Genomic DNA, 56,163 nt, shown 5'->3' with positions numbered 1-56,163 from the left:
AATCTGCAATCTGCAATCTGCAATCTGCAATCTGCAATCTGCAATCTGCAATCTGCAATCTGCAATCTGCAATCTGCAATCTGCAATCTGCAATCTGCAATCTGCAATCTGCAATCTGCAATCTGCAATCTGCAATCTGCAATCCGCAATCCGCCATCTGCAATCTGCCATCTGCCATCTGCCATCTGCAATCTGCAATCTGCAATCTGCAATCCGCCATCTGCAATCTGCAATCTGCAATCTGCAATCTGAGATCTGCTCACATATACGTACAAGTGCGTATAGGCAGCAGCGATGTAATTCCATACTATTGGTGAGTCATACACCACAATCACATGCCAACAGACGCTCTCCATACCCTGCGATGCTGGAGATTGACCGTTTGAGCTGATTGCGCCGATGTATCCATGCGGACCGTACTGTTTTATGCGTACGGGTCGGCAAGAACAGCTGGCGTTGAATCTCCATATACACTGAATCAGAAACCAGCGGAGCAGGATCACGATGATATCTGCAAGTACACATAGATTGCGGTTTGCCCTGGCAGGCTGTGCGTTATTGCTGTTCGCCTTTCTCGTGGAAGGGCAGCAGGCAATGGCACAACCGGTGCCTTCCGGAGTCGCGCTGACCGTAACTACTTTGGTCGATGAGCTGGACGCGTCTGCTGACCCCTTGCTTGGAGCGGGAACCAGTTTGCGCGAAGCCGTCGAATACTCTGTCACCGGCGACAGCATCACGTTTGCTGCCGGATTGACAGGAACAATTTTTCTTCATCTCGGTGAGATCACATTCGGACACGATCTTATCGTTGCCGGCCCCGGACTGAGCAATCTCGAGGTCAACGGAAACGATCTCAATCGTATTTTCGTAGTTGACACGGGGTATGCCGTGGAGATGTCGGGGCTGACACTGGCCTCCGGACGTGCGGTTGACGGAGCCGCCATTCAGTCCTTCGGCTGGCTGAGTGTCTCCTCCAGTCTCATTCACTGGAGTACGGCGATACAGCGCGGTGGGGCGATCTACCAGGAAGGCGATACATTGCGTCTGACCGACACCCGCATCGTGCATTGCGAATCCTATATTCATGGCGGCGCAATCGCTGCAGTAGCCGGGTATGCACTCATAAGTACGAGTGACATTGCCGATAACACGGCCGGGGGCGACGGTGGCGGACTTTATGTCGCCGGCGCTTCCGCGATGGTCTACGGAAGCACGTTCAGCGGTAATTCCGCGAATGGCAGTGGTGGCGCAGCCTCGACAGCAGTTTCCGGAACTCTCGCACTGTCGAAATCCACGTTTAATGACAATCGCGCAGCAAATGGTGGCGGTATCAGCAATGCCGGTACCGTGACGATCACGAGCAGCACAATCAGCGGCAATGATGCCGATAACAACGGTGGCGGACTCCGCAATGGCGGAACCGCATCCTTTGATTTCAGCACCATCGCGTTTAATAATGCGACACAGGGTGGTGGTGTGCACAACAGCGGAACGCTCCAGCCGAAGCGCAGTCTTTTCGCGGAGAACGGTGCAGCAATGGGTCCCCAGGTGTACGGCACAGCCTCGACACAGGGGAACAACCTTGTCAGCGCCGCGAATGGAAGCTCCGGGTGGGGCGCCAGTGACATCACCGGCACGACGGATGAGCCGGTGCCATCCTCTCTCGATGAACTACGTCTTAACGGTGGATTGACGCGCACGCATGCGCTTCTTGTGTGTTCCCGTGCCATCGACGCTGTCAAAGACACCGTGGGGACGGGAATCATGACCGATCAGCGTGGACAGTCGAGACGTTTCAACGGCGATCACGATCTCGTTGCATTCCCGGATATCGGTTCCTATGAAGTGCAGATGACACTGGATGATATTCCGCCGATTATCAATGCGCATCCGGCATTTACCGTGTATCTCGATCCCGCAGGCGGTACGACGACAATTACGCCGGATACCGTGCTCCTGTCTTCCTACGACAATTGCGGCATTCTCAGCACCAGTGTTACCCCAACCAGTTTCACCTGTGCGGATACTGGCAAACAGGTGCTGACGCTCACCGCGATCGATCTGAGCCACAACCAGACACAGATCAATATCGAGGTCACCGTAAAGGACAACACGCCGCCGCAGCTGACGCTGCCCGCGAATCTTACGGTGGATGCCTCCTCCAACGCCAACACCTGTGGTACGACACTTACTGCAGCGCAACTTGGAACGGCCAGCGCCACGGATGGCTGCGGTACACCCACCGTATCCAATAACGCACCGTCATTTTTCCCTGTCGGTCTGACCGTTGTGGTGTGGACGGCAGAGGATGCTTCAGGGAATCAGTCAGTCGGCACCCAGACCGTTACGGTGAATGATGTGACAGATCCCACAATCACTGCTCCGGCAGCGCTTCAGCTCAACACCATCGGCAGCCAGTGCAGCATTCCGTTCAACCAGGTGATGCTTGGAACGCCGACGGTGAGCGACAATTGCACCTATGAGGTCACGAACAACGCGCCGGGGATATTCCCTCTCGGGACAACGACAGTGACCTGGACGGCAACGGATGCATCCGGGAACAGCAGTCAGGCGACGCAGGATGTGACAGTGATAGATGCCACACCGCCGAATCTGTTCGCACCGCCTGATCTCAAGCTTGTTGCGGATACCGGAACCTGTTCGCGCGACGGTGCAACGGTCAGCCTCGGATCCCCGACCGCTTCGGACAACTGCTCGGGCGTCGTGGTCTCAAACGACAAGCCCACAATCTTCCCGATTGGTGAAACCGATGTGACATGGACAGCAATGGATGGTGCCGGAAACATGACGCAGGTTGTGCAGAAGGTGACCATTTTCGACGGCGCACCGCCTTCCGTGGTCGCACCGCCGGATATTGAAGTCCCAGTGGACAACGGTACCTGTTACTGGACGGTAGACGCTCAGGTTCTCGGCAGCGCAACCAGCTACGACAACTGCAGTGTCCCCAACGTCACGAACAGCGCCGGTGTGACACTCACTGCCGGCTCGCACAGGGTTATCTGGACTGCCATCGACGCGAATGGAAATCGCGCGACGGACATTCAGATCGTCACCGTCGTAGGCGAGCCGCCCAGCATCAGCTGTCCCGGAAACATGACGGTACATACCGACCCAGGACTCCCGGGCGCAACCGTGAATTTCGCTCCGCCAACCGCATCGAGCGGCTGCTCCGAAGTTGAAATCATTCGTACTGACGGACTCGGCAGCGGGGACTTCTTCCCGGTAGGCGAGACGTATGTGGCCTACATGGCAATTGACGCAAGCAATCAGATCGCCATGTGCAGTTTCGTCGTCAAGGTCGAGGATCATGAAGATCCGCAGATCAACGTCAGTGTTGCGCCGCTGTATCTCTGGCCGGCCAACAACCAGATGGAAGAGGTCAAGGCAACAGTGGAAGTGTGGGACAACGTCCCTGGCGCGACCGCAGTGCTGACTTCCCTGACCAGCAACCAGAACATCAATGGCGATGTCGATGGTGTGACCCTCGGCATCCTGGACGAGAACTTCATGTTCCGTGCAAAGAACGTGCAGGGTGTGCGGACGTATACCCTCACCTACACGGCGACCGATACCTCGGGCAACAGCAGCGTGGCCTCCGCCGTTGTTACTGTTCCGACACAGAAGCCCAAGGATTTCGAGGAGGAAACCCTCCCGACGCCCGGACGTGTGACCCTCGCCCAGAATTATCCGAATCCCTTCAATCCCACGACACTCATTTCCTTCGGTACTCCCGTCGAACAGCACGTGGAATTGCGGGTGTACAATACCATGGGCATGCCCGTGCGTACACTCGTAAGCGGTGTGCTGTCAGGTGGCAGCTATACGGTGGAATGGGATGGTCGTGACGATCTCGGCCGTCAGCTCTCAAGCGGCGTGTACCTGTACATGATCCGCGCGGGCGACAGCCAGGTCGAACGGAAGATGATTCTGAGTCGTTGACGGAGCGCAACGCTCCAATACGTTCTGATGCCTGACCGCATCAGGGCATCCTGACACGGCATGGTCCGCCCGGGCTTCTCCTCAAAGAAGCCGGGGCGGACCATTGCTTGTTTTCCTCGTTTCGGACAGATATTATCCCTGCATGATTACGTTGTGTATCGCTTCGGCCGTTTCGCTTTACCGCGAGGGCTTGCTTCGTGCCCTGAACCAGGAGCGCGGCATCCTCGTAACCTCCACCGCTGCAAAGGCGGAGGAAGTGATACGCAGCTGCCACGGAGCACACCCGGAAATACTTCTTCTCGATCTCGCCCTCCCCGGACAGAGCACCGCTGCTCTCCTTCGCAGACTCAAACAGCGTGGCTGCCTCTGTATCGTGCTGCTGTTCGGAGCGCTCACACCGGAGGGAGCTGAACAGGCATCCAGACAGCGGCATCGTGGCCTTCTCTGTATCGAGGATGATGTCGAGGAGTATGTGCGAGCAGTTCACCGCTGCAGTGCAGGCGAATACTTCCTCTCCGTCTGTGCCGAGCAGCTCCTCGAAGGAGACAGCTTCACTGTTGCCCCACACATCGAATCAATCCTGACAGCGACGGAACTGCAGATATTGCGCGCAATCGCGGAGAACCGCACAAGCAGGGAAATTGCTGATGCGATGTACATCAGTTACAGAACAGTGCAGAAGCACCGCAGCAATATGGTTCGGAAGCTGCGACTGCAGGGGAGAAACGCATTGCTTACCTTCGCCATGGGACAGGCGCGAAAAGAACACTGAATACGCACAAGTGCGTATATGCTTCGCATGGGCTTTCCAGCATATTGAAGTACTCATCGCAGGAGTATGACGGGAAGCGCACGCATGTAACAATGCGTTGCAGCATGTGATACGGCTGAAGCCGGTGGAATGGTATGATGGTATTTCCATCATTCACATCATATCGGAGGTTGTATCACACCTATGAAAGCCAGACATGCCTACATGGTTCTGCTGGCGGTGCTGTGTTCCTTCAGTGCGCAGGCGCAGGAAATTGATCCTGCCGTGCTTGCCATTTCAGGCGGTTACGCCCGGACGGCATCCATGAGTATTTCATGGACCGTGGGACAGACAGCCGTGGCGACGCACCAGTCGCATGCCGGAACCATCAGTGAGGGCTTCCAGCAGGCCTTCCTCTCCGTGATTCCCATCCGGGAAGAGAGTATACCTTTCTCCCTCGATCTCTATCCAAATCCCACACGCTATTCCGTGCTTGTACGCATGGCCGGTGTCGATGAAGACATGACGCTTGTCGTCTATGACCTTCTCGGTTCCGAAGTCATGCGTGAGAACGTGCGCAGCGGTGACCAGGTCACGCGACTGACATTCGACAGTATGCCCAGTGGCCTGTACATGCTAGCAGCATTTTCCGGGAAAGGAAAACAGTTGGGACTCTACAAAATCGTCAAGGCACAATAATTATCACAGAGAATAAAACATCATGAGAAGCTTATTTGCTATACTCCTGCTCCTCCCGCTCTGTGCTGTCACCATGTTTGCCCAGTCGCCTACGCTGATGAATTATCAGGGTGTCGCACGGGATCTCGACGGTACAGTGCTGCAGGACAGAGAGCTGAGTCTGCGCATCTCCATCCTTCAGGATGGCCCCAATGGGAGCGCAGTGTACACCGAGCGGCACTCGGTGGTCACGAATGACTTTGGCATGTTCACACTGCAGGTCGGTGCCGGTGATCTGCGACAGGGAGCACTCGATGCGCTTCCCTGGGGTGAGAACAGCTATTGGTTGCAGGTGGAAATGGACGAGAACGGGGGAACGGATTATTCCCTTCTCGGTTCCTCCCAGCTGCTTTCCGTACCGTACGCTTTCCACGCATTGCACGCGACTGAAGCCGACCGGCTGCGCAACGGCGATGCGAGTGGAAACCAGACGAACGGGTCAAATTCACTGGGCAGTCCGTGGTCGACCTTCGGGAACGAAGGTACAAACGCTGCGCAGGATTTTGTGGGAACATCGGATCGTGTCGACCTGGTGTTCCGCACCGACAACATCGAACGTATGCGCCTTACGGCCTACGGCAAACTCGGTATTGGCACCGACCACCCGGCAAGCAAGCTGGATGTTTCGGGCAATGCCTCCATCGGGCAGAATTATGCCGGCAACATCGAAGCGCCGGAGAACGGAATGATTGTCGAAGGACATGTTGGTATCGGCGAGCCGAATCCGACAGCGGAGCTCGAAGTATCGGGTGAACTCATCGTCGGTGAGCACTTCACCGGGATCAACCTCCCACCGCTCAACGGTGCGCTGTTTGAGGGACGCGTTGGCATTGGAACCGCCGGTCCGGGCAGCATGCTCGGCGTCAGTGGCGGACTCTCGGTCGGTGGTAACTTTTCCGATAACGAGGCTCCTGCTGATGGCGCCGCGTTTGAAGGGAAAGTGGGAATCGGGACAACCATACCGAAGAGCTGGTTGGGCGTCGCGGGGAACACATCCATCGGCGCGGAATATGCACGCACGTATGAAGCCCCGAGCAACGGACTCCTCGTGCAGGGTGATGTTGGTTTTGGCACACCTGCCCCGCTGAGCAGACTGGGTGTCGCCGGCAACGTCGCCATCGGATCCGACTATGCAGGCGGCTATCCGGCACCGGAGAATGGACTGATGGTCGAAGGACCGATCTGGTCCGGTGTCACCGAATCGGAATATGCCTTCCATGTTGTCGGCAACAGCTATCTCGACGGAACTGCGGAGATTACCGGAAACACGATTGTCGGTGGCACGATGGATATTGATGGCGTCACAACCATTCATGACCTGACCGATGTCCCCGTGATCCAGGATATCTATTCGATCAATGAATCGAACTTCCTTGGCAGTTTCCATACGAAAGGTGGCGCGGGCGTGGAGAAGAACCTCAACGTTGGACGCGATCTCGGCGTAGGGTACGATGCATACGTCGGTCGCAACCTCAAGGTTGGCGGCACTGCCTCATTTAAAAACCTGATCGTGGAAAACTATGCGGACATCGGCCGCAATCCGGATCCCACCTATGACAGTCTTCTCAATCCCACCCCGATCGCCCCGATCACACTGATCAATAAAGGTGAGACGGTACTTGAAGGTTTGACCAGCATTACCAACAGCACGCAGTCGACAGGCAGCAGCAATGGTGCCCTCGTTGTCGATGGTGGTGTAGGTATCAAGAAGAATCTCAATGTGAGCGGTAAGACCGTCGTCGACAACACCGCCGGATCTTCCGGAAGCAGTTCGAGTGCGGCATCCCATCCGCTGTATGTGAAAGGCAAGAATCAGGGCGTGGCCGTGTACCTCGATGTCAATGCCAATCACGACAACGAGTACATGGGATTCTGGGACAAGGGCGGCAAGCGCGGCAGTATCCAGGCGGAAACGCAGGCAGAACGTCTGCTCAGTCTGGATTATATCCTGATGACCCTCCGCCATGTGTTCGATGTCAGCGATGCAGCAGTTGAACTGATATCCGAAGTCACGGATTTCCGTGTCGGTGTCGGACTCGGTGTTGTTACGGTCTCCCCGGGTATCGCAAAGATCGTCTACGCGACAGCGAAGATCATTCTCCTCGCCGTTGAAGTGGGTGTGGAGCAGGCACGCTACATTCAGGATTTCGGCGTCGCATACAATTCAGGCAACGCGGATTATGCCGAGTGGCTGCCGCGTGCGGACGCATCGGAGAAGTTCATTTTCGGCGATATCGTCGGCGTGCGTGGTGGAATGATCAGCAAGGACATCCAGGACGGAGACATGGTCATGGTGATCTCGAAATCACCGATCGTTCTTGGAAATACCCCGCCTGAAGGCGATGAAGACAAGTATGAGATGTGTGCCTTCATGGGACAGGTTCCCGTCAAAGCCGTCGGCCCGGTCAATCCCGGTGACTACATTCTCCCGACCGGTGACAACAACGGTGTCGGTTACGCCGTCGCACCTTCTGACCTGACGGCCGAGCAGGCATCCTCTGTCGTTGGTGTTGCCTGGGGTACGCTCGCAGCCGGTACGCCCGGTTACGTGAACGTTGCCGTGGGTATGCCCGTGCAGTCGAGTGTCAGTGTTCTGCAGAAGCAGGATGAAACGATTGCAAAGATGCAGGCACGCATGACTGCGATGGAGAGTGTGCTCCGTGAGCTCGTTCCGGATTTCGACCAGCGTCTCGCCCGTTTTGGTGTTGATGCTGAGGCGGGTGACGGGACGACAGCGCAGCCCGCTCCCGGGGATGCGCAGGTCCACAGTGTCACGGGGAATGAAGATCCGATCCCCGGTGACGCAGAACCGAATCCCGACCTCATTACCGAAGACGTCTTTTCCCAGGCGCTCGGTGTCGTGCGGTCAGAGCTTCGCGGACTCGGACACGACCCGAACGATTTTGCCCTGCTGACGGAACTGGAGAACAACTCTTCTTTCCGTGCCACATACATCGAGGCTTTGAAAGCCATGGTGCGTAGTGGTGGCAATCGTGAAGAACTGGAACGGATTATGAAAAACGTACAGTAGGAAATACCGGAAACCCTCGAAAAAAGAATCCCGCAATTGCGGGATTCTTTTTTCACCTGAACGCTTTTCCGTTGAATGGAAGCCGAAGTACAAATCGATTGCCATGCGGTTCATTCGGCTCTGCCCACACTTCGCCTCCGTGCGCATGCGCAATGCGTTCAGCAATCGCCAGCCCGAGACCGTGTCCATGTGTTGCGGCATGCGCGCGTTGAATGGACCGTTTGAAGATGAGATCACGATCTGCGTCAGGGATTGTTTTTCCAAAATCAGCGACGCTGATATCAACGCCGGTTGCATGCCGTACGGCATCGATAACCACGCGCCTCCCCTCGCTTGCATGCCTGATTGCGTTGCTGAGATAATTTTTTATCACCTCAACGATCACGGGATTCGCCTCAACGGTAAGACGGGGGTCAATGTCTATCTCACATTCCATGCCGGCCCGCTTGAGCTGTGCTTCATATTCTTCATACGCACGCTCGACCAGTGCCTTGACGAAAAGCGTTTCATGCGGGATGCTGTCGAAGACCGTGGCATGACTGAGCGTCCTGGCATTCTCAATGATATCGATAAGCCTTCCGCTGCTTCGGTAAACGATGTCGAGCAGTTCATCCTGCTGTTTCTCATCTTTGAGCAGCGTTGCCGCATTGCGAATGGTGCCTGCCGGATTCGAGAGGTCGTGCGTGATGATATCGAGCAGCAGTTCCTTGATCGCATTGGACTGCGTGAGCTGTTCGGACTTCTGTTCCGTAATTCGCTTTTGCTCTTCGAGCATGGCGAGTGCTGACATCCGCCGCCGTCTCGCTGCGACGAGGAAACCGATGAACGCAAGCGCGGCGATGGTGAAGATCGAAATACCGATGACCAGGGTGCGCTGCCGCGCAATTGTCATCTGGTGCAGTGTGAGTTCCGACCTCAGTTCGGCATTTTCGGCCTCTCGTTCTGCAGCAATGCTGATGGACTGCAGCTCTCTGATTTTCGAGCCTGCCGACGCCTTCTGCAGGCTGTCATTCAGTGCGTGAAATTTTTTCTGCCATCTGAGGGCGGAGGCATACTGCCCACGCTTCTCCTGCACGCGCGACAGTCCTTTGTATGCCATGGATTGTTCATGCAGCAGACCCTGCGCCACGAGCTTCGGCAGCACATTCCTGTACAGATGTTCCGCCTCGTCATATTTGCCCTCGAGCATGCGGAGTCCGGCGAGTCCCATTGAATTGAGAAGCACTCCGTATTGCATGCCATTGTCTTCCGAGATCTGTATGCTTCGCTGATACATCTGCTCAGCCAGGTTGAAGTCGCCGTCGATGCGGTACGAATTCGCGAGATTGTGATAGTTCTGGGCTTGCGATCCCGGCAGATCGAGCTGCTCGGCAAGGGAGAGGGAAAGAAAATAGCATTCACGCGCGCTGTCGAGCTTTCCGAGCAATTTATACGTAACGCCGAGGTTTGCGAAGTTCGTGGTCAAATGCTGGAGATCATTCTCTTTCAGATTGTGGCTTATCGCGCGTTTGTAGAAGCGGATCGCAAGTTCATTCTCCCCAAGCGAGCTGTTGTCGCTGGCGATGTTGTCGTAAATCACGGCCAGTGTGGCATGCATGTTCATCTGCTCGAGCAATTTCGCAGCTTCCAGGTTTGCTTCGATGGAAGCGGCATAGTTCCCACGCCGCGAGAGTGTGTTCGCACGGTTGGAGAGCAGCTTTGTATAGAGCAGAGTGTCACACGAAGGATCGATGTGTTGCTCAGCCATACGGAACGCAGCCAGGGCGCTGTCCGTTTTTACATGTTCATTGAGCAGAATGCCACGCAGGATATAGGCGCCGGCGATACGTTCGTCATTTGCGGAAGTTGTGGCGGCATGGATAGCGCTATCACAGTATTGCTGTGCGGAATCGAACCTGTCGAGTTCGAAGTAGAGGACGCCGAGCGATTGCGCAAAGAGCGCTTTTGCGGCGGGATTATGCATGGAGTCGGCGATGTGAAATCCACGTTGCAGCAGTGTAATGGCCCGGCTGCGATCGGAAGCAGAGGAAGCTCTTATGCGGGAATTGATGCGTTCACAGGTCTGCAGGAAGACATCAGTCTTGTCTTCGTCTGAGGCCGATGAATCCGTGTCCCCGCACTGCGTGAACAGCAAGGGAAGGAGTACGATGAAGACATAGTGGGAGGGCCGGTATACGAATCTGCGAAAATGACGTCGCATAAAACCGCTTTCATGGAATGGCGCGCTATCGCCAGGAACAAAGTATCTGCTTTACTCTAATAAAACAATTACTTCCTGGTGGCGAGGAGGAAGTAAAGGCCTTCCCGCTCCTCCATCGATGCAGTTGCAAAGCCGTGATCATGCAGCATGTTCGCAAGTTCATTCACAGGAGGCAGCACGTCACGGGCGACTGCCGGATGCGCTTCACGGTGCATGGCGTTGAGCGCAGAATGATCCATGAAATGCATGATACACAGTGTACCGTTCGGAAAGAGACAGCGATAAAACTCCTGCAGCGCGCGCTGCGGCTGTGTGAAATGAGGAAACACCCTGAAGCAGTAAACGGCATTGAAACTGCGATCGGGAAAGGGGAGGGCCTGCGCGTCGGCCCGCACGTAGTTTATCCCGTTGCGTGCGCTGTGGGTCTTCCGGGCCATTGCAAGCGTTTCCCGGGCGATATCACACGCGACGATACTGCTGCTGCCACCGGCGAGCAGATGTGGAAACAGCACGCCTGTTCCGGTACCGACATCCAGCACGTTTCCTTTGCAGGGCAGCTGATTGTTGCGAAACAGCACTTCCAGCCGTGGGTGCTGCTCCTCGAGATCACGCATCCATTTTGGAGCGAGACTGTTGAAAAACTGCTCACGCTGAAGGCGCTCGGTCATGATACGGCTCCTTTCGGGGACGCCATCTCAAGCTGAGGATAGCGGCGCACGATGAACGCATGCGCGGGTGGCAGTACGAGCAGCTGAAGGACGACACCGGGGAGACCGAGAAGGACCAGCGCTGTAGAAAGCATGGCATGACGGAATCCGAGCAGCTCTGTCATGGTGAGCAGCATTCCATACAGTAGTATTCTGTCTATCACCAGGGCGGCTGTGAGGGAGAAGATCGGCCGCCAGCCAGCGCGCCGATGCAGGATGCCGCTTACCACGGTAATAACGGGAAGTTCGATCAACAGAAGAGGAAGGACTGGTGGAGAAAGTGGCGGCATGCCTGTCAACAGCCACGACAGCAGCGGCGTCAGGAAGGCGACATTGAGTGCGAGACGCAGAGGCAGCAGCAGCGCTCCGGCAAGTACCGGAAGAAACATCGGCAGCAGGCTGGCACCGAGTCCGATTGCGTGAAATAGCTGAGGGAGGAGTACACCCAGCGCCATCAGCATCGCAGCGAGCGGAAATCTCCGTACGAGCATCTCCCTCTTCGTACCGCCGTGGTCAGATTGAGTCGATGGCATACCGCACTCCTGTCAGGAAATAAGCACCGGGTGCAGCGTAACCGGGGAGCACCTGGTAATGCCTGTTTAACACATTCCTTGCCTTGACGAAGACTTCGATGAACGATAGTTGCCACGATCCGGTGATGTCGAGAACATGATACGCCGGCATGGGGAGGGACTCGTTATTCCCCGCAAACAGCGACTGCACATATTGTCCCATGATGGCAACACGCATGGGGCCTTTCTCTGCACGGATCTGATACTTGAACATCTGGCCGGGATTGAAGGCTGTCAGTGATCCTGCATCAAGCATGCTCCATGCACATTGGAGCTGCAGGGCACGCATGGGACGATATCGCAGCAGTGCTTCCACGCCCTGCAACGTTTCATCTGTGGCATTTTCGAAGCGTACCGGAGGAGGGGGCAGTTGCGTCGGTACGGCGAATATCATGTCTTCCACCCGAGTCCGGTACGCGGAAAGCCGCAGCGATGCACGTGACGCCACGTATTCGATTCCGCCTTCGTAGCCCAGGCTTTTCTCTTCCTGCAAATCCATATTCGAGGAGGGAAACAGTACGAGTTCACGTAACGTCGGATAGCGGAAACCGCTCTGTACATTGGCGTAGATACGCAGACCGGACAGGGGGGTATAACTGATGCCGGCATTGGGACTGAACCCGCCGATCTCAAGGCTGTGGTACTGGTAACGCAAACCGGCCCTGATGTGCAATGCGGAGAGCGGACTGTACATTGCAAGAGCATAAACGCCCCCTGTTCGCAGGGTATGATCGATATTGTCGAGATTTGCCTTTCCGCCATACTGGAGGAGATCCATACCGGCCGCGAGGCTCAGGTCCCGGTGAAGGTTGACCTGCTGATAGGTAGAGAATCCGAAACTGCGATCATCACTGACAAAGCCATCATAGAACTCATGATGTCCTGCGTTGACATACAGCTGCGTCGAACCGGTCACACTGTGAAAGGTGTTCTCCAGCTCAACCTGAGCCATCCCCCGTTTGATATCGCCATAGGTGCCGAGTTCCGCAGGGTCGCCAACGCGCGTCGGATCGTCGAAACGTGATGGTGCATAGCGTCCGCGAACGGAGAGTGCCCATGTCTTGGAAATGGCGTACTCCCAGGCACCCTGGACATGGGTGCTGCTGAAATCACTCTGCGGAACGTGTCCGTCTGAGCTGCCATGACGCAGCGAGAGCCGCACTCCGTGCTTTTCCCAGGACCGGCGAAGTGAAAGTGCCCCGTTCCAAGTGTTCCAGCTGCCGCCTTCAAGTGAGGCCTGCAAACCGCTGCCGGAAATCCCGCTGCTAACGACGTTGACCACGCCTCCCATCGCCGCACTCCCGAACATGGTAGAGGAGGGACCGAGAAGGACATCCACCCGCTCGACATCATCCATGCCGTAAACGTCAGGCAGGGGATGTCCGAAAATTCCCATGAAATCAGGATGTCCGTCAATCATCAGGGCGACACCGGTGTTCGGTTTCCCACCGAGACCACGAATCGAAACCATGCCCGTCCCTTCAGTTCCCACGCCGAAGCCACCCACCCGGGTTTCCACCACGTATGCCGAGGGGACCTCCCATTGCAGTGCCTCGAGCAAAGAGTGGTCGGCGACGTATGGAAGGCTGCGTCCGTCAATGACCGCAATGGCATTGCTCTCACGGGAAAGTTTGGTGCTGTAACGTCCGGCGACGATGACGACGGAGTCCTCGAGAACATAGTGCCGGGAAGAATCCCCGGCTGCTGCAGGATTCTGTGCACGGACAATGGAAGGGAGGAGGAGAGAAAGGGCGGAGAGTGCCAGGATAAGGTGCTTCATAATGCGTGTCGTTGATAGTAACACGAAAATCAAATTCGTGTTACTAACCTACGACAGCCGGTTGCAGGAAACAAGCGTAATCCATCCGTTTATTTCCTAATCCTGGTGGCGGAAGGTTGTGGATTGCATTCCGGGTGGCAGTTCCAGTTCATGGGCACGCAGCAGTTTCTCATCGGTAAGGATGCGGCGGGTGGGACCATCAGCTGCGACGTTCGTCGACAGGAGAATGACACGGTCGCAGCAGGCGGCGACGAGGTCGAGGTCGTGGGAAGCAAGGAGGAGGGTAAGCCCTGGCCGCGAATTCAGCCAGTCGATGAGCATGCGTCTGTGCCTGGGATCCAGATTGCTCGCGGGTTCGTCCATGGCGAGTACTGCCGGTTGCATGGCAATGACCGCGGCGATCGCGGCTCTACGCTGTTCGCCGACGCTCAGCTCGGCGGGATTGCACTCAGCGCGGTCGAGGAGGTCGACATCACGCAGAACATCGGATGTGCGCTGCTCGATCTCGGGTCCGGGGAGTCCCTGCGCGGCGAGACCGAAGGCGATATCCTTGCACACCGTGGGCGAAAACAGCATATCATCCGCCTGCTGGAACACAAGTCCGATCCTTGTGCGCACCTTGTCCGCAGTGGAAGCGGAGAGGGTGATGCCGTCAATCGTGATGCTGCCGGTGACGGATTGCAGTCCGAGAAGTGCACGAAGCAGAGTCGATTTCCCCGCGCCGTTGGGACCGATCAATCCGACGCGCTCCCCCTTTGCGATGGAAAAATGCACGTGCCCGAGTGCGCGTCTGCCGTCCGGGTAGTCGCAGCTTTCAATGGCACAGTGCAGAAGAGTATCGGTTGAGGGCGCAATCATGAGAGCAGCATCAGGATAGTAAAAAGCAGCAGACTGGCAAGCACCGCGATGCTGTCACGCATACGCCATCCGGTGTGCTCATCATCGCTGGTGTACTGCAACGGGAGCGTGCCGCGAAATCCCCTTGCGGCGAGCACATCCGCCATGCGTTCGCTTTTCCCCACCGCACGTAAAAGGAATGTCGTACTGAGGTAGGAGGCTGCGAGCAGTTTACGCGGCAGGGAGCGTCCCGCACCGCGTACACGGATCGCCATCATCGTACCTCGAGCTTCGCGTTGCAGCTGCTTCAGAAAAGAGTTGGCGAGCCAGAGCAGTGTCACGGTGGTGTCCGGCAGGTGCATGCGCTTCATGGCGTTGACCACACGCTCGATCGGGATGCATAGAATGAACAGCAGTGTGCTGCATCCGATAAGAAAAATGCGCCCCGACACCATGACGCCGCCTGTGAAGGCAACAGCGTCCACCTGCAGTCCTTCACCCCGCTGCTGTGCTGATGCGAGTGCTGCCAGCACACCGATGAGCATGCTGCCGGGCAGCAGTACACGGGTACGCCGCAGGAGCATGAACAGCTTGTGGGTGAATCCTGCGAATGCGAACAGGAGCAGCGCGGCAAGAGCGAGGGCAGTCAGGTGAGGGAGCAGGATCAAGGTGATAACAGCAGCAAGCAGCATGAGCATTGCGGCGCGTGCATCGACGCTGCATTCCCCGCCATGTGTCACCACGTTTCCGCCTGCATGCATCGCCTACTCCAGTCCGGCACCGGCGGAAGTGAGATGCAGTCCGCCATGCTTCACCCCCTTGATGGAAATGATTGCGTCGGCGAAGCGCTTGATGTCCTTCGCCCGCCCGTGGAGCAGAATGACCTCGAGACAGTTGTCGTGATCGAGATGCACATGCGTGTTGCTGATAATCGATTTGTGATGATCGTGCTGCAATGCGTTGAGCGTCTCTGATATTGCCGTTCGATGATGGTCATACAGGAGAGAGATCACGCCGGCAACGACCCTGTCGCTCGCGATATCTTCCTGAACGAGCTCCCTGCGGATCAGATCGCGAATAGCTTCACTCCGATTGGGGTAGCGTTTGCGCGTTATGAGACGGTCAAACTTTCGCATTAAGTCCTCAGGAAGGGATACGCCGAATCGTTGCAGTTTCATGGAATGCTCCAGGTTTGTTCTCCGAAAAGTAACACGATTGTCTGAAAAGTAACATGGCTGCCGCACTGTGCCGCCTGCTGATATGCACTTTCTGCATAATACCCGCCACGGATTTATGCAGATTCTGCATAATCGTTCATCAGAGATACCCTATTATCCGAAAAGAAAATGAGTCCGGAGCAACGGACTGAAATTCACCTGATGATCATTGGCATACTGCTGCGATGCTTCCCGTCCGTGATTTCAACGAAATAATATCCCCTGCGTAATTGCTGCACATCGAGACGGATGCGCTGTTTCCCGGGAGCGTGTGCCACGTGATGATGGGTGACGACGCGTTTCCCGGTCACATCGTGGATCGCAAGCTGCAGCGGACCCGCGTGCGCTGTTCGGAAGCTGACGGTGACAGCATGCTGCGCGGGCTGTGGTGCCAGGGAAAGGATGTTGAGCTGTTGTGCGGCTGCTGACGTCTCCTGACGAATGCCGACGGGAGGGAGGTACTCAAATGCGCCGCAGTCTACCGGGCCGGCGGAGGGACGTGCTTCATCCTGCAGCGGATGACGGTACTGCATGCCGGGCAGCAAAGTGAAGCCATCTGCGGTGCCCGGATCGCTGCCTGCATCAATGGCCGGGGATGAGGCCATGAGCGTGAAATCCCCCGCCCCCGGATTCTGAAATCCCGCATCGGCGATGTCGCGACGCGCGATATTGGAGGCGCTGTCGAGCAGAAGGGTCGCGCCGCTGACTGGTGTTGCGCGTCCCGCAAAAATATTGTTGTACACGAGCACGGTATCCGCCGGCGAACTCGGGAGCGTGACGAAACCGCCGGCGCCGCGCGCTGTGACAAATGTGTTATTAACTACGAACAACGCCCTGCGGGGATTACTGTATCCCTCATGGCCGAATCCCAGCAGATTGGAATTGTCCGTGTTGAGTCCGTGATCCATCACATTCCCGACGATCACCGCGAGTCCGCCATTCGGAATGTCGATTTCGCGGCTCGTACGCCCCCCGTTCGCTTCATCGAGCCTGTTGTACAGCAGCCAGGTCTCGTGCGCGCGGCTCTTGACGTTGTGCCCGATGACTGCGTCATGGCTGTAGCAGAAGCGCATGGTGAATCGTCCCACATGGTTGATATACATGTTGTGCGAAAAACCGTCGCCATAGCCGTTGTCGGCGAACTCGCAGTACTCGAACAGAATATGACTCTCCGCGTCGTTGCTGGTGAGAATTCCCATTTCATTGTGGTGGAAGTAGCAGTGCCGCAGCGTGAGATTCCTTCCTTCCTGCCGTATTCCGGCACCATTCTTGTCCGGCACGCGCGCACCGGAGAATTCAATTCCTTCCACCACGGTGTCGTTCCCCTGTATGACCCAGATCGCCTTCCCTCCATACGTTTTGTCACGCACGTGTACGCCGCCCGTGCCACGAATCAGCAGCCGGTCTGCCGTCCACCGGGCGGCGTCGGCATATTCCCCGGCATCAATCAGAATGGTGTCGCCATCCTGAGCGGCGGACGCAGCATGGCTCGGCAGCGTAAGGTTGCGGGATGGACCGACATGAAGGATGCGTGCGGACGCTTCGGGAGCGGTTACAAACAGCAGGGCCGCAAAAAGTATGCATAGTATCTGGCGCATGGGGAACTCCTCAGAGCACTGCAACAACGTCGAGGGAAGTGATGGTCCCGGGCAACAAGATACGATACTGGAAACGGAGAAGCAGGTCGGTGGGGTGCACTTGACAACAAGTCAGATAATCGTATCTTTTATTCACTCTCACTTTCTCCATAGACTCGTCGCGCGCGCAATTTCTGACTGCATAGATTCGGAGGTATGGTCATGCGTTGTATCATGCTCTTTCTGGTCCTGGCGCTGTGGGGAACGGGGGTGACGGCGCAGCAGGATGTCTGCTTTCGCGTGGATATGCGGGACGCTCTCGACCGCGAGTTCTTTCGTCCCGACAAAGGTGATCGCGTAATCGTTCGGGGCAATTTCACGGGGTGGGTCGGAAACGATCTCGCGCTCCGTGCGTCCGATCGCGACGGAATCTATTCCGGTGTATACATGCTCTCGCCGGATGCGGGGACGGAAATCGAATACAAGTATGTCATCCTCAAAGCGGACAGTTCGGTGTACTGGGAGTGGCAGCCCGATCCGGACAACCCGCCTTTCGGGAACCGGAAAACGACGTTGACCGGGAATGCCCAGAATCTCCCGCAGGGTACGTTCACGCTGGACCGCTATGATCTTGCGGCTGTCGGCATGCCGGTACTGTTTTCGCAGGAGGAACTGCTCGAGGACTTTGACCGGCTGCAGCGCCGGTTGCTTGATTCCCACTGCAAGCTCTACGCGCATATCACGAAAGACAGTCTCGACGCACTGTTCACCGATATGCGCGCGCGTATCGACCGGCCGATGTCACCGAGAGAGTTCTTTCCCATCGTAGAGGCTGTTACCGGGAGCCTGGGCTGTGGTCATACGAGTCCGTGGATGTCGGAAGCCTACTGGACCTATGCCGCGGATGCCCTTTTCCCCCTGCAATTTCGTCTCCTCGACGGCAAGGCCGTCGTGACCGGGTATCATGGTGAGAGGCGCAGTGTCGCCCGGGGCAGCGTCATCGAGTCCATCAACGGACGACCCATACAGGACATCATCGATGCGCTCACGGCGAACTATGCGGCGGATGCCTTCAATCCAGGATTCCGGCTCGAGCAGGTACAGCGCCGCTTTCCGATGCTGTACGCACGGCGCTACGGATTTTCTTCCCATTTCAATGTCTTCTGTAAATTGCCCGGACGCAACACCGCGGTCAGGCTCTCGGTGCCCGCAGCGGATTATCAGGAAGTCTATGCCGATGTTTTTCCGGAGCGCAAGCCCGGTCTGAGCGTCGAGGAAGAGGAGGGACTTGCCACGATCCGTATTCCGACGTTCGGGTACTACGACAGGGTGGAATATTTTCGATCGTTCATGGACAGCTGTTTCGCGGTGCTGCAACAGAAACAGGTCTCTCGCCTCATTCTGGATCTGCGTGGCAACGATGGGGGCGATCCGTTCTGCGCAGCCTGTGTGCTGCGCCATCTCACGACAGCACCATTGAAATATTTCGCTTCCGCGGATGACAGATATGCGCAGCTGGCTCAGCCTCTCCCGCGGGCGGAACATGTTTTCACGGGCAAGCTCTTCGTCCTCATCGACGCCTGCTGTTTCTCGACATCGGCGCATTTCGCTGCCCTTGTCAAGTACCATGAGCTCGGTACCATCATCGGCGCAGAAGGAGGGGGGAATTACCAGTGCAATGCATATACGGACAGGTGCGACCTGCCGAACTCGCGCATCATGGTGTTTATCCCGAGAAAGAGCGTTGCGGTTGCGGTGAAGGACATGGACGATGCACACGGCGTGCAGCCCGACCACGTGGTCGAGCAGGGATACCGCGATTTTCTTTACGGGATGGATACGGTTATGCAGTACAGCCGCGAACTGGCGATGAAAGGAAACTGACGAAATTGTAACTTGCATTCGAAAGCAGGAAACATATATTGAGCTCCGGATACCGACTATCGCTCAAGCCGTATCATACATTTTTAGGGAAACATTATGAGCAGGTTCAACCGGACCGCAGGTCCTGTCTTTCTATTCTTATTCATTGTCCTGCCCCTCACAGCGAGTGGACAGAAGGCAGACTCCACCGCAGATGTGGAGGGTGCCGTGATTGGTGCTGATGCCGCGACGGGGGATATTCCCGCCTTCGCGTATCATGCCGACAACTATCGTATCCGCGTATTTCCCGAACTCTCGTTCGGATTGCGCATGCAGATCGCGAATCCTGATCTCGGTGGTCAGGATGCCTTCTATACCGAGTCAACCAGGCCTTCTGCCGACAGTCCCCTGGCATCGATCGGACTGCAGACGCGTCTGCAGATCAATTCGTGGCTGGGAGTAACCGCGAGTACGGAGTACTGTCCCCTGGGTGGACACAGTTCCATCAACCACTCCACTGACTGGATTCGCTCCGCACTGACGGTGACAGGACACTTTACCCCACATCCGACGAGCATGTTCAGTTTCTACGGCGGTGCCGGGGTCACGCGCATCGACTATGAATTCAAGGGGTATCCCGTCGCAGCGGGAAGAGACATTGTCCGGCACATCAAGTCGCGGGAAGTCGGGATGCATATGCTCATGGGCGCCGAAATCGACATGATCGGTGGACCGATTCTCGGGATGTCTGTGGGTTACGACTTCATGCCGACCGTGGAAGATGTCAGTACCTCCGCCTTCATCGGCGGTGCCTACCTGTTATTTCAGTTTTAAGGGAGAACACAAATATGAAACGCATTATCAGTATAGCACTGGCCAGCGTCCTGCTGCTGTCCGCCTGTGTGCACGTCGATCCGGTGAGAGATTACTCGCAGCTTCAGCAAAGCGACCAGAGCGCAACATTGTCCGTACTCACCCGGGATGGCGCGGTATATCATCTTGACAGCTATGACCTTGAAAACGATGCGTTGCAGGGGAAAGGCAGCCGGGAAATGGAGGGATTTCGCGCGAGCTTCGACGGGGATATCCCCCTTGACGATATCGAATATGCCCAGGTCGAGCGCAGGGATGAGTCGGGGACGATATTCACCGTGGCAGCCGCGGTGGTGTTCACCGGTTTCGTCGCGGCAGCGATATTGCGGGAGAGTAAAACGGAAATCCGCTCCGAAAACCCCGAGTCCGAATCCTGTCCCTACGTCTACAGCTGGAACGGGGAGGAATACGTACTCGAAGCAGAAACATTCGGAACATCCCTCGGCAAATCCCTGCAGCGTGGCACAAGGCATGTGCTGCCTTCGCTGCATGAAGAACAGGGAGAGCTGCGCATTCGCATGACGAATGAGCGTCCCGAGACGCATTACATTGACCGCGTGCGTCTCTTCCGCTATGCCCACAGGGCGGATCAGGAACTGTACCTCGACAATAACGGCGGAGCCTGGCTCTGCAGTGCCTCCACCACCATGCACCGGACAGCTGCGGCGAAGGATGGAGGGGAGTACATCGTGCGTTGTCCTGAAGATGCAGAAACGGCAATGCTGCTCGTCACAGCGAAAAATCGCGAAATGACCGGCGGCATCTTCCAGGAGACCTTCACCTGGCTGGGCGATGACGCCCTGCGCTTCATCCGTGATCTCGAACAGGATCCGGAAACCATAGCGTCGCTGAAGGAGTGGCTGCGGCGTTGTGGTTTGCAGGTCCGCATGGGAACGGATGCTCACATGGTGGGACGCATTGAACCGGAAGGAACCGAGATCCCGTTCACGCGTGCACTGCCTTTTTCCGTGAAAGACCTGCAGGGCGAGCAGCTGCGTCTCCAGCTGCAATCGCTTCCCGGACTGTGGGAAGTGCTCGATGTGCGCATCGCCTGGGACCCCGTCGCAGCATCACCTCCGGAAGAACTTCGCATGCTTCGCTGTATTGATGAGAATGGAGGTGACCGGCTGTCTGCGGTTCAGGCCGAAGACGGGGAGTATTGCACGCTTCTGCCGCCACAGCGCATCGACCTGCGTTTTGCGAATCCTACAATAAGCGGTGAGGAGCGATACACTTACGCAGTGGAAGCTGCAGGATACCTTCATCTGTGGTATACTCCCGGGAAGACCTCAGAACTGTTCGCAGATTTTGAGGCCGTTCCGGAAAGCGCGCGCCTGGCCTTTGTGAAGTCGATGATGCAGCGTCCCGACGTCGTACTCCCACTACTCGCACGCCTCGTCAAAGAATAGTCCTCCGGGGGGAGGGAGCGGAAGCTCTTCGCAAAGGCTTCGATCAGCAGCCTGAAAAACTGTGGCTGGTCCTGCCTCGTCAGCGTAACTTTTTCACACTCCGGTTGTTTCTAGGTTGTTCTGAATCGGATAAACCTGCCAGCAATACGCATTGTGTGGCAGCCATAGAGTATCCGGCTTTCGGGGCACCTCATCAGACTCTGTTCCGCGGTATTCATCGTGCACGGAATTCCGGGCAGCTCTCGTGAGATGACTTCCTTCATGCAATCGCATGTGCTTTGTAGTTACGACACGGTCCGGAGCGCGTATGTTTTTCAAAAAGCAGCACACCGTCCTGCTGATCCTGGCGATCACATTATTCCATGCGGCGGGAGAACTTTCAGCGCAGCACGTGGAATTCGTTTCCTCAAATCTCCCCATCGTTATTCTCGACACGCAGGGCACGCCAATACCGGATGAACCCAAAATCCGGGCGCATATGGGTATTGTCAAAAATCATGGGGTGAACTGTACCCATCATCCGTGCAATCATTTCAACGGCAGTATCGATATCGAATTGCGCGGCAACTCGTCCCAGACCTATCCGCAGAAGCAGTATCTGCTGGAAACGCTTGATGCGGAAGGGGAGGAAGACAATGTTCCGCTGATGGATTTTCCGAAGGAACACGATTGGATTCTTTTTGCGCCGTATGTGGACAAGTCACTCATGCGCGATGTGCTCGTCTATGAGACGGCACGCCAGATGGGATGGTATGCGAGCCGCACGCACTACTGTGAGCTCGTTCTCAACAATGAGTACCAGGGTGTGTACGTCCTTCTCGAACAGATCAAACGGGATAAGGACCGAGTGAGTATTTCGAAACTCGATGCCTCCATCACCGAGGGGGATGCACGCACCGGCGGGTATATCGTCGCGATCGATCACAACGGCCGGGAGGGTGATATCGGATTTCCCGGCGCCGAGGATTCCATCGGGTACTTCGTGTACTGGCACGTCTATCCGAAGTCCAAGAACCTCAATATTCACCAGCGATGGTATATGCAGGATCTCATCCGGGATTATGAGAACGTCATGCGCAGCGACGAATTCGCAGATCCGGGAACCGGGTATCCCGCGTATCTTAATATTGAATCGTTCGTCGATTACATCCTGATCAACGAGTGGTGCAACAATGTGGATGGATTCGTTGCGAGTTTGTATCTGCACAAGGATCGCAACAGCATTGATCATCGGATTGTCGCGGGACCGGTATGGGATTTCAATCTCGCCTTCGGAAACGCAAACTACAATGATGCCATGCTCACGACAGGCTGGCGGTCACATTACGGTCGCGTTCCATTCTGGTGGCACAGGCTGCTTGAGGACCCCGCGTTCGTTGCCCGTCTTTCCGCACGCTGGCGAGAGTTGCGAACCGGGGTGCTGGCGACGGCGAAACTCGAGCACAGAATCGATTCGCTGGTCGTCCTGCTCAACGAAGCACAGCAGCGGCATTTTACACGGTGGGAACTGCTCGGGACGAGCGTGTGGCCGAATTATTTCGTCGGCGACACCTGGGCTGAAGAGATTTCATATCTCAAGCAGTGGATACATGACCGCTCGAATTGGATGGACGCGAATATAGAGACGCTTGCCTGGGTAGATACCACAACGACCGCGGTCGAACCGGCGCGCGCGCAGCCGGACGCCTTCACTGTGCAGTGCTTCCCTCAACCTGCCAGAGAGGATGTGACGCTTGCAGTCAATTCAGATCGGAATCGTGCACTTGTACTGTGCGTGTTCAATATGCAGGGTGCTCTTGTACGGCGTCGCGATTTACAGGTCATGCAGGCAGAACGCACGATGGTGCGCATTGATATGCGGAAACTGCCGGCTGGTCTGTATACGGTTGCCGTGACGGATGAGCGGGGCCACCGGACGATGACCGTGTTTCATCATCTCAGGTGAGGTGTGCTGTAGGATGCGGGAGAGAGGACAGCAGGCCGAATTCTGCCGGATGGTCTCATGCTCTTCAACGCACTTGCATCAGACAATGAAATCCATAACTTGCGGGAAGAACGAATAGCTCAGAATCACGGTTCATCGCTGCCGTACCCAGAGCAAACCCGGGGGTGAAGACGGTAGTCCACCGCGTAATTTCCATAGAGCGTTCGATCCTTCGATGGATGGTGTTATGCGTGCGTTGTTCCAGTCATTTTTCCCAACGCGAATTTCGCGTTTCATCCTGAACTTCGGTCCCTTCACCAGAGCTGGATACCCTGTTGTCTTCGCTCTCGTCTGCCTGTTGAGCTGCACCCTGTTTTCAGTGCCACTGCAGGCGCAGCCGGATCTTACCATCACCCGAACATGGACGTCCTGGCCCCGCATCGTCACCCACTTCAAGGTCCTGTGTGGCGGTGTGCATCGTGTCGATCTGAAAAAGGAAAATTTCCGGCTGTACGACAACGGTGACGAAGTGACGGATTTCACGCTGCAGACACCGGCACCGGGCGGGAGTCCCTTCTCCTGCATGCTGCTCTTCGATGCGAGCGGCAGCATGGCAGGCACGTATAATGAAGCGGCGAAAACGGCGGGCAAATGCTTCATCAGTCGCATGAACGGCAGCACTGATGAAGCATCGTTGTACTGGTTTACCGAACAGCTCGAACGCGGAAGCGCCATGACGACGCAGAAACCGTGGCTCAAGGCCGCGATGGATCAGCTGCCGGCGTCCGGTGCCACCGCGATATGGGATGCCGTGTACCAGGCACTCGATACTCTGAATCGAGCAGCACACAATTCCTGCAAATCCATCATTCTCCTCACCGATGGCATCGACAACTCCTCGCTCCATACCTGGGAGGATATTGTGGATGCTGCGAACTGGCGTGATATACGCATCAATATTGTCCAGCTCGGGTCCAACAGCATGTACGGACAGATGGTGGCACAGCAGACGGGAGGGAAGAATTTCGTTGTCATGGATACGACCCAGCTGACGAATGCCTATCTCGAGCTGTTCACGGATGCACGTTTCTGTTCCAGTGAATGTGCGCTTACGTTCGACAGGCAATGCGCTGACGGCAGCATGTTCCAGGTCGACCTCCGTCTGGAGCACTTCTGTTCCGGGGCCGATGTCGAATCGTTCAGCCTTCAGGCGCCGCTCGATGCCGGTACCTACCGTTCGCTCGACTTTCATCTCGCGGATGCATACGTGCAGGGAGGAAATGACCTGAATCTGACCGTCTGGCTCGCATCTCCGGTTGATAGTACGGTCTTTCAGCCGCTGAGCGTACCCCTGGTCTTCGACAGGACGAAAATCGAACTGCAGCAGGTGACCGCTCCGCCGGGAACACTGCTCGACGGGGTGCCCCTGACACTGACCTCACGGCAGGATGGCGCACTTATCACAACGCAGGTCAAGCGTCTGATCCACGGAACGGGGCCGTTCCTGGAACTGCATTTTTCTACGGTATCACAGCATGACACCGTGCAGACTGACGTAACGCTGGGAGGAATGTCCTTTGCATCCGGTTGCCTGCGCTCTGATCCCGTGACGGCACAGGTCAGCCTGTTTCCACCTGGTCCCATACCCCTGGTCTACTGTGAGACACAGGGAATGCGCACGCTGCAGTGGGACAGAATGAGTGAGAACTACGCACCGAATCCTTTTCCTGTGATGACACGTTTTCTGAATGCCGGCAGCGCTGACGCGAAGGAGGCGCGTTTTGCTCTCAACTATGACAGCACGATCCTTCACCTCGTACAGCCGCTGCAGGATACTATTATCTATGCGTTCTCGGATATCACACCCGGGAGCCATGCCGCCGTGTCATGGGATCTGGAGACCCCTGTGCGCCTGCATGATGTGAGCACGGAAGTGTGCATTACTGCGTTGTTCGACAACCATCCACCCGTAGAATGCTGCTATCAGGTTGAGATTCCCCGCGCGGACGGCATTCTGCGCTGCAGCTTGTCCGCTCCTGAGATCAAGGTTGACGCCCTGGATTTCCGCTACGAACCCATGCCATTTCCCCTCACTGCCGTCATAAGCAATATCGGCGGTCGTCCCGCCGATGACGTCAACGTCTACCTCGTCCCTCCCGAGAACATGGAGCTTGCCGGTCCTGATGCACCCGACAACTTCAGGAAGTATCTCCGCCGTGACCCTCTGCCACCGGGAGGAACGGACACGCTCGTCTGGATGCTGCAGTACCCTGTGGTCCAGCGCTCCATTACACCGACAGTGCATGCGACTGCACAATCCAATTCCACCGGGGCCAGGAGCTGTGATCTCGAAATCCCCATTCCCGGCATCGATCAGAATGATTTTCATTTCCTGCTCATCGCCAGCGGCGCCCTTGCCATCTGTCCCGGTGATTCCGTATCGCTCGATGCGGGTGGGGGACGCGATGCGTACGAGTGGAACACCGGAGCGACCACACGGCGCATTACGGTGCATGATGCCGGCGAGTACTTCTGCCTGGTTTCATCCGCGCAGCGTCGCGGCAGCTCTGATACCGTTGCCGTATCCATGTTGACTCCGCCCACGCCGCATGTCGTTTCGCTCACCGCGCTCCCGTTGTGTGCCGGAGATACAGCAGTGCTGGATGCTGGGGATGGCTACCTGTCCTACGCCTGGAATACAGGCGACCATTCGCAGCGGATCGAAGTGACGACTGAGGGATATTACCAGTGCGAAGTGATCGATTCGAGCGGATGCCGGGGAATGAGTGACAGCCTCATTGTGACGATGGCGCCGCCGCCCGAAACGCCCGTGATCGAGCGTTTTGGCGATCTGCTCACCAGCAGCGTCGCCTCGCACTACGAGTGGTATCTCGACGGCAATCCGCTGCCGGATTCAGACAACCAGTTTCATCAGACCACGGCAACCGGCACATACCGCGTGCGCATCACCGACGCCAACGGCTGCGAGGCCTGGTCGGAGGAATTCCCCGTCGATGTGCTTTCCATAGAAGTCCTGCCTGCGGAAGTGCGTGCGTTTGATGTGTACCCTAATCCCGCTTCCGCATCGATCAACGTGCAGTTGCAGCTTGTGAAAGAGGAACCTGTGGAACTTGCTCTCACCGATGCACTCGGACGCACGTTGTCACGCAGTATCCGCAAACGCGCACGTGTTCTGCAGGTGACGCTTTCTGGACTGGAACTGCCATCCGGTATCTATCTGCTGCATGTTCGTGGCACATCGTTCAGCATGGTACGCAGAATAGCGCTCAGGCATTGATATTCAAGCGCGATTTCTGGACAGGGAGGGAGTGTCGCCGCAGCTGTTGAAAGAGCAGCAGGAGGGGGTAGAAATACCTGACTGCCTTGTACTTTATGCAGAAACTGCATAAAATTTCACCAAACACATCCATAAAAGGGGATTTGAAAGGAAGCGTTGTGACACCATACCACATGGAACCATTCACAAGGAGGCCACATGGTACTTACGCAGCTTTCCGATCTCATTCTGTTCCTGGTTGCCCTGAGCATTGCGTCCGAACGCCTCGTTGAAATCATCAAGGGGCTCACGCCGTTTCTCCGTGACAAAGCTGAGGACGCACGCGTAGAATCGTGGCGCGTTGTTGTGCTGCAATTGCTGGCAATGGCTTCAGGGATATTTACCGCGCATCTGACCATGCCGGCGGCCGCGGAAATTCTCCCGGAGAGCTGGACGAGCTTTCCGGGCATCCTGGCCCTCGGACTCCTTGCCAGTGGGGGATCAAGTCTGTGGAATGCCGTCCTTGGCTATGTTTCTTCAGTGAAAAACGCAGCGAAGCTCAAGGTCGAGAGCAATAAATAGCTGATTTGCAGGTTTTTTTCGCCGCTACTGAAACTTTCCGGCCCCTGGGTTGTCTTATTTGGGAACGTGCTCTGGCCGCTTCGCTCTTCAGTACTCCACATCTTGTGAGCCCACTATGAAATTCCTTCCGTCAATACTGGCGCTTTCCCTGTTGTGCGTCACGTTCGCGATTCCTGCATGCAGCAGCGACGATGACGATTCCGTGAACAATAACCCCATTACGCCGGAACGTGAAGGCAGTATGGTGCTCATCCATGCCGCCGGGTTCTCATTCACCATGGGCTCCTCAAACGGCTACAGCGATGAGTTACCAGAGCACACTGTACAGCTCACGCGCAATTTCTATATGGACAGCACGGAGGTGACGCAGGCGCAGTATGCTGCAGTGATGTCGGCAGCGTATCCCTCGTATACTTCTCCTGTATGGGCGGCCCCCTACGGTGTTGGCGCCAACTATCCTGCGTACAATGTTGAGTGGGGCGATGCCGCGCTGTACTGTAACGCACTCAGCAAGACCGCCGGGCTGGACACCGTGTATGAATACTCTGCCATCAATGGTGTTCCTGGTAACGGCTGCGTGCTTGCGGACCTTAGCATGTACCCGGATCGGAATGGTTACCGGTTGCCGACCGAGGCGGAATGGGAATTCGCCAGCCGCGCAGGCAGCAGCACGGATTTCTCCTGGGGAAAAGACATCGCGGATTATCCGCTCACCGCTGCCGACAGTGCAGAGATCAGCAGCTACGCCGTGTGGAGCGGAAATTCCTGGAATCATGGTGCTGGTGACAGCCGTTTCGGTGGGCAGCCTGTTGGCGGGAGACAGCCAAATAATCTCGGACTCTATGATATGGCCGGGAATCTGTCGGAATGGTGCCACGACTGGTACGGGGCCGATTTCTACGGCGCATCGCCTTCCGTCGATCCTGCGGGACCGGAAAGTGGTGACTATCATGTGCCCCGGGGTGGGAACTGGGGGAGCGATGCGATTGAACTCCGCTCCGCGAACCGTACGTTCGCTGCACCGGATTACATCTACTACTTTATCGGCTTCCGTACCGTTCGTCCCGTAATACTCTGATCACCAGACCAGACAGCTGATCCATGCGATTCCTGATTCTCATACTGTTCCTCATCATCGCCCCGCAGCTTCACGCACAGGAGGCGGATTCCACCGACATGCTCTTCGATCAGCAGGTCGTCCACACCTGGAATCTGCATTTTTACGTGGAAGGCTATGAAGACAGCCTCCGCTACAATTATGAAAACGGTGAAGAGTACATGCCGGCGCGGCTGGAGTACAACGGTCTCGTTTTCGACAGTGTCGGCGTGCGGTACAAGGGAAATTCCTCCTACCAGATGTCCCGCGGCACTCCGAAGAAACCGCTGAAATTCAAGTTCGATAAATATAAGGACGACCAGACCTGCTACGGCGTCAAGAAACTCAATTTCAGTAATTGTGTGAAGGACCCGAGTTTCGTTCGTGAGATGCTGGCTTACGGTGTCATTGGGGCTTATATCCCGGCTTCCCGCAGTGCGTACGCTGCGATCGAGATTGATGGTGAGCTGCTCGGCCTCTATGTGCAGGTTGAGCAGGTAGACAAGACCTTCCTGAAGCGGCATTATGAAGACAATGATTTCAACCTTTACAAAGCGTCGGATGACGGTGCCACACTCGAATACAGGGGATCGACAGCGGATGATTATCGGGAGGAGCTCGAGCTGCAGACGAACGAGAAGGAGGACGATTGGTCCCGTCTGATCACCATGCTTGATCTTCTCAACAACGAAGCGGATGCGTCCTTCTATTCAACGCTCGAAGGTTGGTTGAACTATGAATCCGTCACGCATCTGCTCGCGTTCAACATGGTGCTCTCGAATTTTGACAGCTATTCAGGTTCGGGCAGGAATTTCTATCTCTATGATGACGAGATCACCGGACAGTTCAACATACTCCCATGGGATTTGAATGAGGCCTTCGGTGCCTACAGCAACAGCTGGGACATTGTGAGGCAGGACGTATTCAATATTTCCAATCTCGATCGCAGGCCATTGAATCGCCGCATACTCGAAAACCCGCAGCTGTTCGCGGCATATATTCGGGCCATTCGCGCGATGATTGATGGCCCCGCCTCGATTGATTCGCTTGCCGTCCGTGCCGCACAGTATCGCACGCTGATCGACCCCTATGTGGCCGCCGATGAAAACAAGCTTTACTCGTATGAGGCTTTCCTCGACAATCTGAGTGAAGAGGTTGTGGTCGGACTCGGCATGAGAATTCCTGCTGTGCTGGGGTTGATGCAGGCGCGCATCGTGGAGCTGCGTGCGCAGCTCGATGTCTATACCGCGGTCGAGCGCCTCGAAGGAAGCGCAACGCGTTTTTCACTCAATGGCATCTGGCCGTATCCATTGCGAGATCACGGTACCTTCCAGGTTCAATCACTCGATGGTGGACTGCTGACGCTTCGCCTGGTCGACGCGCTTGGGCGCACTGTGTATCAGCGACAGGTGATGATGCAAAGCGGCGTGCAGACCTACCCGCTGGATGTTGCAGCCTTCACCGTTGGATGGTACGTGCTTCATCTTCAATTGCAGGAGGAAAGCGGCAGCATCGAACTCGTGCAGCGTCCCATCCTGATTCAACACTGATTCCGGCCCACCTTTCACATACATCCAATTAATGCAATCATGCGCACGCAACGATACGTTCCCATCCCGATCATACTTGTTTCCCTTTTCCTTTCCCTGCCTCTCGCATCACACGCACAGAGCAGTGCCTATGAGGGATATACGCTGTTCAATCCGAACAACAGTCGTACTACCTATCTGGTGGATATGGCGGGCAGTACCGTGCATACCTGGAATCACTCGCGGAACGGGGGCTACTCAGTGTACCTGCTCCCGAGCGGCCATCTTCTGCGTCCATGTGCCACATCGATTCCTGCACTTCGCGGCGCAGCAAGCGCGGGACGCATTGAGGAAGTGGACTGGGATGGCAATCTCGTGTGGTCATTCGACTATGCGGGTAGTACATACGTGACGCATCACGACCTGGAACCCATGCCCAACGGCAACGTGCTGCTTATCGCGTGGGAAGTGAAATCCGCTGCCGAGGCGACGGCGATGGGCCGGAGCAGTGCACGTACGATCTGGCCGGATCATATCATCGAAGTGCAGCCCGACGGCGCTGGCGGTGCAAGTATCGTGTGGGAGTGGCATGCCTGGGATCACCTCGTGCAGGACACGGATCCCTCCAAACCGAATTACGGTGTCATTTCCGATCATCCCGAACGCATCGACGTCAACCTCGGATCGAACCTGGGTCCGGGGGGCGGTGACTGGCTGCACATCAACGGGATCAGCTATAATCCCGAGAAAGACCAGATCGTTATCAGCTCGCATTTCATGAATGAAATCTATGTCATAGACCATAGCACAACGACGGCGCAGGCTGCCGGGAGTACGGGAGGCAATGCGGGGAAAGGTGGCGATCTGCTGTATCGCTGGGGACAGCCATCCAATTACGATGCTCCTGGAACGGATCTGTTCGATGTCGTGCATTGCTCATACTGGATCCCGCAGGGTTGTCCCGGTGCAGGGCATATCCTGGCGTTCAATAATAACAGCAGGAGCCGTGCTTCCGTGGTGACGGAGATTGTTCCGTCCGTCGATCAGGACGGAGCCTATGTCCTCGACAACGGAGCGTTTGGTCCGGCTGCCCCGGTATGGACCTATCAGAACGGTTCCACGTTTTATTCCAACCATCTCGGTGGTAATCAGCGGCTGCCCAATGGCAACACCTTCATAACGGAGGCGACTTCGGGCTACCTGTTCGAGGTCGATGCCCAGGGGAATCAGGTATGGGATTATAACTGGCACGCCGAGATCGCCAGGGCGCTGCGGTATGGCCGTGACTATCCCGGTGTTGCGTCGCTGGTCAGCACAGGCATCGAAGCGGGCGGTGCATATCCTGAAGTCCTCAGCGTCTCGACGTACCCCAATCCCTTTCAATCGCGCATCACCCTTGAAATCACCACGGCGTATCAATGCACAGTTGAAGTTGTGATATACAACATGCTCGGACGACAGATTCGGCGCTTTGAAATTGATGCTGGTGACAGTGCCGTGCAGCAGGTGACGTGGAATGGACGGGATGCCGATGGGATTCAGCAACCATCCGGTATCTATCTATACACCGTACGGTCACCCAATGCACAGACCGCCGGCCGCATCGTTTACGCACAACCCTGACCGAGGATCAGCGCATGTCGCATACGCAGAAAACACGGCTCTCTATCGGAGGAATTGCAATCATCCTCTCGCTGCTGCTGCTTCCGCTCGAAATCCCGAAGAGCATCAGCACGCAGGGGAAGCTGATTCCGTCGAAATCCTGGGTGTTGATGCGCAACGACAATGGCATGATCGTCTCCATTCTTCGTGACAACGAAACGGGGCATGTCCAGCGCTACAATATCACACAGCTCGAACGTGGTGATGCACTTCGATTCACGCTGTCTGATCTCGCACAAAGGGGAACCGTTTCAAAAGGGGATACGGTGGCATGGACCTACTCGACGGACGTTGAGTATGAAATCGCCACACTGCAGGGATCGCTGCGCGTTGCGGAAGCAGCATATGAATCTGCAAGAACCGGTGAAAAACCTTCATTGGTCGAGGCTGCAGAACGTGAGCTTCTCTACGCACGAAAAGCAGTCGATGAACAGCAGGTGGTGTTTCAGCGGCAAAAGGAATTACACGAGCGCAAACTTATTTCCGACGAAGAGTATGAACGTGCGGAAAATCAACTTGAAATGCTGCGTATCAGTGTTTCGATCGCCGAAGCCCGTCTGACTGCCGTGTCGAGTGGTATGAAAACGGAGGACCTGCTTCAGCGGAAGGAAGAACTTGATGCCATTCGCGGAGAGTTGCGGGCAATGCAGCAGCGTCTCGCCCTGGCATCGCATGTCGCGCCGATCAGCGGTGCGCTTCGGGCTACACGGGCAGCGGATACGCTGCTGATTGTGGACGATGCTGCGGAAGCGCTGCTTTTCATGCCGGTTGAGCTCTCGGAGCGGCCGAATATTCCGGCAGATGCCGTGGTTGCGTTTCAGGCAGATGAACTCGGTGTCAGCGGCAAAGCCCGCGTCATCCGTGATGACGGGCAAGTCACGTACTTCGATGGGAAAGCTATTACCATGATCGTGGCGCGTGTAACGAAACAGGATGGCAATCTGCCGCATGGACTCGTAACACAGTGCAGTGTGACTGCAGAACCCATGTCGCTTGGCGCAGCAATTATTGATTTTCTTGGCGGATTGCTGGAGTAGGCATGGCATACCCGAAATTTGAATACAAATACCTGTTCCCGCTCGATCTCTATGAAACGCTGCGAAGCCGAATCGAGGAAATGTGTCCACTCGATCCCTATGCGGTGCGCGAAGCGGATGGCCGTTATACGATTCGCTCAGTGTATTTCGACAGTATCCGCTATCGTGCATACGATCAGAAAGTCGAAGGAGTGCGGAAACGCCAAAAGTTCAGGATCCGCGTTTATGGAAATGAGACTCCCTCGAGCGTCGCGTTCCTTGAAATCAAGCAGAAGGATGGAGCACTGCTGACGAAATACCGTGCACCCGTTCTGTACCGAAATCTTCCCGCCCTGTTCACCGAGAACAGCTACATGCATTATATACGCAGCGGCACCGGGGCCGGCGTTGATCGCAGCAATGCGCGCCGCTGGATGTACTATTGCGTGCGCAAACAGTTACGGCCCGTGGTACTTATCAACTACGAGCGAAGCGCGTTCGCCGGTGTTGAGAACTTCGACCTTCGCATCACGCTTGATACCAGCATCCGGGGAGAGATGTACCCCGGGTTGACGCGCATGTTTGACGACAGTAAAGCGCGTCCCGCAATGAAAACGCATGGCATACTCGAGGTCAAGTTCACTATCGGTGTCCCGATGTGGATGCGCAATATTATCCGTGAGTACAACCTTCAGCGGCTCGCACTTTCCAAATACACGATCTGTATCGATGCGCTGAGTCATGATGCGCGGAGCAGCTGCTTCACCGGAACCGCGCTGGATCGAAGCGAACGTGCGGCACGGCATCTCTCATGTATGTTTACCCAGTTTCAAACCCCGGCAGCGACAGATGTTTTCTGATTTTCAAAATCTCCAGATTTTCCAGATTACGCTCGAAGACATCGTTGCGAATCTGCTCGTGTCCATGTTGTGCGGCATGTTCATCGCATTCGTATATCGCAGGACGTACAAGGGCCCCGGATATACCATGTCCTATGTGCATTCAATTGTGCTGCTGACCGTTATCACGACGATGGTGATCATGATCATCGGCAACAATCTTGCCCGCGCGTTCGGCCTCGTCGGTGCGATGTCCATCATTCGATTCCGCACGGCCGTCAAGGAGACGTACGACATTGTATTCATCTTTTTCGGACTCGCTGCGGGGCTTGCGGCGGGGGCGGGTGCGAGGATGATTGCGGTGGTCGGAACGCTGTTTATCGGGGGCATCGTCTTCGTGCTGGCGCGATCACGGAGTTTCACCGGTGTTGGAAGGGAATATCTTCTGCAGTTTTCCGCCCGGCAGAATGGCACTGCGGATCCCCCCTACATCCAGGTGCTTGACAAACATTGTCGTCAGCACCGCGTGGTCAACGTCAAGACCGCGGATGATTCGGATGCGCTTCTGCTCTCGTATTTCGTGCAGTTGAGGAAGCAGGATAGAAATCAGGATTTTCTCAGGGATCTCCGTGCTGTTCCTGGTGTCCGTCAGATCAATCTGTACTATGATGAGGAACAGTACTGAATCTGCGTGACAGACGTGGATGAGGTTTATGAAAAGGCCCCCTTCCGGAGCACGGGAAGGGGGCCTTTTCAGGAGAGATTACGAACTGATGACCCGTCAGTTCATCACCACCATTTTCTTGCTCAGACGCTGACCACCGGCATTGATGACGTAGAAGTACACACCATCCTGCAGTGAGCTGGCATCGAAACGCAGGGAGTGTGTCCCGGCGCCATACTGAGTCTGCTGAAGCAGGGACTGCACACGGCGTCCGCTGTTGTCATAAATCTCGAGTGTCACATTTCCGCTGCGCGGGAGGGTGAAGGATACGGCGGTTTCGCCTGCAGCGGGATTCGGGAAGGTCTGACCGATCGCAAAGTGCAGGCTGCCCTTCACTTCGCCGGTGGACGTCACAATACTCCGCAACGTGCCTGCCTGTTCCTCCGAATATCCAAGATCTTCGAACGGCATGATACTCGATGCCGTATGGCAATCCGCGCAGATGAGTCCGTCTTTCACGACGCCATGACCGGGATTCCCCCACATATCGTCCCATTCCCACTCGTATTCCGCAGTGTAGTTGCCATCGTTGTCGAGCGGGAAACCGAAGCGTGCAGCGGTGAGTTTCGCACCGGTGCGGACCGAGAGGTCAATTTTGGCTTCCATTTCTTCAATCGTGGAGCTTTCAGGAGAACCAAAAACGAGACCGAGTTTCAACGGGATCATGATTCCGGTCGCCTTGTCCACAGGGACATAGGCACGGGTGAGCTTGAACGGCGTGATCTTGCCATCACCACGCGAGCCGAGCGGCTTGACATGCTCATGGTCGACTGTTCCATTGAACCACTTGTACGAAGGACGCGTGGGCTCGAGGAAGTCAAGCTGGAAACTCCACTGCTTGAACTTGTCACCGCTCATGACTTTGACCGGGATGTCGAAACGCTTGTTGGTCATGCCTTTGTGGAAAGGCACATGACAGGTGGCGCAGTCAATGGTCGCGACATGGGCGTTGAGACGGGCCGCAGAACTTCCTTCCTGATGTGGCTCCGTGGTATGACAGCGCGTGCAGGCGTTCTTTGCGAGATCATTCTCGTTCATTTCATCGCGGCCTACCAGTGCGGGATCCGGTCTGCTGAGTGCGATTTTGTGACTGTCGGTTTCGTGACAGTTGCTGCAGGTGAGTCCCTTGTCATAGTGCAGATCGTCGACGAGGTAATCCAGTCCCCGCTTGAACGTGTACCCCCCGCCATTGTAGCTGTGGCAGCGGCTGCAGGCTTCCGCGGAGGGAACCTCGCGAATGCTCTTGCTCGAAGTCTTCAGGTCGTCGCCGGAAGGATAGGGGAGGACTTTCTTCCCGTCATTGTTCGTGTACGCGAGGCGCTTGCCCGCGGCGTCAATGGTCACACCGTTGACGACATAGGTGCTGGCATGACAGAGCATGCAGTCGATACGTTTCCATGCCTCGTCAGGATTGGCGGCGCCCTGGTCGGGATTCATGGAAGCATCACTGATATGGCATCGTGAACAGCCACCCGGAACCGTTCCTTCAAAGAAGTTGCCGAGCCAGTTGATGGACACCACGGAGCCGGGAAGCCCACAATAGCGCGTCCATTTTCCGTTTTCTTCGTTCACCAGATGATTGCCTTCGCCGTCATACACATTCTGGCCCCAGCCCTTGAACTTGTAGTGCACGGTCTGCATGATTTCCATCGCCTTCTCTTTGGCGTCAAAATGCAGCGCTCCACTGTGACAGGTGTAACAGCTTTCCGCACCATTGTAGGTCGACATTTCCGGATGCTGCGCGTACAGGCTCCCGGCCAGCAGCGACAGGATCGCGGCACATAAAGCAGGGTAGAAAATCTTCATAGCTTGTTATCCTTTATAGGTGCTGAGATAGTGGGGGCAAATGTGTAATAGTATGAATATTTGCTAGAAGCAAGCAATGAGGCTGAAGAAATCCGCCTGGAGAAGGCGGCAGTACCCTGAACGGGATTAATAATTGCTGATAGCAACATATATCGCTAGCATTTAAATGTCAAGAAAAAACGGCACGAAAATCCTGTTGGTCGTCAAACCATGCAGCATGCTGTTGTAACCAAGGCTGTGCAGCGAACACCGAAGTAGTGCTGCGAACACCGAAGTAGTGCTGCGAACACCGAACAGGAAAAAGCGGTCCTAATACGCTTGTATAGCTGAAATTATTCACGTATTTTTGCCTAGGTCATTTGCACGAGTAATATCACTGCATGCGCATTGCACGCCCTGATTGCCGCTTTTGGGTATTATCATCGGTTGCTGCAGGGTGTATGTGCGTGGAAGTAAAGTGTGGAATAGTGGATTGCCCTTAGGTGCAGCAATGCAATGTTGCGTGGCAGTCAGTGTTTCCGAGAGGCGTACAATTTCAATGGGGTAAAGAATGGATCTGGCACTGTTTTCAGAGGGCACGGTACACGATTATTTCGATCGGACCGTGGTAAGGCAGGCTGAGTATCATGCACTCAGGCTTGACAGGGATCAGCTTTGTGAAGGGGATGTGTATCATCTCGTCGAAGATATTCTGGATAAAATCAGACCTGAGCGCTTGCTCGTAGAACCGGAAGTGCATTCCTCAGGAAGAGATACAGGCTCCGCAAAGGGCATGTTTTTCCAACGATGGCAGCAATTCAGTGGACCGTCGCGCTTGCTGCAGCTTCGTCCCCGGCGCTACCACATGCTTGCCCCGCGCATCGTCCGCCTTGAAGCACCGACGCTGCATACTCCGGGCAAATTGATCATCGAGCAGCAGCTTGCCTCTGTGGAGGACGTACAGGACCTGGAGAGGTATGCCGCGGAGCAGTTTGAAAAAGTCTACTCCTGCAGCCAGTGGCTGAACGAGGATCTCGACTTCCATGAGCAGTCTCTTCGCGGGTGGCTCACGCATTTGCTCGAATCAAAGAAGAAGCGATTGTGCAGCATGGACGTGGCAGATGGCGGCTCCCCGGATGTGGCGTAGCGATGCACCGCTTTCTCGTGCTCCGATCCGTGCACCTGTGGGACCAGGGACAACCTTTCAACCTTTTAACATGGGATTCGTTGTTTCTTTGAGTGTGATACAGTAATGTGTTTCCTGATGTGTCAGATTGAAATATCAGTGCGATACCTGCGATAAATATGTTGATGTTAGGTAGTCGATGAATTCCACGCTTCATGCCGGATATATACTCCCTGGAGTGTTCGACGCGCTGTTGCGGTCGGACGCTGGCAATGGGGAATTCCTTCGGGAGTATCTGTACGCATGGTGTGCCGTGGACATGCAGACGGACGTCGATACAGCCGGGAAGCAGATCGATGATCCCGTGCTGCTCGTGGCGGCAAACCTGGTCTCACGTGGACTCCCAACGCTTCCGGGAGCGCAGCTTCAAAAGAAATTCGACGACGTTTTCGGGCGAACGGCAAGCAGGGAAACACATACCGGACGCCTCGAATCATTCCCGTCTGAAATTTCGTCAGGGATGGCGGGGGAGTTGCTTGAGGTTCTTCGCGCTGTCGATCCCCGCGTGTCCGACAGGGATGCCTTGTACGGGATCATGCAGAGCAAAGCTGCGGGCATATTGAAGGTGCTGCTCAAACCACTTCAGCAGGTATTTGGCAGCGCGATTGGTCATCTTCTGCAGGTTGATGAGGACGGTGCGGGCCTGCGGATTCCGTTCCCGGTTGCATGGAATGGAATGCTCGGCATCCATGCCAGGGTTGCAAGAAAATCTGATACTGCGAAGGCGGGAGTGCGTGAGGACGGCTGGTTTGAGCTCCCGGTGGAAAATGATGTCGATAAACTCACCGAGATTCTCAAGGGCATCAAGGGCATGCTGCCTGACAGCGCGCTGCCCCTGGCTGTGCAGGATGAGCGAATGCTTCGCGCGGAAGGGGGCGATGCCCTGCAATTGCTTCTCTCCCCGTTGGCAGCGGCACGTCTGCAGGCTGCATTTCTCGCATTCCTTCTGACAGGACAACTGGACCTGGCTGCAGAACGCCTCCGCATTGTGGTAGTCGAACGCGATGTCCCCGCTGCCGCCCTGGCGTTTGATGATCTCGGTGAACTGCTCACGGCGCTTTTCCAGATCGAAGGGAAGGGAAGAACACTTCCGGTGCTTGAGATCAGCGTGCTGTCGCAGGGTGTGTTCGCAGACTCCCGGCTTCACGAATCAGACAGCGTCCGGCTTGTGAAGAAGGGTAATGAGCTTCCGGAGGCGGACTGCTGTTTCGACCTCGGCATGCTTTTACGCAGTGGAGTTGATGTCCCACCGCCACAGTGTTCCGCAAAAATCACGGCGACGCTTCGAACGGCGCGCATGGCAGACGCCAGGCGCCTGCGTTTCGGCACTCCAAGAGCATGGGGCAGTGCGGGGAGCAAGAAGGATGCAACGGTGCCGGCGGGGGTAACCGGTGCAGAACTTGAAAAGCAGGGAGAGGCGCTCGAGCATATTCTGCTGCGTGTGTTTCGTCTGAGTAAACTCAGGGATACGCAGCGTGAAATGGTCAGCGGTTTCATCGCGCAGCGTTCTGCAGTTGTCGCTACGGCGGCGGGCAGCGGGAAATCCCTCATGATGCTGCTGAGTGGATTGCTCCAGCCCGCACCGACGGTCGTCATTGCACCGTTTCCCACCACCGTTCTCGATCAGCAGGAATTCTGCAACAGAAATTTTATTGACGCTGTCGTTCCCGTTCCTGAATCCTTCGGGAAAGCAAGGAGGCTGCGTTCCCTTGAACGCCTGCGGAAAAGGGAATCGCTGTTTTGCCTGCTCTCAGCCGAGCTGTATTGCAGTGTTGAGGTCATGCAGACATTGTCGGCCATGGCCGCGGACAAAATCCTTTTCGCCCAGGCGGTCGTGGAAGAGGCGCAATGCCTCAGCGAATGGAGCCAGGACTTCCTTCCATCTCTGCAGCTCACCTCTGCATTTGCGGCACACACGCTCCCTGCAGGAAAAGATGCCGTTCTGCCTCTTCGCTTCCTCACCGGCGACCTGGGCTACGAAATTCTGGCCGATTTGCTGCGTCAGCTCGCTGCGGCGGGCCGGCAATACGCGGGAAGCAGGGTCTTTACACTGCGGGGTGAATCCACGCTTCATGATGCGCAACAATATTACGTTCTCGCTGTGGATTGTGACAGCAGTGAGACCGAGCACATCGCTGCCAGAAAAGGCCAGGCCCTCAAGAAATTCATACCCGGATTGCCCGCGTTTCTCGAAGAATTGCAGTCGGGGCTGCCAGCTGCGAAGCGCATCCCGGCAGCGGAACTGCAAAACTTCTTCGGTCGCCGGAGCCGACACGCCGGCATTCTCTATTGCACGACTGCAGAAGGTCCGTTTGGCGTCCTTCCAGCACCGGAAAGCGATAAGGCAGCGCTCGGCTTCGCCGATCCGCTCGGCGGCATCGATACGCTTCGCATCGGAACCTTCATCGGCAGGGAAACTGCGCATCAGCGCATCAGCAGACAGATCGTTGAGGAAAACGAGCTTCATCTCAGGCAGTTTCGCGAAGGGGAATACAACCTGCTCGCGTCGACCCGCGCATTTGCCGTCGGCACCTCCAGCGAACGCATCCGTTATACCCTGCATGTCAATCAATCTGCAGGAGTGAGCCGGTTCATACAGGAAAGTATGCGTGCTGGGAAAGACGGCCGTCTTGCACTGTCCGTTTTACTGTATACCCTGAACGGGAAGGCGTCCGGGAAGGACGTCGGCATCGCCGAAAATCAACTTCACAACATGCACAGCACGTCAGCGAAGGAGAAGCAGCTGCTGCATGATTTGCTGCGGGAGATCACGTATCCGGAAGATTCCAACACCGGGCGCATCGCCAATATACTCGCTGATGAATTCGGTATCGACGCCAGGGTCAGCTACTGGCAGCGAGCGCTCGACGAGCGCATGTATCTGCATGAAGGAGCAAGAACCGTTGGCTATGTCGATCTGGTCACGCATGAGATTGTTCCGGACGGCACGTATCCCGTTGCAGGATTTGCAGCGGAGTTGCTTGCATTTGCGCATGCCGTAGGCATGGAGGCGGCAGGCTCAGGTCCGAGTCTCTCATCCTGGGTTGCTGCAACGTTTCCTTCGGACGTCGATGACGGTATCTCCCGGCAACTGGCTGATTTTGAACGGGGGGCAACATTTACGCTGCGCCTCGGATTTGAAAACGACCGTGAGCCGCTGCTCACCCAGATTCACAAAGTGCTCTGGCGTGAAGCGGATATACAAATCCAGCGGAAACTTCTTTCCGAAGTCAGCACGGCGACATGGGGGGATTTCTGCGCCGAGCTCGAATTACGCAGCGGGAAAACCGGAGCGTTCGACAGTCTCAGCGATACGCATCGCGACCGAATGCTGCATTATTTCAATAAACTGCGTTCACGGAGCGATACCGAACGTGTTATCCATCGACTCGCGGTGCTCGGCGTTGTTGAGCGGTTCACTGTCAATCAGGCCGCGCGGACGTTTTCGCTGACAATGCGCGTCACGAGCGAAGCTGAGTATCGTGAGGCTCTTGAGCGGTATATGCGCATCGGACTCCCCTACACTCATGTTGCGCGAAAGCTCGAAGCGCTCACTTCGTATCCCGGAGAGACTGTCCTCGAGCAATGCCTGTACATGCTCATCGATCATAGCTACCAGCATCCAGTGGCCCATCAGTTTGCGCAGCTCACGGAACTCGACTCCATTTGCCGGCTCGGGGCACTTGAAGGACCAGCAGCGTACCGGCACGCGCTCAGTGTCAGTGTTCGAGGTCGCTATGCAAGGAACGATGCGCTGCCTGCAACGTTGTCGGCAACGGACCTGCAGCGTTTACAGGTGATAGAGAGCTACATTCGCCTCATGGAAGAGGACAGCAACGGCAATATTCTCGGGAATGCAGATCATCTCAAGCATTCGACAGTACTGCTCGCAGCAGATTATCCCGGCGAGCCATTGCTCGACGCGCTTGACGCTTTCGCCGGATTGCTGCTGGCACGTGACGAAAAAGAATGGGAGTCTCTCGGGCAGCACTTCATTGAACATGTCACACGTTGTGCCGCAGCAGAACAGCTGATCGGTGACGCGTACCTCGCGGCCATCGACCCCTGGGCTCAGGCCCTGCGCCGCTACTTTACACAGGAGCAGACGCAGAAGCTGCGCGCCGGACTCGAAGCTGCTGTCAGCCGGATTGCACAGGGCGCAGAGCGGAAGCCCGTGCCAACATCCACAGCGCGACCGCCAGTGCAGGATCCCATGCCCGATATCAGCGCTGATCGCAAAGTTCAGCAGGAGAAAGTAGCTTCAGCGGAAGCGAAAGCGGCGGAAGCGAAAGCGGCGGAAGCGAAAGCGGCGGAAGCGAAAGCGGCGGAAGCGAAAGCAGCGGAAGCGAAAGCGGCGGAAGCGAAAGCAGCGGAAGCGAAAGCAGCGGAAGCGAAAGCGGCGGAAGCGAAGGCAGCGGAAGCGAAGGCAGCGGAAGCGAAGGCAGCGGAAGCGAAGGCAGTGCATCCAGACATTCGTCCTGCGTCGGATAAGCCTGGAGACGCGGGGAAGCCAATGCCCCGGTCGAAGACGGAAGCGAGGCGCGAACGGCCACTGACTCCACCACCGGAAACCTCACGCAGTGAAGAAGATATTCTTCGCGAAATGGAAAGAGAGCTTGAAGAGAAAGCCCGCAGGCTCTCTGCCGGGTCGTCTGCTCCAGGGGAATCGGCAAAGCAATCCACGGGCAAGGATGCTCAAAAATCGAAGGCAACACGTACGACGCAGGCTCGTGGAAAGACAGATGCAGAAATCGATGGATTGCTTTCCGAAATAGAGCATGCCCTTCAGGGAGACGCTGAGACGAAGGCAAAGCGCTCCGCGGCTCCGCCTGCAGAGGAAGTCGATCCCGACCTGACCTACCATTTGAAATGGCTGAAATCATTCAATACAACATTCCTGAACGCATATGAAACCCGATACCCACGCCTCACTCCAGGCACTCGAAAAAGAGCTTGAGCGTCTCCGTTCGGCGGTTGAGCACATTGACCAGGCGAAATCAGTCGCCCAGAAGGTAGTCGGTGCTGTTGGTCTGATTCAGAAAAAATACAGCGAACACCTCGATGCGTTGCTCGAGGCACAGCGTACGGCTGCGGAAAAGCTCGGTGAGGGAAGCCAGCAGCGATTCGATGAGATAAACAACAGTGCACGCCGGCACATCCTGGAGTCTGCCGCGCGTGCCAAAAAGTATCTTGACGATTCCAACACGCAGTTCCACGAGGCACTCGAGGCTGCGAGGGAAGTCACCGGTGGGCACCTTGACCGCATCGCCGGTGAGGCAGGGGAGATACTTGAATCAGCCGGATCGAAACTGGATCAGATCACTTCGAAAGCGGCAGCAGCGGTGACGCTGACCGAGAAGAAAACGGGGAGCATTCTGGAGGATGCGGGTGAAAACATTTCGCGCTTGCTCGATGACGCAGGGAGCGCAATCAACCGCAGGGTGCAGGAGCTCGTCGTTGCGATTGAGAAGCGTATGCGTGAGGTACAGGAGAAATCGGAAACACTGCTAACTAATGTGGCCGAAGCCGCCTCACATCATATCCGAGAGATAGGGACACAGACTGCCTCCGCCGTCGAGGACCTGCATGCCCGTGCCCGACACCATGTCGACGAGGTGGGAACACTTTCGAAGTCGAGCGTTGCTGAAATCCGACAGCTTGCTGATACGAATATTACGGAGACCTCAAATCAGTCGAAGAAAATATTCGCAGCCATCAAGAAAACGCACGATCAGCAGCTGACGGAGTTTGAGAAGGTCACGGTCTCAACCGATGCGCTGATTGCCGCGTCCGGCAAACTTGTGCGTACGATTGATTCCGTCGATTTTCCCGCGCGACTGCAATCCATCGAAAATGACATCCGTTCGGTGCACTATAACCTCAATACCGTCATGGCGCGCATGGAAGCGCTCGAAAAATCGAACGAGAACGCCATGGAAGCATTTGGTACGGAGGTGAGCAACAAACTGGGGAGACTCGAGTCATTCACGGACAAGACCATCCGTACCATGAGCGATGGTGTCGACAAGCAGTTTGCCGAGCAGCAGAAACAGCTGCAGGGTACTCGTATGCTGATTATCGTTCTGCTGATCTTCAATATTCTGCTTTCTGTTGGACTGTACCTGGTATGGTCCGGCCAGACGCAGTCCGACACCGAGATCGTCCCGGTCGAACAGCCATACGTGCCGCCTGACTCGCTCAAGCCCGCAGAGGACGGCACTGGAAAATGACACCAGTGCAACATGTCATAACTTGCGTCGCATTTTATTCCCACATTACTTTTCTCGATGAAACTCATTCGTAACAGCCGCCACAAGCGTAATGTTGTGGCGGCGTGATATGTACCATTCGCTGGAGCCAGACAATGAAAGGGATAATTGTTGCCGCTGCGATCTTGCTGCTCGCCGGTTGCAGTTCGACACCTGTTATTGACAATGCCCCCCGTGCCGATTTTGACAGGGGAACCGATTTCCGCGTGTACAAGACGTACCGCTGGTTTGACGGTCCGTTCATGCCTGATGACCCGGCAACGAAAGAGGAAACGCAGTATCAAACGGTCCGGGATGCCATTAATGTACAGTTGAAGGAGAAGGGATATGAATGGCGTCAATTCTCCGCTACCGACCTGGTGCTGCACGTGCACAGTGGGATGATCTCGCCCAGGCAGCCGGATGCATGGATCACGTACAACTGGTACAAGCCGTGGTGGGGTGCCTATGGTCCGATGGCGGATATCAGTCGTTATGATCCCGGTACACTTGTACTTGATGTTATTGATGCGAAGCGGACGGAGCTCATCTGGCGGGGACTTCTTCCCGCGGTGTACGATGAAGACGGCTCCTTGATACAGCCGGAAAAATTACCTGACCGCATTGCCGCAATGCTGAAGGACTATCCCGCTGCGGTGAAATGATTTGTATCCGGGTGAAATGATACGTATCCGGGTGAAATGATACGTGTTCGAGAGTGAACACCCTCAGAAAAGGAAAGGAACGATATGGAAGAGCGGTTTGATTTTGGTGGAGACATCGTCTGGCGTCCGTCGACGAAAGATATTGAAGAAAGCAATGTCCATGCATTCATGCAGGAGCATGGACTCGCCTCCTGGGACGCCTTGATGGAGCGATCCACGGGTGATGTCGCCTGGTTCACCGACGCAGTACTTTCCTTTCTTAACATCGAATTCAGCACCCCGTATTCGAAGGTCCTCGATCTGAGTGAAGGCCTCCCGTTTCCGCGTTGGTGCGTCGATGGCCGCATGAACATCGTACACAACTGTGTCGACAAGTGGGCAGCGGACGCCGAACACCGCTTGCGCGACGCTGTCGTATGGGAAGGTGAAGAGGGTGATGTACGTAGCCTGAGTTATGGGGAACTGGCCGCGGAGGTAAACCGCTGCGCCAACGCGCTGCGGGAACTCGGGCTCGGGAAAGGAGATGCCATCGGCCTGTACCTGTCCATGACGCCGGAAATCGTCATCGCTCTGCTCGCCATTGCGAAAATCGGCGGGGTGATCCTGCCGCTGTTTTCCGGATATGGTGTTACTGCGGTCGCTTCCCGGCTGCGGGATGCGGACGCGAAAGCGTTGTTCACCGCCGACGGATTTTTCCGCAGGGGCAGCGTGGTGGATCTCAAAGGTACGGCAGATGCCGCTGCGGAAGATGTGCCCACACTGCGGCACATGATTGTGTTGCGCAGATCGGGACATGAGATCCCGATGACGGAAGGACGTGACCTCTGGTGGCATGACCTGGTGCCGCGGCAGGATGATGTGGCGGAACTCGAAGACACTTCCGCCGAGGATCTGCTCATGATCATCTATACCTCTGGCACGACGGGACGGCCCAAGGGGGCCGTGCATACGCACTGTGGGTTCCCTGTCAAGGCCGCGCAGGACATGGCGTTTGGGACGGACGTGCATCAGGGAGATCTGATTTACTGGATGACGGATATGGGCTGGATGATGGGACCGTGGCTGGTTTTTGGTGCCACGTTGCTTGGAGCTTCCTTTTTCATCTCTGATGGCGCTCCCGATTTCCCTGGTGTCAACCGGCTGTGGGAACAGGTGGAGCGGCATGGCATTTCTGTTCTGGGCATCTCGCCGACCCTGGTGCGCGCCCTGATGAAGCACGGGATCGATCCCATCCGCGCCCATGATATTTCCTCACTCCGTTTCTTTGCTTCGACGAGCGAGCCCTGGAATCCCGAGCCCTGGATGTGGCTGTTCCGTGATGTTGGTCAATCCCGCTGTCCGATCATCAACTACTCGGGGGGAACCGAGATCAGTGGTGGTATTGTCATGGGCAATCCGGTGCTGCCTCTCAAACCGGCGTCATTCTCTGCAGCCTGTCCCGGTATCGCTGCCGACGTCTACGATGAAACTGGCAAGCCGGTGCGGAACGCCGTCGGCGAGCTGGTCATCACTGCTCCCTGGATTGGCATGACGCGTGGGTTCTGGCGCGACAGGGAGCGGTACCTCGATACCTACTGGTCTCGCTGGGAGAATGTCTGGGTACACGGCGACTTCGCCGCGATTGACGAGGATGGACTGTGGTACATCCTTGGCCGCAGTGACGATACGATTAAAGTTGCAGGGAAGAGGGTGGGTCCAGCGGAACTGGAAAGCATCCTGGTTGAGCATCCGGCAGTCAATGAGGCGGCCGCCATCGCCGTCCCTCATGAAGTGAAAGGAAATGAAGTCGTCTGCTTCTGCGTCCTCAATCCCGGACACGCCGCCTCGGATGCTCTTGTCGCAACGCTGCGTGAAGCTGTTGTCGATGCGATGGGAAAACCACTGGCGCCGCGCACAATTCTCTTCATCTCCGACATTCCCAAAACCCGCAACGGGAAAATCATGCGACGCATTGCCCGCAGTGCGTATCTCGGCCTTGACCCGGGAGATATCTCCAGCCTGGTCAATCCCGCCGCAGTCGAGGAAATTTCATCGCTCCGCTGATCCTATCATCCACTTCGCTGAAAGCGTAAATCCGCCTTGCTGATGGATCTGTCCCGGTCCGTTCCCTCCTGAAATTCCAGTATTTCGGAAAAAAGATATTTTTTCTGAAATAGGGAACTTGTCGAACGCCGCACGCTGTTATATATCGAAACATGTAAATATCTATATGTGACGATATATAATGACTGCAATAGTAGAGAAAACGGAACAGGAGGTCATGGAGGAGGCAGCCGGCATGCTCAAGGCGGTCTCACATCCCGTGCGACTGGCCATCGTCGAGCTTCTGGACAATGGTGTGCGCCGGAATGTCACCGAGATTTTTGAGCAGCTCGAACTCGAGCAGGCTGTGGCGTCGCATCACCTTGCCATTTTACGCGATCGCGGTGTCCTCAGCCAGGAGCGCAGCGGGAAACATGTTTTCTATTTCCTCCGGCATCCGCGGCTGACGGAAATCGTGCATTGCGTCAAAGACTGCTGCGTGGTATAGGGGAAAGGTGATGACAGAATTATTCGGATTTCTCGCAGCTGTTGTGATCGGACTGACACTGGGGCTGATTGGAGGTGGCGGATCCATTCTCACCGTCCCATCCCTTGTCTACCTCCTGGGTGTAGCGCCCGTACCCGCCACGGCATATTCGCTGTTCATTGTCGGTCTGACTTCGCTCGTCGGGGCCGTGGCATACATGCGGAAAGGTCTTGTCAGTTTCCGCACCGCGGCCGTCTTCGGCATCCCGGCCTTCATCGCCGTATTCACCGCGCGAACCGTGATCGTCCCTGCGCTTCCTGAACAACTGTTCAGCCTGGGCGGATTCGTGGTCAGCCGTGACCTTGCCCTCATGCTTCTCTTTGCGCTGCTCATGCTCGCCGCTTCGGTCAGCATGATTCGCAAGCGGAAAGGTGCTGAGGAGGACTCGGAAATAGAATTCAACTACCCGATGATTTTTGTGGAAGGTATCGTCGTCGGCACGCTTACCGGGCTCGTCGGGGCCGGCGGTGGTTTCCTGATCATCCCCGCACTGGTGATCCTTGCACGATTGCCCATGAAACTCACGGTCGGCACATCGCTGCTGATTATCGCAACGAATTCCCTTCTCGGCTTCACCGGGGACATGATGACCATGTCCATCGACTGGGGATTTCTCGGAACGTTTTCCGTATTCGCCATTGGTGGTATCGTGGCCGGCAGCTGGCTGGCACGCTATATCTCCGGTGCGCGGCTAAGACCCGCATTCGGATGGTTCACGCTGGCGATGGGCGTCTATATCATCGGAAGAGAACTGGTTTTCAATACACTGTAACACTAACGGACATACCCCATGTTTAATGATATATTCTCCGCCTTGCGGGGTGGAAAAACATCCGTCGCGAACATTGGTTCCGAGGAATTTGCTCAGCTGATGGAAGAACATCCCGATGCCGTCATCCTTGACGTGCGTACCGCGGGAGAGTTCCAGATGGGACACATTCCCGGTTCGCGCAACCTCGATATGATGGATCCGCGGTTCCGCGATGCCATCGGTGAGCTGTCACGAGAGAGCAAGGTTCTGCTTTACTGCCGCAGTGGCAATCGCAGCTACCATGCCGGAAACATGATGAAGCAGATGGGCTTCGAGGACGTCTACAATCTGGCCAGCGGCCTCCTGGGCTGGCAGAAACCCCTCGACCGTTGACCCGCTACCGACAGCAAGAAATTCAGATTACGTAGAACAGAGGATACCATGTATTTCCAGCATATATATGAAAAAGGACTTGCACAGGCCAGCTATCTTGTCGGCTGTCAGGCAACAGGAGAAGCGCTCGTCATCGATCCACGAAGGGATATCGACGTCTACCTGGATGCAGCGGAGAAGCAGAACCTGCGTATTACGCATATCACGGAAACACACATTCATGCCGATTTCCTGAGTGGCGCGCGTGAACTCGCAGCTGCAACAGGCGCGAAGATGCTGCTTTCGGATGAAGGCGGCGCGGATTGGCGTTATGCATTCGATCACATCCCCTTGCACGGGGGTGACCATTTCATGGTGGGCAATCTGCGCATCGACGTGCTGCACACCCCGGGACATACGCCGGAACACCTCAGCTTTCTCCTTACGGATACTCCGGCGAGCGAACAGCCGGTGATGGTGTTCACGGGTGATTTTGTCTTCGTCGGCGATGTTGGCCGCCCTGACCTTCTTGAAAAGGCCGCAGGGATAAAGGGCAGCAGAGAGATCGGTGCGCGACAGATGTTCGCGTCGCTCGACACGTTCCGGCAGCTTCCCGATCACGTTCAGGTCTGGCCCGGGCACGGGGCAGGATCCGCCTGCGGGAAAGCCCTTGGGGCTGTCCCTTCGAGTACCGTCGGCTACGAGAAAGTTGTAAACTGGGCGCTGCGCATCAGGGAGGAGGAAACCTTCGTGCGCGAGCTGCTCGATGGACAACCTGAACCGCCGAAATATTTCGCCATGATGAAACAGCTCAATAAAGTCGGTCCCAGCGTCCTCGGTGGCATCCCGCACCCGGCACGACTGACACTTTCACAATTCGAGGAGGAGCTCCGACGGGGTGTCACACTTGTGGATACGCGTGATAAACTCGCGTTCGCCGGTGGTCATATTCCCGATAGCCTCAATATTCAGGATAACAATGCGTTCAGTACATGGGCCGGGTGGATGCTGGAATACGGTTCCCCCTTCATGCTCGTTGCGTCTGATACCCGGATTGAGGAATTAACCAGGGCTCTGATTCGTATCGGACTCGATGATATCGCAGGATATGTCTCGGACATGGACCGTATTGGAGACGCGGGACACAATATGCGCGTCGTCGACCAGATCACCGTCGAAGAATTGCGCGCCAACCGCAGCGCATACCATGTGCTCGACATCCGCGGAGAGACGGAGTTTCTCACCGGACATATTCCGGGAGCGGAAAATATTCATGCCGGCGCGCTTACTGCGCAGCTTGACGATATTCCAAAGGATCGACCAGTGGTTGTGCACTGCGTCAGCGGAGATCGCTCATCGATTGCGACAAGCCTGCTCCTTTCCAAAGGTGTTCGCAACGTCCGTAACCTGACCTGCGGCTTCAATGGTTGGAAGCAGGCAGGATATCCCGTCGAAGTCCCTGTTGAGAAGAATGAAAACGCACTGGCGGCCTAGTTCACATCATCGCTGTGCCGCTTGACGCGCTTCCCGTCCTGAAATATTTCGGGACGGGATTTTTTTCCCTGATATTGTGCATAGCGCCATTTTATTGTATTCTACAGCATCGATCCTGGCCTTGTATCATGTGCGGAGTAATCCACCATGAAGCGACGATTCACCCGCTTCCCGCTCAAAGGCGGAGCGAAGCGTATATTGTTGCTCACAATATTTCTCAGCGTAATCGCTGCGACCACGCAACAGCGGGCATGCGCGCAGAGCCCTGATGACAGTCTGGACATTAAGATCGGCCAGATGCTGATGGTGGGGTTTCGCGGTCTGACAGCTCGTCCTTCGAGTTCAATCGCTGAGGCGATTCACGATTATCATCTCGGTGGCGTGGTACTCTTCGACTTTGACGTCGAGAAAAAGGAATACGGGCGGAATATTACCTCGCCCATGCAGATGCTTGATCTCACTTCTGATCTTCAACAGGCATCTGCGCTGCCGCTTTTTATTGCGGTGGATCAGGAAGGGGGCAAGGTGACGAGGATGAAGACCAGGGACGGTTTTCCCGGCAATGTATCACAAGCATATATCGGACGCATCGACAATGCGGATTCCACGACGTACTACACGGATATCATGGCGCGATCGATCCGCATCGTCGGCGCGAATGTTAACTTCGCACCGGTAGTGGATCTCAATGTCAATCCGTCAAATCCCGTTATCGGCAGCCTGGGCCGGAGTATTTCCTCAGACCCTGATGTGGTCTCCCGCAATGCCGCGCTCATGATCGAGGCGTATCACAAATGGGGTGTGCTTTGCGCTGTCAAGCATTTTCCCGGTCATGGTTCTTCGATGGACGATTCCCATGAAGGGTTCGTCGATGTCAGTGACAGCTGGTCGGACGAGGAACTCGAACCGTACCGCGCGCTCGTTGCCAAAGGGCTGCCTGACATGGTGATGACCGCACACATCTACAACAGTGACCTGGATGAAACCTGGCCGGCAACGCTTTCGAAAAACGTCATCACAGGACTGCTGCGTGATGATATCGGGTACGATGGCGTTGTCATTACCGACGACCTCATGATGAAGGCGATCACTGACGATTATGGCACTGAAACCGCCATCAAACAGGCAGTGCTTGCCGGGGCTGATATCCTGCTCTTCGCCAACAATAGCTATAGCTACGATCACACTATCGCGAAAACAGCCTTCTCCATGCTGAAAGCCCTGGTAGAGAAGGGAGCCATTTCACGGGAGCGTATCAACCAGTCGTACCTCCGTATCATGCGACTGAAAAATCGGCTCATGCCGGGACGAGCGGAACGCTAATTACACTTGTCTTTTCCCGCCTTTCACCTTATATTTCGTTTTCGTATTGAAAACGGAGTAGCAGGCGATATGTTCACCATTCTCATGATCCTTATTATTCTGATCGGTATTGCAATGACCGGTACCATCCTGATGCAGAATCCCAAGGGTGGCGGTCTCTCCAGCGCATTTGGCGGTGCGAGTGGCGGCGTGGGCAGCATGCTCGGCGTGCGCCATGCATCGGACATTCTCGCCAAGACCACGTGGGGGCTGGCGATTGCATTTACCGTATTGATCTTTGCCGTCAACATGTTTTTCCTTCCCAATGAGGGAACGCAGGAAAGCATCATCCAGCAGAGTGCCGCGGAAGCTCCGATCACTCCGATGGAAAAGCAGCAGCAGATGGAGCAGCAGGCACAGCAGCCCGCAAACCAGCAGCAGGCAGCACCCGGTGCTGACCAGCAGCAGGCACCCCCTCCGCCTCCTCCGCCGACGGAATAAGACAATCAGTTTGTTTTGGAAAAACCCCGTTTCTCAAAAGAGGAACGGGGTTTTTCAGTTTCAGCTGCCCGGCGGGATTGCAGATCTATACGACGGTCTGTTCGTCTGCATGATAGCTCGAGCGTACGAGGGGACCGGATTCCACATGTGAAAATCCAAGCTCGATTCCTCGCTGCTTCCAGGCAGCAAATTCGTCAGGTGTGACATAACGGTCGACCGGGAGATGCTGCTTGGTGGGCTGGAGATACTGACCGAGTGTCATGATATCGACATCAATTGCGCGGAGATCCTTCATAACCTGCAGAATCTCGTCTTCACTTTCACCCAGTCCGAGCATGATGCCGGTTTTTGTCACCAGTCCTGCGCGCTTGCACATGGAAAGCACATCGCGCGAACGCTGATATTTCGCCTGGGGGCGTACCCGGCGATACAGCCGTGGTACCGTCTCCATATTGTGATTGAAGATGTCAGGACGTGCTGCGATCACGGTCCTAATGGCATCTTCTTTTCCCTGAAAATCCGGAGTGAGCACTTCAACCTTGCAGTGGGGGAGACGGTCACGGATGGCGCGAATGGTCGCGGCAAAGATTTCAGACCCACCATCCTTCAGCTCGTCGCGATTGACCGAGGTAATCACTGCATGGCGCAGCTGCATCCGCTCCACCGCTTCCGCAACGCGACGAGGTTCGTCCAGATCCAACACCTGGGGACGGCCGGTCTTGACCGAACAGAATCCGCAGCTTCGAGTGCAGATATCTCCGAGAATCATGAATGTGGCGGTACCGCGATTCCAGCATTCCGCCATGTTGGGACAGCGTGCGTCTTCACAGACAGTATTCAGTCCCTGTGCATCGATGAGCTTGCGGACCTCGGAAAACTTGGTCCCCAGAGGAACCTTGATTTTCAACCAGTCCGGTCGCCGTTCGCGTTTCTTTTTTCCAGGGATGTCAATATCTATTGGCTGCATGAGAATCCAATCGTATAAGTCAAACGTCCTTAAAAATACGACGAAGCATACACTCGCCAAAATGCAGGAAATGAGTGCCATGGGGGTTGCAAACGAAGAAGGAAGGAGGATCGGGCTAGAATACCACGATATGGATGACGAAGGCCGCGACCGTGATGATGGTGGTCGTGATGGTGAGGGTGATAAGTGTGATCTGATGCAGTGGGGAGTCGGGCAGTCCGTAATGGTCCTGGCCGCGCTGAATGCTTTTGTGCGCTTTGTAAAACAGCAGTCCGCAGACAGGAATGCCAAGCACCCCGATCGCCAGAAGGAGCTGTTCGAACGGAAGTTCATCGATCGCATCGTTGGAGATATATCCGTGCACGCCTGAAATGAGCAGGACAATGCCGACGAGGGCGATCAGCAGGCCTAGGAGGGAAACTGTGATTGTCAGCAGCTTCCGGAGCGGGGAAAAGGACATACGTTGCTGGAGATACGGTGTTCAAATACCGAAGCTCCCGCGGTGTTGCTGCGGGAAAAGGAATAGTGATGCAGGGAGAATACAGATTTCAACGTGAAAAACAAAGCTCTCCCACCGCATAAGATGGGAGAGCCGTATATGTCGAATATCTCCGTTGTCTGCAACGTTTGTCTGCCGGTACGGTCCTCGCCTCCGGCGATCAAAACGCCCAGGTGGCCCCGAATTCTCAGATCGATTCGAGGTTGAATTCTTCGAGATACTGTTTGACGCGTTCGAGGAAGCGTCCACCCAGCGCACCATCCACGATGCGATGGTCAAAGGAGAGCGACAGCAGCATCATCGAACGAATGCCGATGCTGTCTTCTCCGTCACGGGTAATGACCACGGGTTTCTTCTGCACCGCGCCGGCACCGAGAATGGCGACCTGCGGCTGATTGATAATCGGGGTGCCAAAGATATTTCCGAACACGCCGAAATTGGTGATCGTAAAGGTCCCATCCTGAATATCCTCGGGTGTCAACTTCCGATCGCGCGCACGTCGGGCGAGATCAGAGATGCCGCGACCGAGTCCCACCGGGTTGAGCGTGTCTGCATTTTTGAGGACGGGCACGATGAGCCCTCCGTCTTCCATGGCGACGGCAATTCCGAGGTTAATCATTTTCTTGAGCAGAATGTTATCCCCATCAATGGAACTGTTCACATAGGGGAAATCCTTCAGGGCGCGAATGGTTGCCTCTGCAATAAACGGCATGTACGTCAGGGAGAAACCCTCACGCTGCTTGAATGCTTTTGCGTTGGCGGCGCGGAATTTCTCGATCTTCGTCATGTCGACTTCCGAGACAACTGCGACATGCGGGGAAATCTGCTTGCTCTTGACCATGTGCTCGGCCATGAGTTTGTGCATGTTGTCCATCGGGATGACGTCGTACCCATCACCGGCGACGGGGGACGGCGCGGGCATGCTGCTCAGGGATGCTGAAGGACTCGCAGAGGCCGTTGCGCCTGCCGAGGATGGGGCCGCCGAGGGAGCGGAAATGGCGCCGGACTTACGGGCCTCGAGGTAAGCGAGTACGTCATTCTTCGTGACGCGCCCGTTCGCTCCGCTCCCTTCGATGGCTTCCAGCTCTGTCATGCCGATACCTTCCGTAGAAGCGATACGCATGACCACCGGTGAGTAAAAGCGCAGCGACGCATCGCCTGCGACGCTTGACTGCTGGCTTGCCGTTTGCGCTGGCGCTGGCGCGGGGGCCGGCGTGCTTTCTGCCGGGGCGGTGTCTTTCGCACTGGCGCTTTCCTGTCCATTCCCGGCATTATTCTCTTCCGTCTTCTTTGCTTCAGCAGGAGTACTTTCTTCTACCTGCGCACTGTCGGCGTCCGTTTCAATCACCGCGATCGGTGTGCCCACTTCGACCGTGTCACCCTCTTCTGCCATGGTTTTGACGAGAATCCCTGCATTCGGTGCAGGGACTTCCGTATCCACCTTGTCGGTTGCGATCTCGAGAATGGTCTCGTCGCGATCCACGGCATCGCCCGGCTGTTTGAGCCACTTGAGAATGCGTCCTTCGGTGATGCTCTCGCCCATCTTGGGCATCTGGACTTCGACTTTCATGGTATCTGAACCTCGTTCTGCTGAGTTGATAGTAATGATTGCAAATTTCTGTTATGTGTCAGGACAGGGATCAATATGCGAGCAGCTCGCGGGCTGCGTCCAGCACGTCCTTGTCCTGCGGCAGGATCTCGCTTTCCAGCGTCCATGCATAGGGGATATGGCAGTCGACCGCACCGAGGCGCTTCACCGGCGCGTCAAGCAGCTCAAATCCTTCATGAGCAATGCGGGAAGCCACTTCGCCCCCGAATCCGCCTGTCAGATTGTCTTCGTGCGCGACAAGAACCCGGCTGGTTTTTTGGATGGAGCGAAGGATGGTATCCATATCAAGCGGGACGAGGGTGCGAAGGTCGATGACCTCGACGGAAATTCCTTCCTTGTCGAGTTTCCGCGCGGTTTCAAGGGATTTCTGTACGAGGGCGCCCCATGCGACGATGGTCATGTCCGTGCCTTCACGTCGCACTGCGGCCTTGCCGAACGGCAGCAGCCATTCTTCATCTGGTTCGAGCGATGCGGCGTATCCCTGCCGGTACATGCCCTTGTGCTCGAGGAACATGACGGGATCATCCATCCGACAGGCTGTCTTCAGCAGCCCTTTCGCATCCGCGGCAGTTGAAGGATAGGCGACGTACAGTCCGGGAATATGCGAGAAATACCCATCGATACTCTGACTGTGATAGAGGGCACCATGAATATATCCACCAACAGGAACACGGATCACTACCGGTGCTGAAAAGTGATTGTTGGACCGATACCGCATGGTGGCGACTTCATTCCGGATATGCATCATTGCGGTCCAGATATAGTCACCGAATTGAATTTCGACCACGGGCTTGAACCCGCGTACCGCGAGTCCAACCGCTGTTCCGACGATGCTGGATTCGGCAAGGGGAGAATTGAAACAGCGGGAAAGCCCGAATTTGGTGGACAGGCCACGTGTTGCAGTGAATACACCGCCTTTGCCGTCCTGTACATCCTGTCCGTACACGATGATGTTTTTGTCACGCTCCATTTCCTCCTGCAGAGCGTGATTGATCGCGTCAACAATAACGATTTTGTTGCCTGCCGGAGTTGTGGACTCGTACTGCAGCTCGTCTTTCTTCGGTGAGAAAAGGAAGTCCGTAGCCGTCGAAGGATCTGGCAGGGCCTTGGCTTCCGCCACATCCGTTGCATCGTTCACTTCATCAAGGATTTCCTTTTCCATCTGCTCGAATTCTTCCTCCGTGAGCATCCCCGCATCGATGAGTGCGTCTTTCATGCGGTGAATCGGATCTCGCTGCCTGTCGCGCTCGAGCTCTTCCTTGCTGCGGTATTTTGTCTGGTCGTCAGAGGAACTGTGCGCGAGGAGACGCACAACGTCCGTAACGATCACCGTGGGACCCTCACCTCGGCGCCCGCGTGCCACGGCTTTGCGGAATGCCTCGTAGGTCTCGAAAAAATTCGTACCGTCGACCTCGATGCGCTCGAGATTGACGTAGCCTGCGACCATGTCATAGACCGAGCCGCCGGTCTGCTGCGAGAGGTGCACGCTGATGGCGTATTTGTTGTCCTGCACGCAGAAAATAACCGGGAGTTTGGCACGACTGGCCCAGTTTACGGCCTCATGGAAATCACCCTGGCTGGTCGTGCCTTCTCCCGATGAAACATAGACAACTTCGTCGGTCTCCTGCAGACGCGCACCCTTTGCCGTCCCAACCGCCTGCAGATACTGTGTGCCGGTGGGGGACGACTGTGAGACGACACGCGCTGAAGCCATGCCGTAATGCTGCGGCATCTGCCGGCCTCCCGAATTGACATCCTCGGCCCGGGCAAGGAAATTCGTCATGATGCCCTCCGCATCCATTCCCATGCCGAGCATGAAGCTCAGGTCACGGTAATAGGGATACGACCAGTCCTTCCCGGGCTCAAACGCCTTTGCTGCCGCGATCTGCGCTGCTTCGTGTCCCGAACCTCCGATATGGAAGAAACTCTTTCCCTGTTTGAGCAGGGTAAGCATTTTCTGATCCAACCTCCGCGATGTCATCATGGTGCGCAGGATGCTGCGCAGCTCATCGGCGGAAAACGGGCTGTTCTTCGGGATTTCAAGGGCGAAT

41 protein-coding genes (1 of these 41 cut by a window edge) are annotated in these 56,163 nt (G+C 55.9%); 27 read left to right on the top strand and 14 right to left on the bottom strand.

All coding sequences use genetic code 11. The features are described 5' to 3' along the window. Window positions 1–233, bottom strand: a 233-nt coding sequence (locus tag KQI65_13590; GenBank protein MCB2205773.1) for a hypothetical protein, incomplete at its 3' end; no start/stop codon positions are given. 271 nt (window positions 234–504) lie between these two features. Here KQI65_13590 and KQI65_13585 point away from each other — a divergent pair. The 4 genes from KQI65_13585 to KQI65_13570 all read left to right on the top strand — a co-directional run bounded on the left by KQI65_13585 (window position 505) and on the right by KQI65_13570 (window position 8,480). Then, entirely contained in the window at window positions 505–3,960 is a 3,456-nt protein-coding gene (locus tag KQI65_13585; GenBank protein MCB2205772.1) for an HYR domain-containing protein, read from the top strand. 142 nt (window positions 3,961–4,102) lie between these two features. Then, entirely contained in the window at window positions 4,103–4,732 is a 630-nt protein-coding gene (locus KQI65_13580) for a response regulator transcription factor (GenBank protein MCB2205771.1), read from the top strand. A 183-nt stretch (window positions 4,733–4,915) separates the two neighbouring features. Further along, the gene (locus KQI65_13575; protein MCB2205770.1) at window positions 4,916–5,410 is read left to right on the top strand and encodes a T9SS type A sorting domain-containing protein; all 495 of its coding nucleotides are present in this window, start codon (window positions 4,916–4,918) and stop codon (window positions 5,408–5,410) included. 22 nt (window positions 5,411–5,432) lie between these two features. After that, on the top strand, window positions 5,433–8,480 hold the full coding sequence (locus KQI65_13570) for a hypothetical protein (GenBank protein ID MCB2205769.1): 3,048 nt from the start codon (window positions 5,433–5,435) through the stop codon (window positions 8,478–8,480). Between the two features lie 52 nt (window positions 8,481–8,532). Here the strand turns inward: KQI65_13570 and KQI65_13565 are convergent, their stop codons facing one another. The 8 genes from KQI65_13565 to KQI65_13530 form a co-directional block, all read right to left on the bottom strand. Then, window positions 8,533–10,680, bottom strand: a complete 2,148-nt coding sequence (locus KQI65_13565; protein ID MCB2205768.1) for a tetratricopeptide repeat-containing sensor histidine kinase — start codon at window positions 10,678–10,680, stop codon at window positions 8,533–8,535. 68 nt (window positions 10,681–10,748) lie between these two features. Further along, complete coding sequence (locus KQI65_13560) at window positions 10,749–11,348, bottom strand: class I SAM-dependent methyltransferase (protein MCB2205767.1); 600 nt, start codon at window positions 11,346–11,348, stop codon at window positions 10,749–10,751. Next, the gene (locus KQI65_13555) at window positions 11,345–11,920 is read right to left on the bottom strand and encodes a hypothetical protein (GenBank protein ID MCB2205766.1); all 576 of its coding nucleotides are present in this window, start codon (window positions 11,918–11,920) and stop codon (window positions 11,345–11,347) included. Before KQI65_13555 ends, KQI65_13560 begins: the two co-directional genes overlap by 4 nt. Next, a complete protein-coding gene (locus tag KQI65_13550) occupies window positions 11,901–13,739 on the bottom strand; it encodes a TonB-dependent receptor (GenBank protein MCB2205765.1) in 1,839 nt (612 codons plus the stop codon). The genes KQI65_13555 and KQI65_13550 overlap by 20 nt, the downstream gene beginning before the upstream one ends. A gap of 96 nt (window positions 13,740–13,835) precedes the next feature. Further along, complete coding sequence (locus tag KQI65_13545) at window positions 13,836–14,597, bottom strand: energy-coupling factor ABC transporter ATP-binding protein (GenBank protein MCB2205764.1); 762 nt, start codon at window positions 14,595–14,597, stop codon at window positions 13,836–13,838. Next, window positions 14,594–15,337 (bottom strand): energy-coupling factor transporter transmembrane protein EcfT, encoded by a 744-nt coding sequence (locus tag KQI65_13540; protein ID MCB2205763.1) that lies wholly within the window; start codon window positions 15,335–15,337, stop codon window positions 14,594–14,596. The genes KQI65_13545 and KQI65_13540 overlap by 4 nt, the downstream gene beginning before the upstream one ends. Before the next feature lie 3 nt (window positions 15,338–15,340). Next, complete coding sequence (nikR, locus tag KQI65_13535) at window positions 15,341–15,754, bottom strand: nickel-responsive transcriptional regulator NikR (GenBank protein ID MCB2205762.1); 414 nt, start codon at window positions 15,752–15,754, stop codon at window positions 15,341–15,343. A gap of 194 nt (window positions 15,755–15,948) precedes the next feature. Continuing rightward, a complete protein-coding gene (locus KQI65_13530; protein MCB2205761.1) occupies window positions 15,949–17,391 on the bottom strand; it encodes a T9SS type A sorting domain-containing protein in 1,443 nt (480 codons plus the stop codon). A gap of 201 nt (window positions 17,392–17,592) precedes the next feature. Here KQI65_13530 and KQI65_13525 point away from each other — a divergent pair, with 201 nt between their 5' ends. The 12 genes from KQI65_13525 to KQI65_13470 all read left to right on the top strand — a co-directional run bounded on the left by KQI65_13525 (window position 17,593) and on the right by KQI65_13470 (window position 34,125). Then, window positions 17,593–19,254: a hypothetical protein gene (locus KQI65_13525; GenBank protein ID MCB2205760.1), complete on the top strand. Its 1,662-nt coding sequence runs from the start codon at window positions 17,593–17,595 to the stop codon at window positions 19,252–19,254. 96 nt (window positions 19,255–19,350) lie between these two features. Then, a complete protein-coding gene (locus KQI65_13520) occupies window positions 19,351–20,067 on the top strand; it encodes a hypothetical protein (protein ID MCB2205759.1) in 717 nt (238 codons plus the stop codon). A gap of 14 nt (window positions 20,068–20,081) precedes the next feature. Further along, window positions 20,082–21,515, top strand: coding sequence for a hypothetical protein (locus tag KQI65_13515; GenBank protein ID MCB2205758.1), 1,434 nt, complete (start codon window positions 20,082–20,084; stop codon window positions 21,513–21,515). Between the two features lie 307 nt (window positions 21,516–21,822). Next, window positions 21,823–23,460, top strand: a complete 1,638-nt coding sequence (locus tag KQI65_13510; protein ID MCB2205757.1) for a CotH kinase family protein — start codon at window positions 21,823–21,825, stop codon at window positions 23,458–23,460. A gap of 226 nt (window positions 23,461–23,686) precedes the next feature. Then, complete coding sequence (locus KQI65_13505; GenBank protein MCB2205756.1) at window positions 23,687–26,737, top strand: T9SS type A sorting domain-containing protein; 3,051 nt, start codon at window positions 23,687–23,689, stop codon at window positions 26,735–26,737. Window positions 26,738–26,935: 198 nt separating this feature from the next. After that, window positions 26,936–27,298, top strand: a complete 363-nt coding sequence (locus KQI65_13500) for a hypothetical protein (GenBank protein ID MCB2205755.1) — start codon at window positions 26,936–26,938, stop codon at window positions 27,296–27,298. Between the two features lie 115 nt (window positions 27,299–27,413). Next, window positions 27,414–28,376, top strand: coding sequence for a formylglycine-generating enzyme family protein (locus KQI65_13495; GenBank protein MCB2205754.1), 963 nt, complete (start codon window positions 27,414–27,416; stop codon window positions 28,374–28,376). 23 nt (window positions 28,377–28,399) lie between these two features. After that, a complete protein-coding gene (locus tag KQI65_13490; GenBank protein MCB2205753.1) occupies window positions 28,400–29,944 on the top strand; it encodes a CotH kinase family protein in 1,545 nt (514 codons plus the stop codon). A gap of 39 nt (window positions 29,945–29,983) precedes the next feature. After that, the gene (locus KQI65_13485; protein MCB2205752.1) at window positions 29,984–31,546 is read left to right on the top strand and encodes an aryl-sulfate sulfotransferase; all 1,563 of its coding nucleotides are present in this window, start codon (window positions 29,984–29,986) and stop codon (window positions 31,544–31,546) included. A gap of 14 nt (window positions 31,547–31,560) precedes the next feature. After that, a complete protein-coding gene (locus tag KQI65_13480) occupies window positions 31,561–32,622 on the top strand; it encodes a hypothetical protein (GenBank protein MCB2205751.1) in 1,062 nt (353 codons plus the stop codon). 2 nt (window positions 32,623–32,624) lie between these two features. Further along, window positions 32,625–33,461, top strand: a complete 837-nt coding sequence (locus KQI65_13475) for a polyphosphate polymerase domain-containing protein (GenBank protein ID MCB2205750.1) — start codon at window positions 32,625–32,627, stop codon at window positions 33,459–33,461. Further along, window positions 33,451–34,125, top strand: coding sequence for a DUF4956 domain-containing protein (locus KQI65_13470; protein MCB2205749.1), 675 nt, complete (start codon window positions 33,451–33,453; stop codon window positions 34,123–34,125). Before KQI65_13475 ends, KQI65_13470 begins: the two co-directional genes overlap by 11 nt. A gap of 96 nt (window positions 34,126–34,221) precedes the next feature. On the opposite strand, the gene KQI65_13465 is transcribed toward KQI65_13470, so the two are convergent. Next, complete coding sequence (locus KQI65_13465) at window positions 34,222–35,970, bottom strand: T9SS type A sorting domain-containing protein (protein ID MCB2205748.1); 1,749 nt, start codon at window positions 35,968–35,970, stop codon at window positions 34,222–34,224. Between the two features lie 550 nt (window positions 35,971–36,520). Between KQI65_13465 and KQI65_13460 the strand changes: the two genes are divergently transcribed. From KQI65_13460 to secG, 11 genes are all read left to right on the top strand, one after another. Beyond that, complete coding sequence (locus KQI65_13460) at window positions 36,521–37,096, top strand: hypothetical protein (GenBank protein ID MCB2205747.1); 576 nt, start codon at window positions 36,521–36,523, stop codon at window positions 37,094–37,096. A gap of 178 nt (window positions 37,097–37,274) precedes the next feature. Continuing rightward, window positions 37,275–42,092, top strand: a complete 4,818-nt coding sequence (locus KQI65_13455) for a hypothetical protein (protein MCB2205746.1) — start codon at window positions 37,275–37,277, stop codon at window positions 42,090–42,092. After that, window positions 42,043–43,365 (top strand): apolipoprotein A1/A4/E family protein, encoded by a 1,323-nt coding sequence (locus KQI65_13450; GenBank protein MCB2205745.1) that lies wholly within the window; start codon window positions 42,043–42,045, stop codon window positions 43,363–43,365. Before KQI65_13455 ends, KQI65_13450 begins: the two co-directional genes overlap by 50 nt. A gap of 134 nt (window positions 43,366–43,499) precedes the next feature. Then, a complete protein-coding gene (locus KQI65_13445; protein ID MCB2205744.1) occupies window positions 43,500–44,048 on the top strand; it encodes a DUF4136 domain-containing protein in 549 nt (182 codons plus the stop codon). Window positions 44,049–44,216: 168 nt separating this feature from the next. Beyond that, on the top strand, window positions 44,217–46,091 hold the full coding sequence (locus tag KQI65_13440; protein MCB2205743.1) for an AMP-binding protein: 1,875 nt from the start codon (window positions 44,217–44,219) through the stop codon (window positions 46,089–46,091). 181 nt (window positions 46,092–46,272) lie between these two features. Next, entirely contained in the window at window positions 46,273–46,578 is a 306-nt protein-coding gene (locus KQI65_13435; GenBank protein ID MCB2205742.1) for a metalloregulator ArsR/SmtB family transcription factor, read from the top strand. Window positions 46,579–46,588: 10 nt separating this feature from the next. Continuing rightward, entirely contained in the window at window positions 46,589–47,389 is an 801-nt protein-coding gene (locus KQI65_13430) for a sulfite exporter TauE/SafE family protein (GenBank protein ID MCB2205741.1), read from the top strand. Window positions 47,390–47,407: 18 nt separating this feature from the next. Then, the gene (locus KQI65_13425) at window positions 47,408–47,761 is read left to right on the top strand and encodes a rhodanese-like domain-containing protein (GenBank protein MCB2205740.1); all 354 of its coding nucleotides are present in this window, start codon (window positions 47,408–47,410) and stop codon (window positions 47,759–47,761) included. Between the two features lie 48 nt (window positions 47,762–47,809). Continuing rightward, window positions 47,810–49,234 carry an MBL fold metallo-hydrolase gene (locus tag KQI65_13420; protein ID MCB2205739.1) on the top strand — a complete coding sequence of 475 codons (1,425 nt, stop codon included), beginning with the start codon at window positions 47,810–47,812 and terminating at the stop codon, window positions 49,232–49,234. Between the two features lie 147 nt (window positions 49,235–49,381). Further along, window positions 49,382–50,557, top strand: coding sequence for a glycoside hydrolase family 3 (locus tag KQI65_13415; protein ID MCB2205738.1), 1,176 nt, complete (start codon window positions 49,382–49,384; stop codon window positions 50,555–50,557). Window positions 50,558–50,626: 69 nt separating this feature from the next. Beyond that, window positions 50,627–51,037, top strand: coding sequence for a preprotein translocase subunit SecG (secG, locus tag KQI65_13410; GenBank protein ID MCB2205737.1), 411 nt, complete (start codon window positions 50,627–50,629; stop codon window positions 51,035–51,037). 85 nt (window positions 51,038–51,122) lie between these two features. Here the strand turns inward: secG and lipA are convergent, their stop codons facing one another. The 4 genes from lipA to KQI65_13390 form a co-directional block, all read right to left on the bottom strand. Next, window positions 51,123–52,004 carry a lipoyl synthase gene (gene lipA, locus KQI65_13405; protein MCB2205736.1) on the bottom strand — a complete coding sequence of 294 codons (882 nt, stop codon included), beginning with the start codon at window positions 52,002–52,004 and terminating at the stop codon, window positions 51,123–51,125. A 115-nt stretch (window positions 52,005–52,119) separates the two neighbouring features. Beyond that, window positions 52,120–52,464, bottom strand: coding sequence for a hypothetical protein (locus KQI65_13400; protein MCB2205735.1), 345 nt, complete (start codon window positions 52,462–52,464; stop codon window positions 52,120–52,122). A 226-nt stretch (window positions 52,465–52,690) separates the two neighbouring features. Continuing rightward, window positions 52,691–54,073, bottom strand: coding sequence for a 2-oxo acid dehydrogenase subunit E2 (locus KQI65_13395; protein MCB2205734.1), 1,383 nt, complete (start codon window positions 54,071–54,073; stop codon window positions 52,691–52,693). A gap of 70 nt (window positions 54,074–54,143) precedes the next feature. Next, window positions 54,144–56,163, bottom strand: the 3' portion of a protein-coding gene (locus KQI65_13390) for a tungsten formylmethanofuran dehydrogenase (GenBank protein ID MCB2205733.1). Its footprint extends 110 nt past the window's final position; the window shows 2,020 of its 2,130 coding nt (coding positions 111–2,130); its start codon lies off the right edge, out of view; the stop codon is at window positions 54,144–54,146.

The organism is bacterium (assembly GCA_020444325.1).
GTDB lineage: Bacteria > Bacteroidota > Ignavibacteria > SZUA-365 > SZUA-365 > BM516.
This window is presented reverse-complemented; position numbering and strand designations above follow the sequence as displayed.

Excerpts from the sequence above, each read along its gene's own strand:
- KQI65_13565 (MCB2205768.1), bottom strand. The coding sequence starts at position 10,680 with ATGCGACGTCATTTTCGCAGATTCGTATACCGGCCCTCCCACTATGTC.
- KQI65_13430 (MCB2205741.1), top strand. The coding sequence starts at position 46,589 with ATGACAGAATTATTCGGATTTCTCGCAGCTGTTGTGATCGGACTGACA.
- KQI65_13475 (MCB2205750.1), top strand. The coding sequence starts at position 32,625 with ATGGCATACCCGAAATTTGAATACAAATACCTGTTCCCGCTCGATCTC.
- KQI65_13540 (MCB2205763.1), bottom strand. The coding sequence starts at position 15,337 with ATGCATGCAGGCGGAAACGTGGTGACACATGGCGGGGAATGCAGCGTC.
- nikR (MCB2205762.1), bottom strand. The coding sequence starts at position 15,754 with ATGAAACTGCAACGATTCGGCGTATCCCTTCCTGAGGACTTAATGCGA.
- KQI65_13500 (MCB2205755.1), top strand. The coding sequence starts at position 26,936 with ATGGTACTTACGCAGCTTTCCGATCTCATTCTGTTCCTGGTTGCCCTG.
- KQI65_13435 (MCB2205742.1), top strand. The coding sequence starts at position 46,273 with ATGACTGCAATAGTAGAGAAAACGGAACAGGAGGTCATGGAGGAGGCA.
- KQI65_13455 (MCB2205746.1), top strand. The coding sequence starts at position 37,275 with ATGAATTCCACGCTTCATGCCGGATATATACTCCCTGGAGTGTTCGAC.
- KQI65_13465 (MCB2205748.1), bottom strand. The coding sequence starts at position 35,970 with ATGAAGATTTTCTACCCTGCTTTATGTGCCGCGATCCTGTCGCTGCTG.
- KQI65_13550 (MCB2205765.1), bottom strand. The coding sequence starts at position 13,739 with ATGAAGCACCTTATCCTGGCACTCTCCGCCCTTTCTCTCCTCCTCCCT.
- KQI65_13560 (MCB2205767.1), bottom strand. The coding sequence starts at position 11,348 with ATGACCGAGCGCCTTCAGCGTGAGCAGTTTTTCAACAGTCTCGCTCCA.
- KQI65_13415 (MCB2205738.1), top strand. The coding sequence starts at position 49,382 with ATGAAGCGACGATTCACCCGCTTCCCGCTCAAAGGCGGAGCGAAGCGT.
- KQI65_13525 (MCB2205760.1), top strand. The coding sequence starts at position 17,593 with ATGCGTTGTATCATGCTCTTTCTGGTCCTGGCGCTGTGGGGAACGGGG.
- KQI65_13520 (MCB2205759.1), top strand. The coding sequence starts at position 19,351 with ATGAGCAGGTTCAACCGGACCGCAGGTCCTGTCTTTCTATTCTTATTC.
- lipA (MCB2205736.1), bottom strand. The coding sequence starts at position 52,004 with ATGCAGCCAATAGATATTGACATCCCTGGAAAAAAGAAACGCGAACGG.
- KQI65_13505 (MCB2205756.1), top strand. The coding sequence starts at position 23,687 with ATGCGTGCGTTGTTCCAGTCATTTTTCCCAACGCGAATTTCGCGTTTC.
- KQI65_13555 (MCB2205766.1), bottom strand. The coding sequence starts at position 11,920 with ATGCCATCGACTCAATCTGACCACGGCGGTACGAAGAGGGAGATGCTC.
- KQI65_13460 (MCB2205747.1), top strand. The coding sequence starts at position 36,521 with ATGGATCTGGCACTGTTTTCAGAGGGCACGGTACACGATTATTTCGAT.
- KQI65_13445 (MCB2205744.1), top strand. The coding sequence starts at position 43,500 with ATGAAAGGGATAATTGTTGCCGCTGCGATCTTGCTGCTCGCCGGTTGC.
- KQI65_13575 (MCB2205770.1), top strand. The coding sequence starts at position 4,916 with ATGAAAGCCAGACATGCCTACATGGTTCTGCTGGCGGTGCTGTGTTCC.
- KQI65_13585 (MCB2205772.1), top strand. The coding sequence starts at position 505 with ATGATATCTGCAAGTACACATAGATTGCGGTTTGCCCTGGCAGGCTGT.
- KQI65_13570 (MCB2205769.1), top strand. The coding sequence starts at position 5,433 with ATGAGAAGCTTATTTGCTATACTCCTGCTCCTCCCGCTCTGTGCTGTC.
- KQI65_13530 (MCB2205761.1), bottom strand. The coding sequence starts at position 17,391 with ATGCGCCAGATACTATGCATACTTTTTGCGGCCCTGCTGTTTGTAACC.
- KQI65_13490 (MCB2205753.1), top strand. The coding sequence starts at position 28,400 with ATGCGATTCCTGATTCTCATACTGTTCCTCATCATCGCCCCGCAGCTT.
- secG (MCB2205737.1), top strand. The coding sequence starts at position 50,627 with ATGTTCACCATTCTCATGATCCTTATTATTCTGATCGGTATTGCAATG.
- KQI65_13510 (MCB2205757.1), top strand. The coding sequence starts at position 21,823 with ATGTTTTTCAAAAAGCAGCACACCGTCCTGCTGATCCTGGCGATCACA.
- KQI65_13420 (MCB2205739.1), top strand. The coding sequence starts at position 47,810 with ATGTATTTCCAGCATATATATGAAAAAGGACTTGCACAGGCCAGCTAT.
- KQI65_13515 (MCB2205758.1), top strand. The coding sequence starts at position 20,082 with ATGAAACGCATTATCAGTATAGCACTGGCCAGCGTCCTGCTGCTGTCC.
- KQI65_13440 (MCB2205743.1), top strand. The coding sequence starts at position 44,217 with ATGCAGGAGCATGGACTCGCCTCCTGGGACGCCTTGATGGAGCGATCC.
- KQI65_13545 (MCB2205764.1), bottom strand. The coding sequence starts at position 14,597 with ATGATTGCGCCCTCAACCGATACTCTTCTGCACTGTGCCATTGAAAGC.
- KQI65_13580 (MCB2205771.1), top strand. The coding sequence starts at position 4,103 with ATGATTACGTTGTGTATCGCTTCGGCCGTTTCGCTTTACCGCGAGGGC.
- KQI65_13450 (MCB2205745.1), top strand. The coding sequence starts at position 42,043 with ATGAAACCCGATACCCACGCCTCACTCCAGGCACTCGAAAAAGAGCTT.
- KQI65_13395 (MCB2205734.1), bottom strand. The coding sequence starts at position 54,073 with ATGAAAGTCGAAGTCCAGATGCCCAAGATGGGCGAGAGCATCACCGAA.
- KQI65_13480 (MCB2205751.1), top strand. The coding sequence starts at position 31,561 with ATGTCGCATACGCAGAAAACACGGCTCTCTATCGGAGGAATTGCAATC.
- KQI65_13495 (MCB2205754.1), top strand. The coding sequence starts at position 27,414 with ATGAAATTCCTTCCGTCAATACTGGCGCTTTCCCTGTTGTGCGTCACG.
- KQI65_13400 (MCB2205735.1), bottom strand. The coding sequence starts at position 52,464 with ATGTCCTTTTCCCCGCTCCGGAAGCTGCTGACAATCACAGTTTCCCTC.
- KQI65_13485 (MCB2205752.1), top strand. The coding sequence starts at position 29,984 with ATGCGCACGCAACGATACGTTCCCATCCCGATCATACTTGTTTCCCTT.
- KQI65_13425 (MCB2205740.1), top strand. The coding sequence starts at position 47,408 with ATGTTTAATGATATATTCTCCGCCTTGCGGGGTGGAAAAACATCCGTC.
- KQI65_13470 (MCB2205749.1), top strand. The coding sequence starts at position 33,451 with ATGTTTTCTGATTTTCAAAATCTCCAGATTTTCCAGATTACGCTCGAA.